We start from the raw sequence: 57,092 nt of genomic DNA, 5'->3' as shown, positions 1-57,092 counted from the left end.
GCAGCGCGGCACGGGCGCTCCACGGCGGCTGCGGTGCAGCCCAGGCCTCGAGCAGCGTGAAGGGCAGCAGCACCAGCACCCCGCCGGCCACGACGGCGGCGGTGCGCGCTGCCGGCGGAAGCACCGACTTCCAGCGCTGCGAGAGCACCGAATAGGCAATCCACGAGACCGACGCGGCCACGATCCACGCATCGCCGAGCGCAAAGCGCACGGCGATCAGGTTGCCGACGTCGCCGCGGGCGATCACGTACAGGACACCGGCCACGGCGAGTGCGGCGCCGAGCCGCTGTGCCGCGGACATGCGCTCGTGCAGCAGCCGCACGCCGCAGACCGCGATGCCCACCGGCGCCACGGCGTAGATCAGCGCGATGTTCAGCGCGCTCGTGGTCCGCGCGCCGATGTAGACGAAGGCTCCGCAGATCCACATGCCGAGCCCGCCGAGCACGAGCAGCTGCGGCCATTCGCGCAGCCAGCCGCGCGGCTCGCGCACCAGCGCGCGCCAGCTGAAGGGCAGCAGCAGCAGCAGCGCCAGGGTCCAGCGCAGCAGCGCCAGCAGGTGCGGTGCGATCACGCCGTCGGCGGCGCGGGCGATCAGGTAGTTCGACGACCACAGCGCGGGTGTGACCCACAGCAGCAGCCAGGCGAGGCGGTGCGGTTCGGAGACCATCGGGTGTCCATTGTCGGAGGTCGGCGCGGGGCAGGTCGCACCGACCGGCCACGGCCAACGGCACCCGGCTTCAGATCACCACGAAGTCTGCATAGCTCAGCGTCGGCGCGCCGGTCAGCACCGCGACTGCGATCGGCGCCGCCGCACTGCCCGAGCCGTCCGCGTCGTAGGCGAGCGTGCCGGTCGTCGTGTTGTAGAGCACGTAGTCGTTCGCGTCGGCCGCCGTGCCGGTGCTGCTGGCGCGGAAGTTGGCCACGGCGAGCGCGCCGGTGGCGCCCAGTTGCGCAAAGACTGCGTTGTCCAGCGCGATGCCGTCGTCGACCGCCACGAAGTCGACGATCGTGTCCAGGTTGGTGGCCGCGTTGGGCACGGTCTCGAACACGAAGCCGTCCGCGCCGCTGCCGCCGGTCAGCGTGTCGTTGCCGAGCCCGCCGGCGAGCGTGTCGTTGCCGCCCTGCCCACGCAGCGCGTTCGCGCCGCTGCTGCCGATCAGCCGGTCGCCGTAGGCCGAGCCGGTCAGGTTCTCGATCGAGACCAATCGGTCGCTGCCGGAGCCGCCAGTCGCCTGCGCCGTGGTGAGCGCGAGGTTGAGCGTCACGCCGGCACTCGAGTCGTACTCGTACGAGACCGTGTCGGTGCCGCTGCCGCCGCTCAGCACGTTGTTGCCGGCGCCGGCGTAGAGGAGGTTGCTCAGCGTGTTGCCGCTCAGGTCGGCGCTGCCGGTCGTGCGGATGCGCCCGTTCTCGACGTTGCTGCCCAGCGTGCAGCTGGCGAGGTAGCTGTAGACGGTGTCGATGCCGCCTGCCGCCGCGGCATTGGTCTCGCTGACCACGTCGCCGCTGCTGTCGACGTAGTAGGTGTCGGCCCCGTCGCCGCCGGCCATCGTGTCGGCCCCGCCCAGGCCGTTGATCGCATTGGCACCGGCATTGCCGGTCAGCACGTCGCCGTAGCCCGAGCCGGTGAGGTTCTCGACGTTCAGGACCACGTCGCTGCCCGAGCCGCCGGTGGCCTGCGCGGTGGTGATCGCCAGGCTGACGGTGACGCCGGCGAACGCGCCGTACTGGTACGAGACGGTGTCGGTGCCGGCGGCGCCGTCGAGCGTGCTGTTGCCGGTGCCGGCATACAGCACGTTGCCGAGCCCGTTGCCCGTGAGCGACGCGGCGCTCGCGGTCGTGATGCGGCCGTTCTCGACGTTGGCGCCGAGTGTGTAGCTCGCCAGGCTGCTGTACACCAGGTCCGTGCCGCCCGCGGCCGCTGCGTTGGTCTCGACCACCAGGTCGCCAGCCTCGCGCACCTGGTAGGTGTCGGCACCGTCGCCGCCGCTCAGCGTGTCCGCGCCGCCGGCGCCGTCGAGCACGTTCGCGCCGGCGTTGCCGGTGAGCGAGTCGTTGTAGTTCGAGCCGGTCAGGTTCTCGATGTTCAGCAGCGTGTCGCTGCCCGAGCCGCCGGTGGCCTGCGCGGTGCCGAGCGCGAGGTTGACCGTCACGCCGGCGCTGGCCGCGTCGGCGTAGACGTAGGTCACGGTGTCGACACCGCCCGCCCCGTCGAGGCGGTTGTTGCCGGTACCGGCCACCAGCGTGTTGTTGCCGGCGTTGCCGGTCAGGTCCGCGGCCGTGGCCACGCGGATCCAGCCGGATTCGATGTTCGCGCCCAGCGTGTACGCGACGGCCGTGCTGTACACGAGGTCGGAACCGCCGGTGGCGATGTCGACGTTCGACTCGACCACCGCGTCGCCGGCCGCGTCGACCCAGTAGGTGTCGTTGCCGTCACCTCCGGTCAGCGTGTCATTGCCGGCGCGCCCGTCCAGCAGGTTGACGCCGGCGTGGCCCGTGAGGCGGTCGGCGAAGCCGGAACCGTGCAGGAACTCGATGTTCAGCAGCGTGTCCGAGCCCGAGCCGCCGGTGGCCTGTGCGGTCGTCACGCTCAGGTCGACCGTGACCCCTGCGGTCGAACGCACGTAGTCGACCGTGTCGATGCCGTCCGCCCCGTCGAGCCGGTTGTTGCCCGGGCCCGCGAAGAGGACGTTGGAGCCGGCGTTGCCGGCCAGGTCCGCGGCGCCGTCGAGGGTGATCAAGGCGTCCTCGACGTTCGCGGTCAGCGTGTACGCGGTCGCCGCGCTGTAGACGACGTCGGTGCCGCCGGTGGACAGGTTGGCATTGGTCTCGACGATCACGTCCGCGGCGGTGTCCACGAAGTACGTGTCGGAGCCATCCCCGCCGACCAGGGTGTCGGCCCCGGCCGCGCCGTTCAGCCAGTTCATGCCGGCGTTGCCGCTCAGGCTGTCGTCGAAGGACGAGCCGGTCAGTTTCTCGATGTTCAGCAGCGTGTCCGTGCCCGAGCCGCCGGTGACCTGCGCGGTCGTGACGGCCAGGCTGACGGTGACGCCGGCGTCGGCGCCGAGGGCGTAGGACACCTCGTCGAATCCGCCGGCCCCGTCGATGCGGTCCTCGTACCAGCCGGCGTAGATCACGTTGCCTTGCCCGTTGCCGGTGACGGCGCTCGGCAGAAGGATCCAGGCGTCCTCGACGTAGTCCGGCAAGGTGTAGGCTGCCGTCGCGATCCTGACGAGATCGCGCCCGCCGCCGCTCTCCTCGGTGAGCATGTCGCCCGCGCTGTCCACCACGTAGGTGTCGTCGCCCGCACCGCCCTGCAGCGTGTCGTTGCCTGCGCCGCCGTCGAGCACGTTGGACGCGAGGTTGCCGATCAGCACGTTGTGGCTGGCGTTGCCGGTGAGGTTCAGGGCCCGCGTGCTGCTCAAACGGGCGTACTCGATGTTCTCGGACAGGCGCAGGTCGAGCGAGATCGTGCCGGAGGTCAGCATGTCCGTGCCCTCTCCCGGCAACTCCAGCGCCACGTCGGCCACGCTGTCGACCTGGTGCGTGTCGTCGCCCGGGCCGCCCACCGTCAGGTCGGCGCCCGCATCGCCGCTCAGGGTGTCGTGGCCGGCGCCGCCCGACAGCTCGTCGCCGCCGCCGCCGCCGCGCAGCTGGTCGTGGCCGTCGCCGCCGTCGATCAGATCGTTCCCTGCGCCGCCGCGCAGCGTGTCGTTTCCGGCCTGGCCGGCGATCGTGTCGGAACCCGCCGCACCGTTGAGGGTGTCATGGCCGTACCCGCCCGCCAGGCTGTCGCCCCACAGCGTGCCGACGAGCTGGTCGGCCAGGGTGGTGCCGCGCAGCGTGACCGCGGCCTCGCGCGGGTCGAAGACCTGGCCGCGGATGCCCGAGGCGGAGCCGTCGGTGTTCGTCCCCCAGTCGGTCCAGCCGACGACGAAGCGGCCATCGGCCAGCGTCGCCACCGAGACATTGGCCTGGTCCCCCACCACGCTCGTGTTGACCAGGAACTCGATGCCGTTGCGGCTGCCGTCCGGGTTGAACACCTGGGCCCGGATCGCGCGGCCCGAGTCATCGAGGCCTGCCGCGCTGGCGTCTTCCCAGGCGACGACGAAGCGGCCGTCGTGCAAGGCCGCCGCCGCCGGGACCTGCTGGTCGGCGAGGGCCGTCGTGTTGACGAGGAAGCTCTCGCCCGAACGGCTGCCGTCGTCGCGGAACAGCTGGCCGCGCACGGACCGGCCCGACCCGTCGCCTTCCAGGTCGGTCCAGGTCAGCAGGAAGCGGCCATCCTGCAGCGCGGTGACCTCGGGGTCGGCCATGCCGGTGGTGCTCGGGAGCACGAACTCGCTGCCGGCCTTGACACCCTCGCCGATGAAGACCTGCCCGCGCAGCAGCGGCACGCTCCCGCCGGCATCCTGCCAGGTCACGACGAAGCGCCCGTCGGCCAGCGCGGTCACCGCCGGGTCGCCCTGCGCGCCCGCCGTGGTGGTGTTGACCAGAAATTCCGGGCCGAGCGTGCGGCCGGCGGGGTCGAGGATGCGCCCGCGGATCGCATCGCCCGAGCTGTCGCCGCCGGTCTGGCTGCCGTCCACCCACACACAGACGAGACGGCCGTCGTCCAGCGTCGCGAGCTGCGGCTGCGTCTGCGCCCCGGCGGTCGCCGCGTTGACGAGGAACTCCGGGCCTGAGCGTGCACCGCTGGCGTCGAAGTACTGCGCCCTCAGGGCCGACAAGTACGGATCGTCGGCCGACAGGCTCTGGTCGGCCCAGGCGACCACGAAGCCGCCGTCGGCCAGCGCCGCCACGGTCGGCATGTCCTGCGCGTTGGCGGTGGTCAGGTTGACGACGAACTCGACGGCGCCCGACCCATCGGCGCCGAACAGGCGTCCACGCACGGCGCGCGTGCCGTCGGGGGCGCTGTAGCTGTCGTCTTCCCACACGGCGACGAAGCGGCCGTCGGCCAGCGCCGCGATCGCGGGAAACTGCTGGTAGTAGAGCGTGGTCGTGTTGACCAGGAACTCGCTGCCCCAGGGAATCGGTGTGCTCATGGTCGCCTGTCTCCGTCCGTGCGCTTCTCGGCGGCGCCGGTTCGGCCAGTCTTGCGGCAGGCACGGCCGGCACGGTTGATCGCACGCAACGAGCCGCGCCCTCGTCGCCGGGCGGACAATGCACGCACGCGGCCGCCCCGCCGCCGCGGGAGCAACGATGAACGCCGACTGGTCCCCCTCGAGCTGGCGCACCCGGCCGCTGCGCCAGCTGCCTGCCTACCCCGACCCTGCGGCGCTGGAAACGGCCGAGGGTCAGCTCGCCGCCTGGCCGACGCTGGTGGAGCCGGGCGAGACCGAGGCGTTGCGCGGCCATCTCGCCGCCGTGGCGCGCGGCGAAGCCTTCCTGCTGCAGGGCGGCGACTGCGCCGAGAGCTTCGACGAGCTGGGCAGCGACACGGTGCGCGGCACCTTCCGCGTGCTGCTGCAGATGGCGGTGGTGCTGACCTATGCCGCGGCCTGCCCGGTGGTCAAGGTCGGGCGCATCGCCGGGCAGTTCGCCAAGCCGCGTTCGTCCGACACCGAGACGCTCGACGGCCTCACGCTGCCCTCCTACCGCGGCGACATCGTCAACGGGGCGGCCTTCGACGCCGCCGCACGGCAGCCGGACCCGCAGCGCCTGCTGCGCGCCTACTCACATGCCGCGGCGGTGCTGAACCTGCTGCGCGCGCTGGCGCAGGGCGGCTTCGCCGACCTGCACCAGGTGCACCGCTGGACCACCGACTTCGTGCGCGCCAGCCCGCAGGGCGAGCGCTTCGAGGCGCTGGCCGACCGCATCACCGACTGCCTCGCCTTCATGGAGGCCTGCGGCTTCGACGCCGCACGCACGCCGCAGCTGCACGCGGTGGACTTCTTCACCTCGCACGAGGCACTGCACCTGCACTACGAGCAGGCGCTGACGCGCCGCGACGAGGCCAGCGGCCGCTGGTACGGCGGCTCGGCGCACCTGCTGTGGCTGGGCGAACGCACCCGTGCGCCGGACGGCGCGCACGTGGAGTACCTGCGCGGCATCGCCAACCCGATCGGCGTGAAGCTCGGCCCGAAGGTGGAACCCGACGAACTCTGCCGCCTGCTCGAGGTGCTCGACCCCGAGCGCCGCCCGGGCCGGCTGCTGCTGATCACGCGCATGGGCGCGGGCGTGCTGCCGCAACGCCTGCCCGCGCTGCTGCGTGCGCTGCGCGAAGACGGCCGTGCGCCGGTATGGTGCTGCGACCCGATGCACGGCAACACCGTGACCAGCGCGAACGGCTACAAGACACGCGACTTCGGCCGCATCCTGGCCGAGCTGCGCGACTTCTTCGCCGTGCATGCCGCCGAGGGCAGCCATGCCGGCGGCGTGCATGTCGAGCTGACCGGCGCCGACGTCACCGAGTGCCGCGGCGGCGCGCAGGGCCTGACCGACGCCAGCCTCGCCGAGCGCTACCGCAGCGCCTGCGACCCGCGCCTGAACGGCTCGCAGAGCCTGGAGCTGGCCTTCCAGATCGCGCAGATGCTGAAGGACGGCCGAGGGCGCTGAAGGCGCGGTCAGCGTGTGCCGATGCCGTAGCGCCGCAGCCGCATGGCGATGGCCGAATGCGAGGCACCGAGCCGCTCGGCGAGCTTGCGCGACGACGGGTACTGCGGGTAGAGCCGCTGCAGCAGCGCGCGCTCGAAGCCGCTGACCGCGTCGTCCAGCGTGGCGACATCGTCCAGCGCCACCTCGGCCGGCCCGGCGGCGGCGCCGGCCAGTTCCAGGTCGGCGACGCTGATCACCGCGGCCTCGCTCATCGTGACGGCGCGGAAGATCACGTTCTGCAGTTGCCGGACGTTGCCGACCCACGGGTTCGCGAGCAGCGCCGCCTTGGCGGCGGGCGCCAGCCGCGCGCGCGCTCGGCCGGTCTGCGCGCAGGCGCGCTCGAGGAACAGTTCGGCCAGCGGCACGATGTCTTCGGTGCGCTCGCGCAGCGGCGGCAGCTGCAGCTGCAGCACGTCGAGCCGGAACAGCAGGTCCTGCCGGAAGCTGCCCTCGGCGACCATCTGCTCCAGCGCACGGTGCGTGGCGCTGACGATGCGCACGTCGGCCTTCAGCTCGCGGTCGCCGCCGACGCGCCGGAAGCTGCCGTCGTTCAGGAAGCGCAGCAGCTTGGCCTGCAGGTAGGGCGAGAGCTCGCCGACCTCGTCGAGGAACACCGTGCCGCGGTCGGCCAGCTCCAGCAGGCCGGGCTTGCCGCCGCGCAGCGCGCCGGTGAACGCGCCGGGCGCGTAGCCGAACAGCTCGCTCTCGGCCAGGCTCTCGGGCAGTGCCGCGCAGTTCAGCGCGAAGAACGGCTGTGCGCGGCGGCGGCTGCCGGCGTGGCAGGCATGCGCGACCAGTTCCTTGCCGGTGCCGGTCTCGCCGCGGATCAGGAGCGGCGCATCGACCTGCGCCATTCGCGCCGCGCGCGCCTTGAGCTGCCGCATCGCCGGCGAATCGCCGAGGATGGACTCGAAGCCGCCCGCGTCGTAGTTCTGCAGTGCGCTGAGACGTTCGCCGATGCGGTGCGGCGCGTGCAGCGTGAGCACCGCGCCCGCGACGTCGCCGCCGGGCTCGTGCAGCGCCACGGCCTCGCACAGGAAGGGCTCGCCGCCGAGCTGGATCTCCTGCGCCGGCATGCGCGTGCCGCCGACCAGCGCCGCGGCCACCTCGGCGTCGCCCAGCAGCAGGGGCAGCGAAGCGCCGATCAGCTCGGCCTCGCTGCGGCCGCTGGCCGCCACCGCCGCGGCGTTGGCGACGACCACGCTGCCGCCGGCATCGACGGCGAGCACCGGGTCGGCCTGCGATGCGAGCAGCGCGTCGAGGTACAGCCGCCGCCTTGCGCCGGGCAGCATCGCCAGCGGCTCGACGGCGATCACGCCGGCCACCTGCAGCAGCTCGCGGCGCAGCTGCGCGTAGCCGGCGTCGTCGAGTGCCGGGGCCTCGACGTAGACATGCGGCGGCTCGACCTCGACCGCCGACACGTTCAGCGCCCGGCCGGCCAGCTTGGCCAGGATCTCCTGGGCGATGCCGACGCGGTCGGCGATCTGGACCTCGATGCGCATGGATAGCTGTATGAACTTCAGGACAGTGTAGTCGTTTCGATACAGATGACCCAAGTCATTGTCGTCACGAGGGAATCTTCCGCATCCAGACGTCCGCCGTCACGATTTCCTGACAGACAGGCCGTGGGCGACTTTCGCTAAGTCCTTGATTTCAAAGGACTCGCCGTGCTGGCACGGACGGTGCAAAGAGGACTCCCATCGCGCGCCACGGCGCGCCTCGAATGGCAAGGAAGACGACATGCGCGTGATGGTGCTCGGCAGCGGTGTGATCGGAACGTCGGTCGCGTATTACCTGGCCCGCGCGGGCCACGAGGTGACGGTGGTCGACCGCCAGGCCGGCCCCGCGCTCGAGACGAGCTACGCCAACGCCGGCGAGGTGTCGCCCGGTTACTCCGCGCCCTGGGCCGGTCCGGGCGTGCCGCTGAAGGCGATCAAGTGGCTGCTGATGCACCACCGTCCGCTGGTGGTGAAGCCCTCGCTCGACCCGGCGCTGTGGCGCTGGTGCCTGCAGATGCTGGCCAACTGCAACGAGCGCGCCTACGCGGTCAACAAGGAGCGCATGGTGCGCCTGGCCGAGTACAGCCGCGACTGCCTGCGTGCGCTGCGCGCCGAGACCGGCATCCGCTACGACGAGCGCACGCAGGGCACGCTGCAGCTGTTCCGCACCCAGCAGCAGCTCGACGGCGTCGCGAAGGACATCGAGGTGCTGCGCCGCTCGGGCGTGCCCTTCGAGCTGCTCGATCGCGCCGGCTTCGTGAAGGTCGAGCCGGGCCTGGCCGCGACGCGCGACAAGTTCGTCGGCGCGCTGCGCCTGCCGGGTGACGAGACGGGCGACTGCTTCAAGTTCACGCAGGAACTCGCGCGCATGGCGCAGCAGCTCGGCGCACGCTTCCGCTTCGGCGTGTCGATCCGCGCGCTGCAGCACAGCGGCGAGCGGCTGACCGGCGTCGAGACCGACGCCGGCCTGCTGAGCGCCGACCACATCGTGATGGCGCTGGGCAGCTACTCGACGCGCCTGCTCGCGCCGCTGGGCATCGACGTGCCGGTCTACCCGGTGAAGGGCTTCTCGATCACGCTGCCGGTGACGGATGCGGCGCAGGCGCCCGAATCGACCATCATGGACGAGACGCACAAGGTCGCGGTCACGCGGCTCGGCGACCGCATCCGCGTCGGCGGCACGGCGCAGCTGTCGGGCTTCGACCTCGGCCTGTCGGACGCGCGGCGGCGCACGCTCGAGCATGTCGTGACCGACCTGTTCCCGCACGGCGGCGACGTCTCGCGCGCCGAGTTCTGGACCGGCCTGCGGCCGATGACGCCGGACGGCACCCCGATCGTCGGCGGCACGCGCTACCGCAACCTGTCGCTGGCCACCGGACACGGCACGCTCGGCTGGACCATGGCCGCCGGCACCGGTCGCGTGCTGGCCGACCTGATCAGCGGCCGCGAGCCGGAGATCAGCCTCGACGGGCTGACCGTCGAGCGCTACGGCAAGGCGGCGCACCGCCGTCCGGCCCGCGCGAGCCTGCAGCCGGCCCGCGCCTGACACGCTGACCCCCCGCCCCCGCGACGCCGGCGACCCCGGCGCCGCGGCCGCCGCGCACGCCCCCCTCGAAGGGTGCGGCGCCCGTTCGTTTGCTTCCACCACGAGAGGAGACATTCTTGGAAACGCTCACCGCGATCGTCACGGCGATCAACGACTTCGTCTGGGGACCGCCGATGCTGGTGCTGATCCTCGGCACCGGCCTGTTCCTGCAGGCGCGCCTGAAGCTGATGCCGGTGCTGCGCATCGGCACCGGCTTCCGGATGATCTGGAAGGGCCGCCGCCCGAGTGCCGGCGCGGCCGGCGAGATCAGCCCCTACGCGGCCCTGATGACGGCCCTGGCGGCCACGGTCGGCATCGGCAACATCGCCGGCGTCGCCACCGCGATCGCGATCGGCGGGCCCGGCGCGCTGTTCTGGATGTGGATGACCGCGCTGGTCGGCATGGCGACGAAGTACGCCGAGGTGCTGCTGGCCGTTCACTTCCGCGAGACAGACGACCGCGGCGAGCAGACCGGCGGGCCGATGTACGCCATCAAGAACGGCCTGGGCCCGCGCTGGCGCTGGCTGGGCGGCGCGTTCGCGGTGTTCGGCGGCATCGCCGGCTTCGGCATCGGCAACATGGTGCAGTCCAACAGCATCGCCGAGGTGATGAACGCCAGCTTCGGCGTCTCGCCCTGGATCTCGGGCATCGTGATGGCGGTGCTGACCGGCTTCGTGCTGCTGGGCGGCGTGAAGCGCATCGGCGCGGTCGCGGAGAAGCTGGTGCCGTTCATGTGCGTCGGCTACGTGGCCGTGTCGCTGCTCGTGCTCGGGCTGTATGCCGACCGCATCCCCGAGGCCTTCGCACTGATCCTGCACCACGCGTTCAACCCGACCGCGGCCACCGGCGGCTTCGTCGGCGCGGGTGTGCTGATGGCGATGCGCTACGGCGTGGCGCGCGGCATCTTCTCGAACGAGGCGGGCCTCGGCACCGCCGGCATCGCGCAGGCGGCCGGCCGCACGCGGCACGCGGCCGAGTCGGGGCTGATCGGCATGATGGGTACCTTCATCGACACGCTGATCGTCTGCACGATGACGGGCCTGGTGCTGATCGTCACCGGCGCATGGCACAGCGGCCTGAAGGGCGCGGTGCTGAGCTCCTCGGCGTTCGAGACGGCGCTGCCCGGCTTCGGCGCGAACTTCCTGGCGGTGGCGATCGTCGTGTTCGCCTACACCACCATCCTCGGCTGGGCCTACTACGGCGAGAAGTGCTGGGCCTACCTGGTGGGCACCGTGTCCGAGACGCCCTACCGCCTGGCGTGGACGGTGTTCGTGCTGGTCGGCGCGGTGACGCAGCTCGACTTCGTGTGGCTCGTGTCCGACACGCTGAACGCCTTCATGGCCTTCCCGAACCTGGTGTCGCTGGTGCTGCTGTCGCCGGTGGTCGTGAAGGTCACGCGCGACTACTGGGCCCGGCGCGACATGCCCGCGGCGATCGTGCCGCCGGCCGTCTCCACGCTGCGATGAACACGCCGCACGACGAGGCCTCGGCCGGCGCGATCCTGACGATCGACCTCGGTGCGATCGTCGCCAACTGGCGGCTGCTGCAGGGCCGCGCCGGCCGCGCCGCCTGCGCCGCGGTGCTGAAGGCCGACGCCTACGGCCTGGGCGCCGCGCAGGTCGGCCCGGCGCTCGCGGCGGCCGGCTGCCGGCAGTTCTTCGTGGCCCACCTCGACGAGGCGATCGCGCTGCGGCCGCTGCTGCCGCACGACGCCAGCGTCTCGGTGCTGCACGGCCCGATGCCGGGCAGCGAGCCGGCGTTCGTCGCGCACGGCGTGCGGCCGGTGCTCAACAGCCGTGCCCAGCTCGACGGCTGGCGCGCGCTCGCGCACCGGCTCGACCGCGAGCTCGAGGCGGTCGTGCAGGTGGACACCGGCATGGCAAGGCTCGGGCTCGCGCCCGAGGAGCTGCGCGGCCTCGCCGCCGACCCGCAGGCCTGGGCCGGCGTGCGCATCGGCCTCGTGATGAGCCACCTCGCCTGTGCCGACGAGCCGGCGCATCCGGCCAACGCGGCACAGCGGCGCCGCTTCCAGCTGGCACGGCGGCTGCTGCCCGCCGCACCGGCCAGCCTCGCGAACTCGTCGGGCATCTTCCTCGGCGAGGACTTCCACTTCGACCTGGTCCGCCCGGGCGCCGCGCTGTACGGCATCGCGCCGGTGACGGGCGCGCCGAGTCCGCTGCAGCCCGTGCTTCGCCTGGACGCCCGCGTGATCCAGGTCCGCCATGTCGAGGCCGGCACGGCGGTCGGTTACGGCGCGAGCTGGCACAGCGAGCGGCCGACCCGCATCGCGACCGTCGCCGTCGGCTATGCCGACGGCTGGCTGCGCAGCGGCAGCAACCGCGGCACGGCCTGGTTCGGCGACGTTCCGCTGCCGCTCGTCGGCCGCGTCTCGATGGACACGATCACGCTCGATGCCGGCGCGCTGGCCGAGGGCGAACTGCAGCCGGGCATGGCGGTCACGCTGATCGGCGGCCGCGCCGGACTCGACGCCGTGGCCGCCGATGCAGACTCCATCGCCTACGAGCTGCTGACCGGCCTGGGGCGCCGCTATACGCGCCGCCATGTCGGCGCCTGCCACGGGGCGTCGCCGGTCGCCACCTGAGCGCGCGTCACGAGCGCGCGCCCCATCCGGTCGACCGGGCAGGTCACGGCGCGCCGGGCGGGTCAGGCCCTCAGAGCGGCTTCAGCACCACGATCAGCTCCTTGGCCTGCACTCGGTCCCCCGGGGCGACGAGCACCTGCTCGACCTCGGCGTCGCGGTCCGCGGTGACGTGGGTCTCCATCTTCATCGCCTCGAGCGCCAGCAAGGTGCTGCCGGCACCGACACGCTGGCCCTTGGCGACCGCCACGCTGACGATCGCGCCGGGCATCGGCGCCGCCACATGGCCCGGGTTGCCCGGGTCGGCCTGCGGCCGCGACGCCGCCGCGCCGGCGCTGGCCAGCGCGATGCGCACGGTGCGCGACTGGCCGTTCAGCTCGAACTGCACCTTCTGCGCCGTCTCGCCGTCCGGCGCCACGCCCTGCAGCGCCACCAGCAGCGTCTTGCCGGGGTCGATCTCGACCGCGATCTCCTGCTGCGGCTGCGGGCCGTAGAAGAACACCGGGGTGGGCAGCTGCGAGGTGTCGCCGTAGCGGCGCTGGTGGGCGCAGAACTCGCGCATCTGCTTCGGGTACATCAGCCAGGACGAGAACTGCGCCTCCGACAAGGGCTGTTCGCACTCCTGCTCGGCCTGCCGGCGTGCGCTCGCGAGGTCCACCGGCGCCAGCCGGTCGCCCGGGCGGTAGGGCCCAGGCGGCACCTCGCCGGGCGCGAGGCGCAGGATCTTGCGCGACACCTCGGCCGGGAAGCCGTCCGGCGGAAAGCCCAGCTCGCCCTTGAACAGCGACACCACCGACTCGGGGAAGTTGATCTCGCGCGCCGGGTCGAGCACGGCCTCGGGCGTGAGGTCGCTGGCCACCATCATCAGCGCCATGTCGCCCACCACCTTGGAGGTGGGCGTCACCTTCACGATGTCGCCGAACAGCCGGTTCACGTCCGCATAGGTCTGCGACACCTCGCTCCAGCGCGGCGCGAGGCCGAGCGCGCGCGCCTGCTCGCGCAGGTTGGTGTACTGGCCGCCGGGCATCTCGTGGCGGTAGACGTCGGCCGTGCCGCTGCGGATCTCGCTCTCGAACGGTGCGTAGAAGCGCCGCACGCCCTCGAAGTACATCGAGGCCTCGTGCAGCGCGTCGGCGGGCAGGCCGGGGTCGCGCGGCGTGCCGGCCAGCGCGGCCGCGATGGACGAGAGATTCGGCTGCGAGGTCAGTCCGCTCATCGCGTCGAGCGCACCGTCCACCGCGTCGCAGCCGGCCTCGACCGCAGCCAGCACCGAGGCGGCCGAGGCGCCGCTGGTGTCGTGGGTGTGGAAGTGGATCGGCAGGCCGGTCTCGGCCTTCAGCGCCTTGACGAGCGCCGCGGCGGCGCGCGGGCGGCACACGCCGGCCATGTCCTTGATCGCGAGCACGTGCACGCCGGCCTTCTGCAGCTCGCGGGCGATGCCGAGGTAGTAGTCGAGCGCGTACTTCGGGCGCGCCGGGTCGAACAGGTCGGCCGTGTAGCAGATCGCGCCCTCGCACAGAGCGCCGGTCTCGAGCACCGCGTCGATCGCGACGCGCATGTTCTTCACCCAGTTCAGCGAATCGAACACGCGGAACAGGTCGATGCCGCCGGCAGCCGCCTGCTGCACGAAGTGGCGCACCACGTTGTCGGCATAGTTGGTGTAGCCCACCGCGTTGGAGCCGCGCAGCAGCATCTGGAACAGCAGGTTCGGCACGCGGGCGCGCAGCGCGGCCAGGCGCTCCCACGGGTCTTCCTTCAGGAAGCGGATCGCCACGTCGAAGGTGGCACCACCCCAGCATTCGAGCGAGAACAGCTGCGGCAGCGCGCGTGCGTAGAACGGCGCGATCGGCAGCATGTCGGCCGTGCGCATGCGCGTGGCCAGCAGCGACTGGTGCGCGTCGCGCAGCGTGGTGTCGGTGACGAGCACCCGCTCCTCGCCCAGCATCCACTGCGCGAAGCCAGCCGGGCCGAGCTGCTTCAGGCGATCGCGGGTGCCGGGCGGAATCGGCGACGAGGCATCCAGCTTCGGCAGCACCGGCCTGGGCAGCGGCAGCGCCGGTCGCTCGCGGCCCTTGACCTCCGGGTTGCCGTGCACCACCGTCTCGGCCAGGAAGCCGAGCAGCTTGGTGGCGCGGTCGCGCCGCGCGCTGAAGGCGAGCAGCTCGGGCGTGCTCTCGATGAAGCGCGTCGTGATCTCGCCGGCCACGAAGGCCGGGTGGTTGATCAGGTTCTCGAGGAACTGCAGGTTGGTGGTGACGCCGCGGATGCGGAACTCGCGCAGCGCGCGGTCCATGCGCTGGGTGGTCTCGGCCGCGGTCGGCGCCCAGGCCGTCACCTTGACGAGCAGCGAATCGTAGTAGGGCGTGATCACCGCGCCGGTGTAGGCCGTGCCGGCATCGAGCCGGATGCCGAAGCCGGCCGCGCTGCGGTAGGCGGCGATGCGGCCGTAGTCGGGCAGGAAGCCGTTCTCCGGATCCTCGGTGGTGACGCGGCATTGCAGCGCGGCACCGTTGAGCGCGATCTTCTCCTGCGCCGGCACGCCGGCCGAGGCGCGTGCGTCACCTTCCGGCAACCCGATCCACGCGCCTTCGGTGACGCGGATCTGCGCCTTCACGATGTCGATGCCGGTGATCATCTCCGTCACCGTGTGCTCGACCTGGATGCGCGGGTTCACCTCGATGAAGTAACACTGGCCCGAGTCGGCATCCATCAGGAACTCGACCGTGCCCGCATGCGTGTAGCCCACCGAGCGCATCAGGCGCAGTGCGCTCTCGCACAGGGCGGCGCGCTGCGCGGCATCGAGGTAGGGTGCAGGAGCGCGCTCCACCACCTTCTGGTTGCGGCGCTGCGCGGTGCAGTCGCGTTCGTGCAGGTGCACCAGGTTGCCGTGCAGGTCGCCCAGGACCTGCACCTCGACGTGCCGCGCGCGGCGCACCAGCTTCTCGAAGTAGACCTCGTCGTTGCCGAAGGCCGCCAGCGCCTCGCGCCGCGCCGCCTCGAGCGCGCCGGGCAGGTCGGCCGCCTTCTCGATCACGCGCATGCCGCGCCCGCCGCCACCCCAGCTGGCCTTGAGCATCACCGGGTAGCCGATCACCTCGGCCTCGCGCTGGCAGGCGGCCAGGTCGTGCGGCAGCGGCGGCGACGCCGGCATCACCTGCACACCCGCGCTCACCGCGGCATGGCGCGCGGCGACCTTGTTGCCCAGCACGCGCATCACCTGCGGCGAGGGGCCGATCCAGCGGATGCCGGCGGCCGCCACGCTCTCGGCGAACTCCGGGTTCTCGGAGAGAAAGCCGTACCCCGGGTGGATGGCGTCCACCCCCGCCTGGCGCGCGATGCGCAGGATGTCTTCGCCGTCGAGGTAGGCCGCGAGCGGCTTCTGTCCTTCCCCGACCAGGTAGCTCTCGTCGGCCTTGAACCGGTGCAGGGCCTGGCGGTCCTGCTGCGAGTAGATGCCCACGGTGCGCATGCGCAGCTCGGCGGCGGCGCGCATCACGCGGATCGCGATCTCGGAGCGGTTGGCGATCAGGATCGACGTGATCGGACGGTGCTCAATGGCCATGGGCGCTCCTACTGCAGCACGCTGCCGCGCACGTCCTCGCGCGTCAGCAGCTTCACCGCCACCGGCCTGACGTTCCAGATGCGCTTCGCGTACTCGTCGATCGAACGGTCCGACGAGAAGCCGCCCGAGCGCGCGGTGTTCAGGATGGACATGCGCGCCCAGCGCTCGGGGTCGCGGTAGGCGGCGTCCACCTCGGCGTGGCAGGCCAGGTAGGAATCGAAATCGGCGAACAGCATGTACGGGTCGTGGTAGGTCAGGCCGTCGAGCAGCGAGCGGAACATCTGCGTGTCGCCGCGGCTGAAGTGGCCGCTGCCGATCAGCTCGAGCACCGCGCGCAGGCGAGCGTTGCGCGCCACCCAGTCCTGCGGCCGGTAACCCGCGGCGCGCAGCGCCTCGACCTCCTCGACCGTCATGCCGAACAGGAAGAAGTTCTCCGGCCCGGCCGCCTCGCGGATCTCGATGTTGGCTCCGTCCAGCGTGCCCACGGTGAGCGCGCCGTTCATCATGAACTTCATGTTGCCGGTGCCCGAGGCCTCCTTGCCGGCGGTGGAGATCTGCTCGGACACGTCCGCGGCCGGGTACACGTCGTGTCCCGCGCTGACGTTGAAGTTGGGCAGGAACACCACCTTGATCAGCCCGCGCACCGCCGGGTCGGCGTTCACCACCTCGGCCACGGCGTTGATCAGCTTGATGATCAGCTTGGCCGCCCAGTAGCCCGGCGCGGCCTTGCCGCCGAACAGGAAGGTGCGCGGCGCGATCACGAGCGACGGGTCCTCGCGCAGGCGGCGGTACAGGTCGACCACCTGCAGCACCGCGAGGTGCTGGCGCTTGTACTCGTGGATGCGCTTGACCTGCACGTCGAACAGCGAATCGGGGTCGAGCGTCACGCCGGTGCTGCGCTGCGCGCGCGCCGCGAGCACACGCTTGTTCTCGCGCTTGATGTCGCGCCAGCGCGCGCGGAAGGCCGGGTCGTCGGCCAGCGGCTCGAGGCGCTTGAGCTGCGTCAGGTCGGTCAGCCAGCCGGGGCCGATGGCCTCGTCGATGAGGCCGGCCAGGCGCGGGTTCGACAGCGCCAAGAAGCGCCGCGGCGTCACGCCGTTGGTGACGTTGGTGAACTTCTGCGGCCACAGCGCGTGGAAGTCCTTCAGCACGTCGCGCTGCAGCAGCCCGGAATGCAGCTCGGCGACGCCGTTGATCGTGTGGCTGCCCACGCAGGCCAGGTGCGCCATGCGCACGTAGCGCTCGCCGTGTTCGTCGATCAGCGACAGGCGCGCGAGCAGGCCGTCGTCGCCCGGGAAACGCGCGCGCACCTCGTCGAGGAAGCGCGCATTGATTTCGAAGATGATCTCCAGGTGCCGCGGCAGCACCGCGCGGAACAGCGGCAGCGGCCAGCGCTCCAGCGCCTCGGGCAGCAGGGTGTGGTTGGTGTAGCCGAACGTGCGGGTGGTGATGGCCCAGGCGTCCTCCCACTCGAGTTGCTGCTCGTCCACCAGCAGCCGCATCAGCTCCGCCACCGCGACGGCCGGGTGCGTGTCATTGAGCTGGATCGCGAACTTCTCGTGGAAGCTCGCCAGCGGCAGGCGCTGCGTGCGCATGATGCGCAGCATGTCCTGCAGCGAGGCCGAGACGAAGAAGTACTGCTGCTCCAGGCGCAGCTGCTTGCCCTGCAGCGTCTCGTCGTTCGGGTAGAGGATCTTGGTGATGTTCTCCAGCACCGTCTTGCGGTTGACGGCGCCGAAGTAGTCGCCGCGGTTGAAGGAGTCGAGGTCGAAGGCCTCGGGCGCCTCGGCGCGCCACAGGCGCAGCGTGTTCGCGGTGGCGGTGTTGAAGCCGAGGATGGGCGTGTCGTAGGGGATGCCGTTGACCGTGCGGTCGGCCACCCAGCGCACCCGCTCGCGGCCGGTCGCGTCGGCGTAGCGCTCGGTGCGGCCACCGAGCCTGACCTCCACGGTCCACTCCGGCCGCATCAGCTCCCAGGGGTTGTGGTAGCGCAGCCAGCGGTCGGTCTTCTCCACCTGCCAGCCGTCGGCGATCTCCTGCTGGAAGATGCCGTGTTCGTAGCGGATGCCGTAGCCCAGCGCCGGCAGGCCGAGCGTGGCCATGGAGTCGATGTAGCAGGCCGCCAGCCGGCCCAGGCCGCCGTTGCCGAGGCCGGGTTCCACCTCGGCGGCCAGCAGGCTGTCCAGGTCGAGCCCGAGTTCGGCCAGGGCCTGCTCGGCGGCGCCGCGGATGCCCAGGTTGATCAGGTTGTTGCCCAGGTGCGGGCCCATCAGGAACTCGGCCGACAGGTAGGCGATCGTGCGTGCGCCCTGCTTGGTGTAGGCCGCGGCGGTGCTGATCCAGCGCTGCAGCAGCCGGTCGCGCACGGCGTGGGCGAGCGCGAGGTGGTAGTCGGTGCGCGTGGCCAGCGCGGGGAACTTGCCCTGCACGCAGAACAGGTTGTCGAGGAAGGCCCGCTTGAGTGCGTCGGCGCTCAGGCCGGTGCGGCCCTCCTCGTCTTGGTGCGCCGTGCCTACCGGGGCCGGGGTCTGGGGGTGGTTCATCGCGTGACCTCTTCTGTGCGGCTGGGGCCGCGGGGTCTTCGCAAGATCCGCGCCCTGCGGCCGGCTACAGTGCCGCCATGCCCGCGCCCGATGCCCTGCTCGACCTGCACCCCGAGGTGGCCACCGCCGGCGCCGAGGGCCGGCCGGTGGTGGCACTCGAATCGACCCTCGTCTCGCACGGCATGCCCTGGCCGCAGAACCTGGAGACGGCCCGCGCGCTGGAGGACGAGGTGCGCGCCCGCGGCGCGGTGCCCGCCACCTGCGCGGTGCTCGACGGCCGGCTGTGCGCCGGGCTCGCGCCGGCGCAACTCGAGGCGCTGGCACGCGGCGGCCCGGCGCTGCCCAAGGCGAGCCGGCGCGACCTGCCGCTGCTGCTGGCCCGCGGCGCGAGCGGCGCCACCACCGTGGCCGCGACCATGATGATCGCCGCGCGCGCCGGCATCCGCGTGTTCGCCACCGGCGGCATCGGCGGCGTGCACCGCGGCGCGCCGGCCAGCTTCGACGTCTCGGCCGACCTGCTCGAACTCGCCCGCACGCCGGTGGCGGTGGTCTGCGCCGGGCCCAAGGCCATCCTCGACCTCGGGCTGACGCTCGAGGTGCTCGAGACCCATGGCGTGCCGGTGATCGGCGTCGGCACCGACACGCTGCCGGCCTTCTGGACCCGCGACAGCGGCTTCCCGGTGGATGCCCGGCTCGACGAGCCGGCCGACATCGCCCGCGCGATGCAGGCGCAGTGGCGCCTGGGCGGCGGCGGCCTGCTGGTGACGCAGCCGATCGCGGCCGAACACGCCTTGCCGCGCGCCCAGGTGGAGGCCGCCATCGACCAGGCGCTGGCCGACGCCCGGGCCCAGGGCGTAGGCGGCAAGGCGCTGACGCCTTTCCTGCTCGCGCGCATCGCCACGCTGACCGGGGGCGACAGCCTGCGCGGCAACATCGCGCTGGTGCGCGCCAACGCGCGCCTGGCCGCCGCGATCGCCTGCGCCTGGGCCGCGCTCCCGCACGAGGACACCGCATGCTGAAGACGCTCAAGGACCTGTTCGACAGCCTGCGCCCGGCGCCGCCGGGCGCCGATGCGCGCGAGGCCGAGCACCGGCTGCAGCTCGCCACGGCGGTGATGCTGGTCGAGGTGATGCGCGCCGACGCGAGCTTCCACGCCGGCGAGCGCGAGGCGGTGCACGCCGCGCTGCGCGACAAGTTCGCGCTCGGCGACGACGAGGCCGCACGCCTGGCCGAGCTCGCCGAGGCCACGGCACGCCAGGCCACCGACCTGTTCGGCTTCACCTCGCACATCGACGCGGTCTTCGAGATGCCGCAGAAGCTGCGCATGATCGAGCACATGTGGCGCGTCGCCTATGCCGACGGCCACCTGAGCGAACACGAGCGCCACGTGCTGTGGCGCATCGCCGACCTGCTGCACGTGCCGCAGGGCGCCTACGTGAACGCCCGGCTGCGGGCGCAGCAGGAGGCGGGGGCGGCCTGAGGGACCGCCGCATCCCGCGCTCCCTTGCGCTGCGGCGGTACCCGCTCAGACATTCCTAAGTTCCGGCGGCCAGAGTAGACGCACAGTCAGCGTCGACTGGAACCGCCCGAAAGGAATGTTCATGAAGCTCAGCCACATCGGCGTGACGCTCACCCTCGCGGCAGCCGTGGTGGGCACCTCCTCCCATGCAGGCGACCATCGCCGGGAGTCGAAGGATCGTCGCCAGGCCGCCGTCGGCATGCAGGCCATCGCCGTGTCGGCCCGGCCCGGCGAGCCGGGTCATGGCTGGCAGTACTTCTCCGATGCGCGCAAGGCCCGCGCCGTGGTCATCAGCCCGAGTGGCGACTACTACCTCAGCCAGGGAGAAGGACTGCAGCTCGTGTTCAGGCGATCGGCCGCCACCTGACTCCGCGACCCACGACAACCCGACTGCAAGGAACCCGACATGAACGCAGACCTTCGCGATTTCCTCGCACGACTCGCCGGCGCGATCGTGATGACGCTGGTGCCGGTGGTGCTCGTCACGTTCCTGTCGATGCCGATGAGCCTGGGCCGTCATCCCGGCGAACCGCTGCCCGAGGCGCAGGCAGCGGGCCGTCACATGACCTGATGCATCGACTCCACTCGACGATCGGGGCGTGGCGGACGAAGGTCCGATGGCGCCCGGGTCCGGGTGCGCCCGAAGCGCCACGGTGAACGGCCCGCACGCTTGATGCCACTCAAGCGTGCAGAGGTCACCGGCTCCCAGAATCGATCGCGGCTTGGCCCCACCGCGTCGGCGGCCGGCGAGGTCACGGAACCCGGATGACCGCTGCTGAACTGCTCGGATGGCTCTCGGCTGCGCTGCTCCTGCAGCTGGCGGTGGGCGTCGGCATGCTGGTGCGGCGCCGCCGGCCGGCTGCACCCATGCCATCGGCCCGGCCTGGCGTCGAACCACTGCGCTGGCACGAACTGCTGGCCTGCCACGGCAGCCACGAGCACCCGGAGGCCAAGGTGCGCGCGGAGCACCTCGACGAGGGCATCCGGGACTTCCGGAACTGCGTCGAGTGCCACCGGCATCCACGCGTGGAGCCGGAATGAGTCGGCGCACGGTGCCGCTCGAGCGGCTGGCTGGCGTGGGCCTGGGCACGCGGGGCCTGAGCACCGAGCAGGTCGACGCCCGGCGCGGCGACGGGTTCAACGACATCGTGGTGCAGACCGGCAGCGGCTGGCGGGCCATCGCGCGCGAGACGGCACGCGACCCGATGCTCTGGTTCCTGGTGCTGACCGCGGGCCTGTTCGGGCTGCTCGGGCAGATCACCGAGTCGCTCACCCTGCTCGTCGCGCTGGTGCCGTTGCTCGGCATGGATGCCTACCTGCATCGACGGACGTCGGCCTCCTCCGCGGGCCTGGCCAGCCGCCTGGCGAGCTCGGCACGGGTCTCGCGCGACGGGCAGTGGCGCGAGATCCCGTCGCGCGAGCTGGTGCCGGGCGACCTGGTCGAGGTGGTGCCCGGCGAGTACTTCCCCGCCGACGGGCTGCTGGTGTCGGGCACCGGTCTGCAGGTCGACGAATCGACCTTGACCGGCGAGTCGTTGCCGGTGGCCAAGCGCGCCCTCGACGCGGAGTCGCCTCTGCCGGCCAGCGCGTCGGACGAGCACTGGGGGACGGCAGGAACACGCCTGCTGACCGGCACGGCACGACTGCGCATCGTGTTCATCGGCGGCGAGACGCGTTATGGCGAGATCGTCCGCTCCGCCACCGAGGGCAGCCACGCGGCCACCCCGCTGCAGCAGGCCATCGCCGAGCTGGTGGCCGTGCTGATCGGCCTGGCCGTCGTCATGTGCGTCGTCCTGGCGGCGATCAGGCTCTGGCATGGGCATGGGTGGATCGATGCCGTGCTCAGCGCGGTGACGCTGGCCGTGGCCGCGCTGCCCGAGGAGTTCCCGGTCGTCTACACCTTCTTCCTCGGCGTCGGCGTCTTCCGCCTGGCGCGCAGGAACGCGCTGGTGCGGCGCGCGGTGGCGGTGGAGAACATCGGCCGCGTCAGCTGCATCGTGTCGGACAAGACCGGAACGATCACCGCCGGGTCGCTGGTGCTGGCCCATCGGGCACCCGCTGCCGGTGTCGGCGAGGACGCGCTGCTCGAGGCGGCCGCGTTCGCCTCACGGCCGGACAGCGGCGACCCGCTCGATCAGGCCCTGCGCGGCGCGGCAGGCCCGCTGCCGCCGACGACCAGGCTGGCCGACTTCCCGTTCACCGAAGCCCGGCGTCGCGAGACGGTGGTCTTGCGCCGGGGCGGCGCAGACGCGGCGGCCTTCACGAAGGGTGCCCCCGAGACCGTGCTGGCGACCTGTGCGCTGACGGAGAGCGAACGGGCCGGCTGGCTGGCGCGGGTGGAGGAGTACGCACTGTCGGGCCACAAGGTCATCGCTTGCGCCATGCGCCGCATGCCCTCCGGCGCCAGCGTCGACGGCGAACCCCAGGCCGGCTTCGAGTTCATCGGGCTGCTGGCCTTCGAGGACCCGGTCCGCGAGGGTGTCCGCGACGCCGTCGCGGAATGCATCGGTGCCGGCATGCGCGTCATCATGGTCACCGGGGACCATCCGGCCACGGCGGCGGCGATCGCGCGCGAGATCGGGCTCGGCGGCGCTCGGCCGACAGTGGTCGTCCTGGCGCCCGACGACGACGCGGGGGCCCGCCTCGGCGGGCATCGCGACGTGCATGTGGTGGCGCGCGCCACCCCGCCGCAGAAGCTCGCGCTGGTGCAGGCCTTGCAGGCGCAGGGCGAACTGGTCGCCGTCACGGGCGATGGCGTCAACGACGTGCCCGCGCTGCGCCTGGCCGACATCGGCGTGGCCATGGGGGAGCGCGGCACGCGCAGCGCCCGGGAGGTCGCTCCGGTGGTCCTGCTCGACGACAACTTCAGGACGATCGTCGATGCGGTGGCCGAGGGCCGCCAGCTCTTCCAGAACCTGCGGCTCGCGTTTGCCTACCTGCTGCTCGTCCACCTGCCGCTCGTGATCGGGGCGGCCGCGATCCCGCTGATGGGTCTGCCCCTGCTGTTCCTGCCGGTACACATCGTGTGGCTGGAGCTGGTCATCCATCCGACGGCGATGCTGGCCTTCCAGGACCTGCCCTCGGCGGGACCGCTCGCCCCGGCACGGCGCCGTCGCCGGGCGCGCTTCTTCTCGGCCGACAGCTGGTTGGCCATCGTCCTGGTCGGCTCGCTCGTGAGCGTGGCAGTGGTCTGGAGCTACCTCCACGCGCTCGGTGCGGACCGCGACGTCGAGCACGCGCGCGCGATGGCCTTGAGCCTCCTGCTGACGGCCAGCGCCGGCCTCACGACCGGCCTGACGAAGTTGCGCCAGGCCACCGCCCGCTGGCTCGTCGCCGGCACGCTCGCATCGCTCGGCGCGCTGGTCCAGGTCCCGATGGCCAGCCGGCTCCTGAGCCTGCGGCCCCTGCATGCCGCCGACGGTGCCTTGCTGGTCGCCACCTTCGCCGCCTGCGCCGTTCTCGCCCTGGGGGCGGCGGCGAGCCTGGGTCGGCAGCGCGACTGACGCGGGCCTGCGGCATGACCGCCCGGCCCGCGCCGATCAGGGCGAGTCGATCTGCATGGTCCACGCCCCGCTCGCCGTCCCCTCCCCCGCCAGCTCGACGACATAGCTGCCGCTGCCGAAGGTCGCGTCGGCGGGGATCGTGAAGTTCACCGTCGCCGGGCTGCCGGAGGCCAGGGCCACCGGCATGCCGGCGAGCGTGAACACGTCGGTGCGGTTGGTCCAGTCGCCGTTCGGGTTCAGCTTGCGCACACGCAGCGTGCCGGCGAACTGCGGCGTCACGACCAGCGTGTAGGCCTGGCCGCCGGTGCCGGCGAAACTCGCGTAGTCGCGCTCGCCGGCGTCCAGCGTGCCGGCCACGGTGGCACCGTTCACCGCCAGCGCAACCGGCGCCTCGAGGTCCACCAGCGCGGCCGCGAAGCCCACGTCGCTCGTGTTGCCGCCGGGGTGGCGCACGCTGATCGTGTGCACGCCGGCCGCGAGCGGGCCCAGGCCTTCCACCGGCACGGAGGCGGACGAGAGCGACGCCGTGAACTCGCCGCCGTAGTTGCTGAAGATCGTGCTCGGCGCCCACACCGTGCCGGTCAGCGCGTAGGGCGCCGGCGTGGTGGCTGCCAGGCGCAGCAGGTAGCGGCCCGCGGCCGGCACGTCGACCCGGAAGCTGGTCCAGCCGAAGGGCGCGAGCGTGCCGCTGCGCGTGGCGTTCATCGCCACCGTCGGCGGCGCCGGCCGGCGCACGCCGAAGGTGAGGCTGCCGCGCGCGCGCTCGAGCACGTTGGAGTTGGTGCGCAGCGTCAGCAGCGTGGGCCCGCCGACCCGCACGTAGCCCGGCGCCCCACGCAGGTCGATCGGGCCGCTGCCGCTGTTGGTGGTCGACTCGGCCACGACACCCGGAATGTCGGCGAGCACGGCCAGCGGACCGGGCGAGGCCAGCTCGAGCCCGACCAGGTCGGCGGCCTCGAGGTCGAGGCTGTAGCGCAGCACCTGGCCGAGCGGCAGCGTGACGCTGCGTTGCGTCAGCGGCGGCGTCAGCGCCAGCGCCTGCACCGGCGGCGCGCTGTTGACGCGCAGGGTGAACGGCTGGCCGCTGCCGCCGCTGGGCGACGGGTCGACCAGAGCGGTGTGCGGGCCGCTCTCGGCCAGCGTGCGCACCGGGCTCGCCGACGTGACGGTCGCGCCCGAGGGTGCCAGGACGCTCAGCCCCGCGGTGCCGTTGGCCGCCGCGGGCTGCGCCAGCGCCCAGGCGATCGCATCGCCGGCCTCGGCGTCGAAGGCGTAGACGCTCGGCAGCTCGCCGGTGCTGCCGCTCACGTCCGCGTCGCGCGTGATCAGCGTCGGCACGCCGGTGCGCAGCACCACGGTGCCCGGGTTGGCCGTGCCGGCGTTGCGGAACACGCTCAGCACCGGCAGCCCGGGGGCGGTGTTGCGCTGCGCCAGTGCAGTGGTCTGCGCGATCGGGTTGGTGCAGCTCGCGCAGCCGGTGACGATGGTCGCGTTGGCCGGATCCACCTGCACGCCGGCCTGCACGCTCGTGGCCGACAGCATCACGTGGTACAGCCCCGCGTTGGGCCCGGTGGCCGGCGGCTTCACGAGGTAGAGCCGCGGCTCGCCCTGGACGAGATCGGTGATGGTACGCGTGGCGGGCACACCGATCACCTCGGCCGCGGGCCGGGCGAGCGCGAGGTCGACCCGCCCGGTGTTCAGCGTCGTGTTGCTGACGCGCAGCCGGTAGGTGCCGGCAGCGGACACGCCGGTCAGCAGGTCCAGGCCCGGATAGGGCCGGGCCACCAGCTGCTGCGCGCCGCCGGCGCTGGCCAGCGCGATCGAGCCGGCCAGCTGGTTCTGGTTGCCGGTGAGCTCGACCTGGAGCGCGCTGTCGGCCGGCAGCGCGAGGTCGAAGCAGCGCGACTGCTTCGGCGCCAGTTCGACCTGCAGCTCGCCCGGCACGCTGGCCACCGCGATGCTGGAGCAGGCGCCGAAGCTGACCGCCTCGAGCCGGTAGGCGCCCGGCGCATTGCTGCCGGCGCTGATCTCGATCGTGTAGGTGCCGGCCGCGGCCACGCTCGCCTCGGCGAGGTAGGCCGCGCCGGCGGCGAAGTTCTGCCGCCCGGCCACGCTGCCGTCGGGCCGCCGCAACGTCAGCGTGCCGGTGAGGTTGGAGCCCGAGCGCGAGACGTAGAGCTCGAAGCCCGGACCGGCCGGCATCTGCAGCGTGTAGCGGTCGAGCTCGCCGTTGGCCTGCACCGCGTAGTCCTGCTGCCAGGGCAGCGTGATCGCCTCGCCGTCGCCGCCGCCGGCCACCGGCAGCACGCTGACGGTGACGTCCTCCAGCACCCCGGCCGCGCCGCGCAGCACGGTGCGGCCGCGGTAGGTGCCGTTGCGGGCGGTGGAGTCGAGCGTGATGTCCACGCCGGCAGGCATCGGCAGCCGCGCGCCGGCCACCGCCGGGGCGGTGGCGAAGGCTGCCACCGCCGGGGCACGCCGCGTCGCCGGCTCGACCGCCAGACGCACCTTGTGGCGCGGCGTGCCGAGCGGCCCGGCCGCGCCGGCACCGCTGCTGCCGGAGCCGCCGCTGCCGGTGTGCTCGCAGATGTCGCCCGAGTTCTCCTTGCACGGCCCGTTCGCCGTGTCACGGATGCAGCACTTCAGGTTCGGGTTCCACGAGTCCTCGGGGATGGCGCCGAGCCACTGGTCGCAGTTCCACCACGACAGGTGGCCCACGCGTGCGCGCAGCGCCAGCTCGCTGGGCGAGGCGGTGCTGGCCACCACCGTGCCCTGGCCTTCCTGCACCCAGTCGCCGCTGCGCTCGTCGAGCGACCACAGCGGAATGGTGTCGCCCACCTGCACGGGCCGGCCCTCGCGGTGCAGCCCGGTGTAGATCGGGATCTCGATGGTCGCCTGGCGCCCGGGCGCGAGCTGCAGCGGGGCGCCGTTCCTGGTCGGCACGAACTCGACCGTGCCGTAGGACTCGATCAGCCCGCGCGTGCCGGCCGGCCGCAGGCCCTGGAAGCGGCCCGGGAAGGCACGCGGGTCGGCCGCCGGGTCCACCGGCGTCACGGCCACCTGCACCGGGCCCGTCACCGGATTCCCTGCGGCGTCCACCAGCGCGCCGGGCGGCAGCACCAGGCGCGCGCCGTCGCGGCCGGCCAGCGTGCCGCCGGCGGTGGCATCGGCCAGCGTGAGCGCCGCATCACGCGGGTGCAGGCGCACCTCGACCTGCGTGCCGTTCGCGCCGCCGGGCAGCTGCAGCACCTTGAACTGGTCGGCATAGCCCGGCTTGCTGAACTTGAGCGTGCGCTCGGCGCCGGTGGGCAGCTGCAGCGTGGCCTTGCCGTCGGCCGCGGTGCGGGCCGTGGTATTGCTGCCCAGCAGCGCCACCGTGACGCCGGCGAGCACGCCGTCGGCGTCGCTGACCAGCACGGTCGCCGGCGCCGGCGTGCCCGGCGCCGGGCCGGCCGTGACGGTGACGCTGCGCGTGACGCTCGCCCGGCCGCCGCGGCCGTCGTCGACCGTCAGCCGCACGGTGTAGTCGCCCGCGGCAGGGTAGACATGCGCGAGGCGCGCGCCGCCGCCGCGCGTGCCGTCGCCGAAGTCCCAGTGGTGCACCAGCGTGTCGCCATCGGCATCCGACGAGGCCCGGGCGTCCAGCGCCAGCGGCGCACCGGCGGCCACCGTCGCGGCGGCGCTGAAGCGGGCCTCCGGTTCGGTGTTGGCCGGCGGCGGCGGGGGCGGCGGTGCGGGCGGGTTGCCGCCACCGCCGCCCCCGCAGCCCAGCAGGGCCGCGGCAGCGAACAGGGCGGCCAGGTGCGGTCGCAGCGGTGATGGACTCAGGCTCATGGTGCTCTCCTCGTCAGCGCAATCCGGGCGGCGGCGGGGCCGTGCGGCTCCACTGCGCGAGGCGGCGCACCAGCTCGAGCGGGCTGTCCGACTCGAACAGCGGCCGGCCGTCGACGCTGCACACGCGCGCATGCCAGCGCCGCGCCGGGGTCTCCGGCCACAGCTCGATGCGGAACTGCAGCGCCTCGGGTGCGGATCGGTCGGGCTCGGGCTTCATCGCCACCTCGTCGGCGCGATTGCGCGCCCGGCGGCGTTGCGGGAGCGTTGCGGGCCGGCGGCCCGCGGCAACGGCCCCCTGAATCCCCCTAGAACGAAGGGCCTGCGAGGTGGCGGTGGCGCGCCAGGAAGCGCTCGCGCAGCGCGGCGTCGTCCAGCGTCGCGGCCAGGGCCTCGGCCCGGGCACCGATGTCCTCGCCGAGCGCGGCGCGCAGCTCGAGCGCCTCGAGCGGCGGCGCGGCGTCGAGCGCGGCGCGTGCAGCCTCGACCAGGCCCGGCTCGGACTCGCCCAGGGCCCGGTCCAGCCGCAGGCGCAGCGACAGCATGCAGGTCGCGTGCAGGGTGAAGGGCGGCGCCTGCAGCGCCTCGCGCAGCGGCCGCGCCTCGTCCGCGCGGCCGGCCGCGAGCAGCGCGTACGCGCGCCAGTAGGCATGGTCGCGTTCGTCGTAGTGGCTGTGTTCGCCGCTGGTGGGCAGCGCAGCCAGGGCATCGGCCACCACGCCCGGTTCGTCCGGCAGGCGCAGCGCGACGCCGAAGAAATCCACCGCCGCCTGCGCCATCGGGCTCCAGGCCGGCGAGCCCGGCAGCGCGCGGTAGACCGCCAGCGCGGCAGCCGGGTCGCCGCATTGCCAGAGCAGCCGCGCGAGCTGGTACCAGGGCCAGAAGGTGCCGGCGGCACTGCCCAGGCCCTCGAGCAGCGCGACGGCGGCGCGCGCCGCCTGCAGCGCCGCGCCGAGCTCGCCGTTGAGCAGCCGCACCTCGACCTCGCGGCTGCGCAGGCGTGCCCAGGTGGCGGCGTCGTCGCTGTCGGCGAACAGCGCCATCGACCGCGCCAGGCGCGCCTGCGCGCCCGGGCCGTCGCCGAGCGCGACGTGCAGCTTGACGAGGTTGGTCAGCAGCGAGCGCTGCACCGCCACCAGCCCGGCGCGCCCGGCCTCGTCCTGCGCCTGCGCCAGCGTGGCGAGCGCGGCACGGGTCTGGCCGCGCATGTGCAGCACGTAGGCGCGCAGGTTCGCCACATGCGCCACCTGGTCGATGCGGTTTAGCGCCTGCGCGAGCGGCAGCGCGGCGGCGGCGTCGCGGTCCACGCCGTCGAGGTCGCCGCGGGTCATGCCGAGGCCGGCGCGCAGCAGGTGCAGGTCGAGGCGCTGCGCCGGGGCCAGCGCGTCGGCATGGGCCGCCTCGGCGTCGAGCTGCGCGGCGGCGCCGGCCAGGTCGCCCATGCCGTGGCGCATCTGCGCGACGGCGAGCGCCAGGTCGTGGCGCAGCGCGGGCGGCAGCCCGGCCGGGTCGACCGCCGCGGCGGCCGCCGCGCCGGGCGGGAAGTTCTCCGCCAGGTTGTGCGCGCGGATGCGCCAGACCTGCGCCTCGGCGGCCAGCGGCTCGCCCGGCAGCGCCTGCGCCAGCGCGGCCAGCGCGTCGGCCTCGGCCAGGATCTCCGCGGTGGCGTACAGCAGCCGCTGCAGCGCATGACGCGCGCGGTGCGTGGCGGCGCGGCGTGCCGGGTCGGCGTCGTGCTGCAGCGCCAGCGCGTAGTGCGCCAGCGCCTCGCGCCAGGCGAACACCCGCTCGGCGGCCTGCGCCGCGGCGATCCACCACGGCACCGCGGCAGCGGCCTCGCCGGCACCGTGCAGGTGGTGCGCGATGCGGTCGGGCCGGCCACGCTGCACCTCCAGCGTCGCCGCGAGGCGGCGGTGGATCAGCCGGCGGCGCTCGGCGCCGAGGCGCCGCTCGAGCGCCTGGCGCGCCAGTTCGTGCACGAAGCGCCAGGCCGGCCGGGCCGGCTCGGCGCCACTCGTGATGGCGGTGATGACGTCGGCCCCGGCGGCGCGCTCCAGGCCGTCGACGGCCTCGAAGTCCGACAGTGCGGTGGCGCCGCGCAGCTCGTCGAGGCTGAACGGATCGTCGGCCAGCGCGGCCACCTCGAGCAGGCGCTGCGCCGCGGCGCCGAGCCGCTCGAAGCGCTCGACCACCGCCTGCTCCACGCTCGGCGGCACCGGCAGCTCGGCGTAGTCGGCGGTGGCGTCGTCGTAGCGCGTGCTCCAGACGCCCTGGGCGTCGATCGCCAGTTCGCCGACATCGAACAGGTAGCGCAAGGTCTCGAGCAGGAAGAACGGGTTGCCGTCGGTGGCACGCTGCAGGCGCTGCGCGAAGCGTGTACCGCCGGACGAGCCGGACAGGCTGCGCACCAGCGCGAGCGTCGCTTCGGGCGGCAGCGGCTGCAGCTCGAGGCGCTCCACCAGCCCGGCGCGCTCGAGCCGGCGCAGCAGGTCGCGCGCCGCGGCATGCTCGGCCAGCTCGTGGCGGCGCGCGGTGAGCAGCACACGCGGCACCTCGGCCGCGCCGGCGGCGCGCTCGCGCCCGAGGCGGTGCAGCAGCGGGTCGAGCAGATCGAGCAGCGCCTCGTCGGCCCAGTGCAGGTCGTCGATCCACAGCACGCCGCCGGCCGCCAGCACATGCAGCGTGTCGGCCAGCGCGGCGAGGAAACGCCCGCGCAGCGCGGCATGCGCCGGCTCGCTGCGCGCCGGCGCGCCGTCGAACTCGGGCAACAGGCGCGCCAGCTCCTGGCGCGTCAATGCCGGCAGGCCGGCCAGGCGCTCGTGCCCCGCGGCTCCGGCGAGTGCCTCGCGCAGCGCCAGCGCCAGCGCCTGCAGCGGCGCACCCCGCGCCAGCGGACCGAGCCGGACCACCACCCGCGGCTCGGCGCCCTCGGCCGCGGCATCGGCCAGGCGCGACTTGCCGACGCCCGGCTCGCCGACCAGCAGCAGCGCGGCTGCGCGGCTGTCCGCGACGCGCTGCAGCTCGGCCTGGCGGCCCACCAGCGGCGCCTGGAAACGCGCCAGCCCGGCGGAGCCGCTGCGCGCCACCAGCGGCGCCAGCTGCTCGGCCGCACGCAGCTGCTCGGCCAGCGCCACGGTGGCCGGCAGCGGCTCGAGGCCGAGTTCGTGCTGCAGCGTGCGGCGCAGCTGCTCGTAGCGCTCCAGCGCGACGCCGCGTTCGCCCAGCAGCGCATGCAGGCGCATCGTGTCGACCGCGTGCGACTCCTGCAGCGGGTCGTGCGCGGCCAGGCGGCGGCACAGCGCGAGCGCCTCGCGCCACGCGCCGGCCGCCTCGAGCCGGCGCGCGCGCGCGGCCAGCGCCTCGGCCCAGCGGCGCGCCAGGCGATCGCGCGCCTGCGCGAGCCAGTCGTCGAAGGCCGGCGCGTCGGCCAGCTCGAAGCCCTCGAGCAGCGTGGCAGCCTCGGGCAACGGCGCGTCGGAAGCCGGATCGCCGTCCATGCCGGCGAGCTCGGCGACATCGCTGCGCACGTCGGCGGCCAGCGCCAGCGCATCGTCGCCGGCCAGCACCTCGCCCAGCCCGGCCTCGCGCAGCCGGTGCAGTTCGCGGCGCAGGTTGCGCCGCGCCGCCTCGTCGTCGAGCTCGCCCCACAGCAGCGTGGCGAGCCGGGCGCGGGTGCAGCGGCCGTCGACCGCCAGCACGGCCAGCAGCGCGAGCGACTTCTTCACCGGCAGGCGCAGCGCCTGGCCCGCGCGCAGCACGCGCGGGGCACCGAGCAGCTCGATGCGGATCGCTCCATCCTCCCTCATGGCGGCGATTCTGCGCCGCGGCCCGTCAGGCGGGCCCGGGTGAACGCGCCGCGCCGGCCCAGGCGGCGAAAAGCCGGTGCAGCTGCTCGAGCCCGTCGGTCAGCGCGGCCGGGCCGGGCTGCAGGATGTCGCAGGACTTGATCTCGTGCAGCCGGCCGTCACGCACCGCCGGCACCCCGGCCCAGCCCGGCCGCGCGGCCACACGCTCGGGCCGGAACTTCTTGCCGCACCAGCTGCCGACGACGAGGTCCGGCGCACGCCGCACCGGCTCGAGCGCGTCGGCGATCACGCGGTCGCGGCCCATGCGCTGCACGGCCAGCTCCGGGAACACGTCGTCGCCGCCGGCCAGGCCGATCAGCTCGGACACCCAGGCGATCGCGCTGATCATCGGCTCGTCCCATTCCTCGAAGTAGACGCGCGGCCGGCGCGGCCAGGCGGCTGCCGCCTGCGCGATGGCACGGTGGCGCGCCTGGCAGGCGGCGATCCAGGCCTCGGCCGGGTCCGCGGCGCCCACCAGAGCGGCCACCAGGCGCAAGGTGTCCAGGATCTCGGCCAGCGTGCGCTGGTTGGTGACGAGCACGTTCAGCCCGGCGCGGATCAGCTTGTCGGCCAGCGCGGCCTGCATGTCGGAGAAGCCGATCACGAGATCCGGCTCGAGCGCGACGATGCGCTCGATCTTGCCGTCGAGAAAGGCCGAGACACGCGGCTTCTCGGCTCGCGCGCGGCGCGGGCGCACGGTGTAGCCGGAGATGCCGACGATGCGCTCCTCCTGCCCGAGCAGGTAGAGCCATTCGGTGGTCTCCTCGGTGAGGCAGACGATGCGGCGCGGGCCGCGCAAGCCGGGCTTCATGCCGCGAGCTTATGCTTGCCGCATGACGGCCGGACTTCCCCCGCTTGCCGCACGCCGCCCGCGGGACGTCGGCGTGCACGGCGACCCCCGCAGCGACGACTGGTTCTGGCTGCGCGAGCGCGACGACCCCGAGGTGCTGGCGCACCTGCGGGCCGAGAACGCCTACAGCGAGGCCTGGTTCGCGCCGCTGGCCGGGCTGCGGCAACGCCTCTACGACGAGATGGTCGGCCGCATCCAGGAGGACGACGAGGATCCGCCCTGGCGCAAGAACGGCTGGTGGTATGCCAGCCGCACGCGCAAGGGCGCGCAGTACGAGGAGCATTTCCGCCGCCGCGGCGCGCCCGACGGGCCCGAGCAGCCGCTGCTCGACCTGAACCGGCTCGCCGAGGGCAAGCCCTTCCTGCAGCTGGGCACCTTCAAGGTCAGCCCCGACACACGGCTGCTCGCCTACGCGCTCGACGAGACCGGCGGCCTGGACTACACGCTGCGTGTGCGCGACCTCGAGACCGGCGCCGACCTCGACTTCCTGGTCGAGAAGACCGCCGGCGCGGCCTGGGCCGCGGACAGCCGCACCCTCTTCTGGCTCACGCAGGACGAGGCGCGCCGCTCGCACCGCCTGTGGCGCCAGCGCCTCCTCGACGGCAGCCCGGCGGTGCTGGTGCACGAGGAGCCCGACGAGCTGTACTGGCTCGGGCTCGGCAAGACCCGCGACGAGCGCTGGATCGTGCTCGACTCGGCCAGCAAGGACACCTCGGACCTGCGCGTCATCGACGCCGCCCGGCCCGAGGCGCCGCCACGCCTGGTGCTGCCGCGGCGCACCGGCGTCGAGATGGCGCTGGACCATCGGCAGGGCCGTTTCTACCTGCTGATCAACGACACCGGGCGCAACTTCCGGCTGGTCGAGACCGATGCGGCCGACCCCTCGCTCGAGCACGCGCGCGAGCTGATCGCGCACCGGCCCGAGGTGATGCTGGAGGACGTGGACCTGTTCGCGCACCACATGGTCGTGCAGGAGCGCGACCGCGGCGCGCAGCGCCTGCGCGTGGTCGACCTGGACAGCGGCGAGACGCACCACATCGCGCTGCCCGAATCGGTGTGCGCGGCCGGCGGCGAGATCAACGCCGAGTTCGACACCAGCACCTTCCGCTTCGCCTACACCTCGCTGGTGACGCCGCACTCGATCTACGACTACGACATGGCCACGCGGGTGCTCACGCTGGTCAAGCGCCAGCCGGTGCTGGGCGGCTACGACCCGGCGCACTACCGCAGCACGCAGATCATGGCGCCCGCCCCCGACGGCACCGAGGTGCCGGTGTCGCTGGTCTGGCGCGAGGACCGGCGCGCCGGCACGCCGCAGCCGCTGCTGCTGTACGGCTACGGCGCCTACGGCCACCCGATGGACGTGTACTTCTCGGTCAGCCGCGTCAGCCTGCTCGACCGCGGCGTGGTGTTCGCGATCGCGCACGTGCGCGGCGGCGGCGACCGCGGACGCACCTGGTACGACGCCGGCAAGCTGGCGCACAAGGCCAACAGCTTCGACGACTTCGTGGCCTGCGCGCAGGCACTGGTGGAGCGCGGCTGGACCACACCGCGGCAGCTCATCATCGAGGGCGGCAGCGCTGGCGGGCTGCTGGTGGCCGCGGCCGCGAACCGGCGGCCCGACCTGTTCCGCGCCGTGGTCGCCGAGGTGCCCTTCGTCGACGTGATCAACACCATGCTCGACGAGAGCCTGCCGCTCACCGTCGGCGAGTTCCTCGAATGGGGCAACCCGAAGCTCGAGGCCGACTACCGCACCATGCGCGCCTACTCGCCCTACGACAACCTGCGTGCGGCCGACTACCCGGGCTACTTCCTGCGCGCCGGGTTGAACGACAGCCAGGTGCCCTACTGGGAGGCCGCCAAGTTCGCCCAGAAGCTGCGTGCCCTCAAGACCAACGAGGCGCCGGTGCTGCTGCATGTGAACCTCGACGCCGGCCACGGCGGCGCCTCGGGCCGCTACGACGCGCTGCGCGAGCGCGCGCAGACGCTGGCCTTCATGCTCGCGATGTGGGGGCTGGCGGGCGCCTGATCACTGCACGCGCGTGCCGCGCCGCTTGTCGAGCCACTCGAGCTTGGCGGTGTAGAGCTGGCGTTCGCGCCCGGTGCTGCTGTGCTGCAGCGCGAGCTCGGCCTCGCGGCGCGCGCGCGCGAAATCGCCCAGGCCGGCATAGGCCAGCGCCAGGCCGAAGTGGAACTCGTGGTAGTAGGCCGAACGCTCGACCTCGCGCGTGAAGGCGTCGCGCGCGGCGGCGTAGTCGCGCCGCTCGAGCGCCGCCACGCCCTGCTGGTACCAGTGGAACGGCGGCATCGGCTCGATCTTCGCGAGGCGCTGCGCCACCACCTCGGCCTCGGCGCCGCGGCCCTGCGCGCGCAGCGCGTTCACCAGGTTGGCCAGCAGCGCCGTGTTGGCCGGCTCGCGATCGAGCAGGTGGCGCAGCACGCGCTCGGCCTGCTGCGGCCGGCCGTGGCGCTGGTAGACCACCGCCAGGGTGTTGTACGAGGACGTGAAGGTCGGCTCCTGCAGCAGCGCGCCGCGCACCCACCAGTAGGCGTCGTCGACGCGCCCGGCCACCAGCGCTTCGGCGGCGCGGTTGTTCATGAACATCGCGATCACCGTGCGCTCGCCGATCGGCCGCACCAGCGGGCGCGACCGGCCGGACGGCGGGTCGAAGTCGACCATCACCGTGCGGCCGCTGTCGCGGCCCAGGCGGTCTTCGACCAGGCGCTGGCCGAGCGTGAGGTTGACGTGGCCGGCGTTGACCATCAGGTCGCCGGCACGCGCCCAGCCTTCCTCGGTGACCACGTCGTTGAACTCGACCGGCACGCCCAGGTGGCGCGCCATCGCGGCCGTCATCACGACCAGCGACAGGCAGTTGCCGGCGCGGGCGTCGAAGGCCTGCGCGGCGGTGCGCGTGCTGGCCGCGTCGTACTCGATGCGCAACTGGCCCTTGCTGGCCAGCGCCTCGACCAGGCCGTCGCGCGCGCCCTTGCGGCGCAGCTGCGGCGCGATCTCCACGTCGAGGTAGTGGCGCATCCGCTCGCTGAGGGCGAAGGGCTGCGCGGCGTCGATCGGCTCGCTCGGCGCCGCAAACGCAGCATCGTCGAGCAGGCGCTCGACCTGCGGCAGCGGCGGCACGGCGGCGCAGCCGGCCAGCAGCAGGCCGAGGGCGGCCAGCAGCAGGCGCCGGAGCAGCAATGGTCCCATCACGAGCGGCACTCTACGCCGCGGCCGGGCTTCTGGCCATCCGCAGCAACGGCAGGCCGGGCCGGCCCGCGGATCAGGCGCGTTCGGGCGGCGCGGCGCTGGCGCCGAGCGGAATGTTGCCGGTCCAGCTGCGCTCCATCTCGTCGAACAGCGAGTGGGACGCCTCGGAGACCTGCACCATGCCGACGGGCGCTGCCGTTTCCTCGGCGCGACGGCGGTCCTTGACGGTGCGCTCCAGGCGTGCCGCGAGCGCGATCAGCTCCGGCGTGGTGTCCTCGCGCAGCAGCATCTCGAGCTGCTCGTGGGCCCGCTGCAGCACCTGCACCGGCACCTCGGAGCGCAGGGCGCGCGAGCCGTGACGGCCCAGTGCCTGCTCGAAGAAGCTCAGGTGGCGCAGCAGGTGGCGGGCATCCGGATGCCGGGTGAGCAGTGCGCGCAGCGCCTCGTGGCCTTGCCGCAGCACCTCGCCGGGCCGAGTCGGCAGCGCCGGCGGCTGCCGGGCCTCGCCGAGCACCACGTGCAGCTGCACGCCGCGGCGTTCTAGCTTGAGCGGGCGCGACAGCAGCCCGCGCAGCCACGCCAGCGGCTGCCGGCGGGTTCGCTTGCCCTGGGAGGAGGTGGCGGTCATGGTGCTTTCGCGGCGATCACGATCGGGTCTCAAGACTGCCACGGAACCGCCCGGGCAGCTCGACACGCCGCGCGGCTCGGGTCGAAAATGTCTCGAAACGTGTTCCGCGTTGTCGTGTCCGGGCGCCGGAACCCGGGCCGGACGCCGGAGTCGAATCCAGCCGGATTCCGCGACGAGGAGAAATGCATGAACCGCATCGCCCGCCAGGCCGGCATCGGCCTCCTGAGTGCCGCGGCCCTGGTGGCTGCGCAGGCCGGCACCGTCGAGGTGTCGTACGACCCGGCCACGGCCTGGGCCGACGCCGGAGACACGCCGGGCGAGCGCACGGCGGCCGTCGAGTCGCTGGCCGCGGCGCTGCGCGCGCTCGGCCCGCGCCTGCCCGGCCAGGACGCGGTGCTGCGGGTGCAGCTGCTCGACGTCTTCCTGGCCGGCACGCTGCTCCCGGTGGGCCCGACCGGCAAGTCGATGCGCGTCGTGCGCGGCGGCGCCGACTGGCCCCGCGTGCGCCTGAGCTACACCCTCAGCGAGGGCGGACGCGAGCTGCGCCGCGGCGAGGAGCAGCTGTCGGACATGGCCTACCTCCGGAACCCGAACCCGGCCGAGCCGGCCGACCCGCTGCTGCGCGAGAAGCGCCTGCTCACCGACTGGTTCGAGCAGCGCATCGTCGGCGCGAAGGCCGCCCCGTGAGGCCGCGCCGTCCGGGCGCTGGCGTCCGACTGGCGTGAAAAACTCCCGCTGATCGATCGACCGGGCGGCCCGGTCGGGCGCTAGCCTTGGCGCTCGTCATTCGTTGCGGGACATCGCGTGTCAGCCCTCGACCCGACCTTCATCGCCGCCCTGGCGATCTCCGCCCTGCTGGTCTCGCTGCTGTTCGCCCGCCGGCGCGGCAACTCGGCGCGCAAGCGCAACACCAGTGCCGAATCGCTGGACACCATCCAGGCCTGGACGCCGCAGGCCGTGCGCGTCATGACGACCGCCGAGCGCGAGGCCTACGAGCTGCTGCGCAAGGCGGTGCCCGGCCAGCTGGTGCTGGCACAGGTGCCGCTGGCGCGTTTCATCAGCGTGCCGACACGCTACTCCTACAGCGACTGGCTGACCCGGGTCGGCCGGCTCAGCGTCGACCTGCTGGTGTGCGACCAGAGCTCGCGCGTGGTGCTGGCGATCGACGTGCGCACCGCCAACGAATCGCCGCGGGCCCAGCAGCGCCACGCCCGCATGGCCGAGGTGCTGAAGGCGGCCGGCATCCGCGTCGCGCACTGGCGCGCCGACGCCCTGCCCAGCGTCTCGGAGGTGCGTGCCCAGGTGGCCGAGGCCTCGCCGCAGGCCACCGGCCCCGACTCGGTGGCGCCGGAGCCGCTGGCGATCGGCCCGAACGGCCGGCGCGTGCTGCCGGTGCCCGACATGGTGGAGCTGCTCGCCGACGGCGACCAGGCGCTGGCCGCGGGGCAGCAGCTCGAGCCGGTGTCCTCCGACTACTTCGACGACCTCGACGCGCTCGCTCCCCGGCCACCGCAGCGGCGCTGAGGACCGCGCGCGCCCTACAACCGGCAACAGCGTGTCGGCAGTGCGCCGCTACGATCGATCGACATGAACAAGCAGGGGACGATCGTTCGCTGGGATGCGGAGCACGGCTTCGGCTTCGTGCGCAGCCCGAGCACCGATACCGACGTGTTCTTCCACATCCGCGACTACCGCGGCGGCCGCACCGCGCCCGCCGAAGGGCTGCACGTGCGCTACGAGGAGATCCACGTCGGCGGCAAGGGGCCGCGTGCGATGGCCGTGGTGCCGCTGGAACCCGGCGCGACCCCGCGCAACGAGGAGGCCCCGGCGAACGCCGCGCGCCGCAAGCGACAGCCGCCACCGCCGTACGCCGCAGCCGAGATCCGCGCGATGCTGGTGCTGCTGCCCGCCTACACGGTGCTGCTGGTGTGGGCGGCCTGGACGCAGCGCCTGGCGGTGCCGGTGGCGCTCTCGGCGCCGCTGGTGGGCGTGGTCACCTTCTACCTGTACTGGAGCGACAAGTTCGCCGCCCAGCGCAACGCGCGCCGCACGCCCGAGTGGCTGCTGCACGGCGCCAGCCTGATCGGCGGCTGGCCCGGTGCCTGGCTGGCGCAGCGGCTGCTGCGCCACAAGACGGCCAAGATGGAGTTCCGCAAGACCTACTGGGCCACCGTCGCGCTGCACTGGGCCGCCCTGGCGGCCTGGCTGGCCACCTGAGGCGCCGCGCCGGCCGGCGGGTGCCGTTCAGGCGCGCAGGTCGAGCAGGCTGCCGAGCATCTGCTGCTCGGTGCGCAGCACGCCGAGGTTGGCGCGGTACAGCAGCGCGGCCTCGCGCTGCGTCACGATGTCCTGCTCGAGCGAGGGGCCCGGGGCGGCCTCCAGCCCGGTGGCGGCGCGGCGGGCGATGCGCCCGGCGGCGCCGTCCAGGCGCTCGCGCGAGGCCTGCAGCCCGCCGAGCGCGATCGAGGTCACGTTCATGCCCATGGGTGCCTCACTCCTTCGATTGCCCGAGCAGCGCGTCCTTGAGCAGCGGGTCCGCGGGAGACTCGCCGAACCAGATGCGCAGCACCATCGAGAAGAACTCGTCGTCGCCAACCGGCTCGCCCTGCGGCTTGCCGAGGATGTAGAAGGTGGTGCCCTTGCCCGGCACGAACTCCATCGCGAACGATTCGCCCGGCATCATCTTCGAGCGGCCGGAGAACACCTCGATCAGCCGCGTGCTGGCCAGCGTGTGGCGCTGCACCTGCTCGCGCGTGGCGTTGTCGCCCATGCCCTTGAGGAACAGTCGGCCCAGGTCGGTGCCAGGCAGTTCGCGCAGCGCCACGAACTGCAGCCGCTTGGGCCCCGGCAGCGTCAGCAGCTCGGCGCTCGTGGCGACCTTCTTCGTCGTGTACAGCGCCATGTCGTACACCTTGAAGATGGCGCGGTAGCGCGTGCCCGCGCCGTTGAGCTGCAGCTTGCTGCCCTGCACCTCGACGGCCGGGTCGAACCTGGTCGCGGTCGGGGCGGCGTCGGCGCTGCCGGCGGCCAGGGCCAGGGCCAGCAGCAGCGCTGGCAGCGCGGCGTTCGGTCGGTGCATTGGTGCTCCCGCTCGGGTTTGGGCTTGTTCTGCGAGGGGATTATTTCGCCGCACGGGGCCGCGCGACCGGCGCACCGGCCGGTGCCGTGCCAAAGGTCACGCGGCCGGTGCCGCCCTGCCGCGCAGGCGCTGCACGCCGGTCACCAGCGCCAGCACGACGGCCCCCGCCACCACGCCGACCAGGCCGTCCAGCAGCGTCGGCAGCACGGCGCCGAGCAGTCCGTTGCCGCCTGGCACGAGCGCCTCGATGGCGTGATGCAGCGCCGGCCAGCCGTGCACCAGGATGCCGCCGCCGACCAGGAACATCGCCGCGGTGCCGGCGATCGACAGCAGCTTCATCAGCCAGGGCGCCGCGGCCAGGATCGCGCGGCCCAGCGCCTGCACGGCGCTGCCGGCGCGACGGGTCAGCCACAGGCCGGCATCGTCGAGCTTGACGATCGCCGCGACCAGGCCGTAGACGCCCACGGTCATCGCCAGCGCGATGCCGGTCAGCACCGCGACCCGCGTGCCGAACGGCACGCCGGCGACCGTGCCCAGCGCGATCACGATGATCTCGGCCGAGAGGATGAAGTCGGTGCGCACCGCGCCCTTGATCTTGTCGCGCTCCAGCGCCATCAGGTCGACGGCGGGATCGGCCAGTGCACGGGTCAGCTCGGCGTGGTGCGCCGCGTCCTCTTCCGCGCTGTGCAGGAAGCGGTGTGCCAGCTTCTCGACGCCTTCGAAGCACAGGAAGGCGCCGCCGAGCATCAGCAGCGGCGTCACCAGCCAGGGGGCGAAGGCGCTGATCGCCAGTGCCGCCGGCACCAGGATCGCCTTGTTGAGCAGCGATCCGCGCGCCACCGCCCAGACCACCGGCAGCTCGCGGTCGGCGCGGACGCCGGCCACCTGTTGGGCGTTGAGCGCCAGGTCGTCGCCGAGCACGCCGGCGGTCTTCTTGGCGGCCACCTTGCTCAGCACGGCCACGTCGTCGAGCACGGTGGTGATGTCGTCGAGCAGGGCCAGCAGGCTGGAGGCCATCGTCGCGTCCGGGCAGTGGTGGAAGGCGCGCATCGTAGCCGCTGCGTTGCGCGCCCCGCGGTTCGGGCCAACAATCCGCCGCACCCGCCGTGAAGATCTTCGTCTCCTACCCCTCCGAGTTGCACGACCTGGCCGACCGGCTGCGCCTCGCGCTCGAGGGCGAGGGCCACGAGGTGTTCACCGACCGCGCCGAGCTGAAGGAGGGCGAGCCCTTCCACGCCGCGTTGCGCGAGGCGATCGACGACGCCGACGCGTTGGTCTTCGTGGTCACGCCGCAGTCGGTGGCCCCGGGCAGTTACGCGCTCAGCGAGCTCGACCTGGCCGAGCGCCGCTGGCGTGTCCCGGGCGGTCGCGTGCTGCCGGTGATGGCCGAACCGACGCCGCTGTCGGCCATCCCCGCCTACCTGCGCCAGGTGACGCTGCTTCAGCCGCGCGGCGACCTGGTGGCCGAGACCGTGGCCGCAGTCGCCCGCATGCGGCGCGGCTGGCCGCTGGCGGCGTGGCTGGGCGTGGCCCTGGCGCTGTTGCTGCTGGCCGGCGCGGCAGCCTGGGCCTGGCAGCGCCACGAGCAGCAGCTGGCGCGCGAGCAGGCGCAGCGCGAGCGCGCGGCGGCCGAGCTGAGCGCCGCGGTCCAGCTGTGCGGCAGCGGCAGCCACGCGGTGGGCTGGGACCAGTTCGCGCTGATCGCCGCGGCGCGGCCCGACGACGAGGCCGCACGGCAGGCGCGCGAGGACTGCGGCATGGCCTGGCTGCGCGAGATGCGCATCGTCAGCGAGAAGGAGACCTTCTCGGCCCTGGTGGCCAAGGTACAGCCGGTGCTCGCGCAGGGCCTCGCGCGGGCGACCGGGGTGCGCCGCGCCGACCTGCGCGCGCACCTCGGCTGGGCCGAGTTCCTGCGCAGCCGCGACGGCATCGCGGCCGGCGATCCGAAGGCGCAGTACGAGGCGGCGCTGGCCGACGACCCCGGCAACGTCTACGCCCACGCGATGTGGGCGCACTACCGCGTATGGACCAGCGGCCGGCTCGACGCCGAGGCCGAGCAGCACTACACGGCGGCCGCGCGCAGCCCGCGCGAGCGGGCCTGGGTGCGCAGCCTGCAGCTGTCCTCGGCCTGGCAGCACGGCGGGTTGTACTCGTACGCCGCATCGATCGCCGACGACATGCGCCGCCAGGGCGAGACGCCGTCGGCCGCGCAGGGCGCGCGGCTGCGCAGCTACGGCTTCGATGCACAGGTGTGGTCGGCGCGCGACCGGGCGGGGTTGCTGGAGCGCCTGTCGCCGGCAGACCTGCAGGCCACCTACGACTGGCTGTTCCCGGCCGGCTCGGCGGCCCCGGAACGGGCGGCGCTGGATCGGCTCTGGCGCGCCTGGCTGGCGGCACTCAACGGCCAGCGCGAGGCGGGGCGGCGCGAGCTGGAGGCCTTGCGCCAGCAGCTGCTGGCCGAGCGCGTCGAAGGGCGCCTGCCGCGCACCGTCGACGACCTGCTCGCCGAGCTGCGGCGCGGCGCCTGAGCTCAGAAGGTGTGAGAGAACCCAGCGTGCCCACGCCGAGGTGGCCAAGGTCCCTGGGCAAGACGCGGCACGCCGCCCAGACTGGCCGTCTGGGCCAGTGACGCAACGCGGCCCAGGGCCCTTGGGTACCCCGGCCCTGCGGGTTGCCTCCGGGATCGCGCCCACCCGTCGTTGCAGATGCTCGATGTGTCACCCGACACGTCTGCGCTTTGCGCCTCGATTGGGCGCGATCCCGGGGGCAACGTGGGCACGCTGGGTTCTCTCACACCTTCTTGCGCTCAGTGCAGCGCGGGGATCACCGCCGGCGTCGCGAACTCGCGGCCGATCACGGTGCGGGCATACAGGTAGTTGTGGCGGGCGCGTTCGCTGAGGGCGTCCATGTCGACATGCCCGGCCTGGTCGCACGGGAACACGAGGGCACGGCCTTCGTTGAACAGCGACTGGAAGCGCAGCTGGTACTGGGCCTCGATCGCCGAGGGACTCAAGGGCGCGGGAGCGGTGTTCATCTCGCTGGCTCCTTCACGGGTGGTTCAGCTGATCCAAGCGTAGACAGCGACCCGTCGCGCTGCCATGGATCCGCGCCGAGGATGTCTGTCCGTCAGCGTCGGTTCATCGTGTAGGAAATACGCCGACACCACATCCTGCGGATGCAGGTCGCCGGGCCCCCCAGGAGGGTGAGGTGGCCTAGGGAGGCAGGCTCAGACGACGGTGAGCGCCTTGCCCACCGCGGCCGGCTCGTCGATCAGGCGCACCATCAGCTCGGCGACGTCCTCGCGCGAGGTGCTGCGCAGGCCCCAGGGCAGGTCTTCGCCGAAGGCCACGTGGCCGCAGGCCGGCTCGTGGCTCAGGCGGCCCGGGCGCAGCACCGTCCAGCGCAGCCCGCTGTGGCGCACCAGGCGCTCCTGGCGCTCCTTGTCGGCCATCACCTCGGGCAGGCACCAGCGCAGCCAGCGCCCGAGGCCGAGGCGGCCGGTGCGCGCCGAGTTGCCGACCCCGGCGGCCCCCAGCACCAGCAGGCGCTCGACGCCGGCCACAGCCATCGCCTCGAGCAGCGCCCGCGTGGCCCGCGCGGCGGCCGGATGGGCGTGGGCCAGCGCGTCGGGCGACGGCAGCGGCGCCGGCTTGTGGCCGACCAGGCACAGCACCGCATCGTGGCCGTCGAGCACGCCCCACAGGCTGTCGGGCCAGCGCGGGTCGGCGCGCACCAGGCGCAGCCCTTCGTGCTCGAGCGGCAGGTGGGCAGGGTCGGCCACGCAGGCGGTCACCCGGTGGCCGGCCTCGAGCGCATGGCGCACGGCCAGCTGGCCGGTGGCGCCGTCGGCGCCGAAGACGGCGACACGGGCCCGGCCGTCGGGCTCGCGCGGGTCGCTCCGCCCGAAGCGGTAGGTCATGGTGGCCATCGCGTCGCACTCTGCCGGCGGCGGCGCGGACGGCGAATCCCTAGGGCGACATCAAGGTGCCGCGGCCAGCTGCGGCGCAGCCGGCTCGTCGTCGATCTCCTCGCCGAGGAAGCCGCCGCTCTGGTGCGCCCACAGGCGCGCATAGATGCCGCCGCGCGCGAGCAGGCTGCGGTGGTCGCCCTCCTCGACGATGCGGCCCTTGTCCATCACGATCAGCCGGTCCATCGCCGCGATGGTGGACAGGCGGTGCGCGATCGCCACCACCGTCTTGCCCTCCATCAGCCGGTACAGGCTCGCCTGGATCGCCGCCTCGACCTCGCTGTCGAGCGCGCTGGTGGCCTCGTCGAGCAGCAGGATGGGCGCGTCCTTGAGCATCACGCGGGCGATCGCGACGCGCTGGCGCTGTCCGCCGGAGAGCTTGACCCCGCGTTCGCCGACATGCGCGTCGTAGCCGGTGCGGCCTTTCGGGTCGGCCAGGCCGAGGATGAACTCGTGCGCCTCGGCGCGCCGGGCCGCAGCGACCATCTGCGTCTCGTCCGCGTCCGGCCGGCCATAGAGGATGTTGTCGCGCACCGAGCGGTGCAGCAGCGAGGTGTCCTGCGTGACCATGCCGATCTGCGCCCGCAGGCTGTCCTGCGTGACGCCGGCGATGTCCTGCCCGTCGATCAGGATGCGGCCGCCCTCCAGGTCGTACAGGCGCAGCAGCAGGCTGACCAGGGTGGTCTTGCCGGCGCCGGAGCGGCCGACCACACCGATCTTCTCGCCCGGGCGGATGTGCAGCGAGAAGCCGCTCACGGCCCGCGGCGCGCCGGGGTCGCGCCGGCCGTAGGCGAAGTCGACGTCCTCGAAGCGGATCTCGCCGCGCTGCACCTGCAGTGCCGGCGCGTCGGGCCGGTCGAGCACGGTGCGCTGTCGCGACAGCGTGTTGATGCCGTCGTGCACCGTGCCGATGTTCTCGAACAGCGAGGCCATCTCCCACATGATCCAGTGCGAGATGCCGTTCAGGCGCAACGCCATCGCGCCGGCCGCGGCGAGCGCGCCGACGCTGACCTGGCCGCGTGTCCACAGCCACAGCGCCATGCCGGTGGTGGCACCGATCAGCGCAACCGAGAGCAGGTGGTTGACGATCTCGAAGCCGCTGACCAGGCGCATCTGGCCGTGCACCGTGACCATGAACTCGCGCATCGAGTCGCGCGCGTAGGCAGCCTCGCGCCGCGAATGCGAGAACAGCTTGACGGTGGCGATGTTGGTGTAGGCGTCGGTCACCCGGCCGGTCATCAGCGAGCGCGCGTCCGCCTGGGCCTGGCCGACGCGCGCCAGGCGCGGCACGAAGTACCAGGTGGCCAGGCCGTAGAGCAGCACCCAGGCCGCGAACGGCAGCAGCAGCCAAGCGTCGAAGCTGCCCACCACCGTGGCCATCGTGACGAAGTAGATGAGCACGAAGACCAGGATGTCGCCGACCAGGAACACCGTGTCGCGCACTGCCAGCGCGGTCTGCATCAGCTTGGCAGCGATGCGGCCGGCGAACTCGTCCTGGTAGAAGCCCATGCTCTGGGCCAGCATCAGCCGATGGAAGTCCCAGCGCAGCCGCATCGGGAAGTTGCCGGCCAGGCTCTGGTGCTTGAGCAGGGTCTGCAGCGCGACGACCGCGATGCTCGCCAGCAGCACGCCGGCCAGCAGCAGCATCGTGCTGCCGCGCTCCGCCCACAGGCGCGCCGGCGGCACCTCGGCCAGCCAGTCGACGACGCGACCGAGCATCGCGAACAGGATCGCCTCGAACACGCCGATCACCGCCGTGGCGACGGTCATGCCGGCGATGTAGGGGCGCATGCCGCGCGTGCAGTGCCAGACGAAGGGCAGCAGCCGCGGCGGCGGCGTCTCGGGCGCGGCCTCGGGATACGGGTCGACGAACTTCTCGAAGGCGCGCAGCACGGCGCGAAGGTTAGCGCATCCGTGCCGCGGTGCCGGGTGTCAGGGCTTGGCCGCCACCTCGATGCTGCCCTTCATGGTCGGGTGCAGACCGCAGATGTAGGCGATGTTGCCGGCGGCGTCGAACTGCAGCGAGGCGCTCTGCCCCTTGAGCATCAGCTCGCTGCGCTGGCTGCTGCCGACCACCGAGATCTGGTGCGGCGTGTCGTCCGCATTGACCCAGGTGACCTTCTGCCCGGCCGTGATCTTCAGCGTGCCGGGGCCGAACGCGAAGCCGCTGACCGCGACCTCGTTCGCGCCGCCCGCGGGCGCGGCCTGGGCCTGGCTCGGGAAGCGGCCGGCGAGTTTGGCGAGGTTGGTCAGGTAGTCGTCCTTCGCGAACGGCAGGTGGCACTGGTAGCAGGCGGTCAGGTTGGCCTTGTCGTTGACCTGGCCGTCGGGCGTGAAGGACTGGTAGATCCAGTCGCCATTGCGCAGCGACTCCGGGATGTCGGCGCCCAGGCCCTCGCCCTTCAGCATCGAGTTGACCGCGACCAGCTTGTCCTTGACGAAGCGGCCGTTGGCGTCCTTGACCGGCTTGCCCTCGGCATCGAGCTTCGCCGCGTAGGCGGCCAGCGTGATCACCGTGCCGTGCGGGATGGGCTTGCCGGCGCGGGCGGCCTGCACCGCCTCGGGGCTGGTGTAGAACTCGCGGTACTGCTTGGTGTCGGGCCGGTCCACGGTGGCGTAGAGCACCCCCTGGTTCCAGCCCTCGGGGAACTTCAGCTTGTTCGGCCCGGGCGCCACCGTCGCCTGCGCAAACACCACCGCCGCGGCACCGAGCCCTGCCAGGGCCGCCGCCCGGGCGGCCATCCTGCCTGCCTGGATCGTCATCGTCGTCTCCTGCCTACGAGTGCGGGCCGCCCTCGGCCCTGCAGCATACGGCTACGCCGCAACGCGCATTCCGGATGCAACCCCTTGCCGGCGCGCGGCGGGGCGCGGATGATCGCGCCCTCGTCCACCCCCGGAGAGCCCGCGATGACGCTGAAGTCCTTCATCTACCCCACCATCGGCTCGAACAAGGCGAAGAACCTGTCCGAGATTGGCAACATCGTGTCCGACCTCAACACGGCGCTGGAGAAGTACCTGCGCGGCGAGGGCGTGAAGGACCCGCAGGGCATCCGCCTGCCGGGCATGAACGAGGCTGCCGAGGCGGTGAAGGCCTTCAAGGCCGAGCTCAAGGGCAGCAAGGACGACCTGGCGGTGCGTGCCGGCCTGAACGAGAAGGGCCACCTGGCGCTGGCGCTGTCCGGCATCGTGCCGCGCAAGGGCAAGCCGGTGAAGATCGACGACGAGATCGTGATCCGCAAGGATTTTTCGACGCTGGTCGACGAGATGAAGAACGAGGCCAACGCGGTGGTGAACCTGCAGAAGGGCGACGCCACCATCGACCGCGCCGCCGACAGGCAGGGCCAGAAGTTCGGCAGTGCGCCGGTCACGCCCGACAAGGCCGACTTCGGCGGCCTCACGACCGGCCACGTGATCCTGGCGGCCCATGGCAGCCGGGTCGAGGTCAGCGGCACCATCATCGGCACCAAGCTGGGCAAGCGCACGCCGGCCCAGATCGTCGAGTTGCTGACCGAGAACAGCGACAAGAAGAAGAACCTGAGCAAGGACTTCAGCGGCACGGTCTGGCTCAGCGGCTGCTTCACCGCCGCCGGCGGCATCGCCCCGCCGGACGAGAACTACGACTACGAGTCCTACGCCCGCTCGGTGTGGGAGTTGCTCAAGAAGAAGGGCTACGCCAAGGCCAGCGTCAAGGGCCAGCCGGGCGTGGCGCGCACCGACGCGGCAGGCGACAAGTCGTCCGTGACGCCCACCGGCCAGAAGGACTACGACAAGCTCAAGAAGGAGCTGGCCAAGCTGACCACCGACATCGATGCGGCCGCCAAGGCGCTCGACCTGCTGGACAAGGCCCACAAGGCCAAGGGCACCAAGCTCGCGGACGACCCGAAGGTGGCCGCGCTGTCGAAGAAGATCGCCGACATGATGGGCGAGGCCAACCGCATCGAGGCGGAGAAGGAGTCACATGTGCTGAAGGGCCTGGTCGCGACCTACGGCTTGAAGGTGCGCTGACGCCCCTTGGCGGCCGGGCGCGCGGCGAGGCCGGGGCGCGGCGGCAGGCCGGTGTGCTGGGTCAGCACCCGGCCCTGGGTGACCGGCGAGCTGCGTTCGCCCGGCGCGGTGGAGTTCTTGCGCCGCGCGCTCTGGTAGCCGGTGGCCGTCGACGGCTGGAAGGTCGGCACCAGGTGCTGCTTGCCGTTGCCGATCAGGTCGGCACGGCCCAGGTCCTTGAGCGCCTCGCGCAGCAGCGGCCAGTTGGCCGGGTCGTGCCAGCGCAGGAAGGCCTTGTGCAGACGGCGGCGCTTCTCGCCGCGCACGATGTCCACCTTCTCGGCGCGCGTGGCATCGCGGCTGATGCCCTTCAGCGGGTTCAGGCCCGAGTGGTACATCGCGGTGGCCGTGGCCATGGGGCTCGGGTAGAAGGTCTGCACCTGGTCGGCGCGGAAGCCGTTGCGCTTGAGCCAGAGCGCGAGGTTCATCATGTCCGCGTCGCTGGTGCCCGGGTGCGCGGCGATGAAGTAGGGGATCAGGTACTGCTTCTTGCCCGCCTCGGCGCTGTACTTCTCGAACAGCTGCTTGAAGCGGTCGTAGCTGCCGATGCCCGGCTTCATCATCTTCGACAGCGGCCCGGTTTCGGTGTGCTCCGGCGCGATCTTCAGGTAGCCGCCGACATGGTGCGTGACGAGCTCCTTCACGTACTCGGGCGACTTCACCGCCAGGTCGTAGCGCAGGCCCGAGCCGATCAGGATCTTCTTCACGCCGCGCAGCGCGCGGGCGCGCCGGTACATCTCGATCAGCGGACCGTGGTCAGTGTTCAGGTTCGGGCAGATGCCAGGGTAGACGCAGCTCGGCTTGCGGCAGGCGGCCTCGATCTCCGGGCTCTTGCAGCCGATGCGGTACATGTTGGCGGTCGGCCCGCCGAGATCGCTGATCACGCCGGTGAAGCCCTTCACCTTGTCGCGGATCTCCTCGATCTCGCGGATCACCGAATCCTCGCTGCGGCTCTGGATGATGCGGCCCTCGTGCTCGGTGATCGAGCAGAAGGTGCAGCCGCCGAAGCAGCCGCGCATGATGTTCACGCTGAAGCGGATCATCTCCCACGCGGGGATCTTGGTCGGGCCGTCGTGGCCGCCGGTCTCGTCGGCGTAGGCCGGGTGCGGGCTGCGCGCGTACGGCAGGTCGAACACATGGTCCATCTCGGCCGTCGTCAGCGGGATCGGCGGCGGGTTGATCCAGACGTCCCGCGCGGTCTTGTCGTCCCCGTGGCGCTGCACCAGCGCGCGCGCGTTGCCGGGGTTGGTCTCGAGGTGCAGCACGCGGTTGGCGTGGGCGTAGAGCACCGGCTCGCTCTTGACCTGCTCGTAGCTCGGCAGGCGAATCACCGTGCGCTCACGCGGCGGCATGCTGATGCGCCCGGACGCCTTCGGCACGAAGGTGATCGGCTGGGCGCCCTCCTCCTTCGCGCAGCTCGCGCCCTGTGAGGCGGCCTGCTCGCCGGTGGTCTGGTAGGGGTTGATGTGCGCGTCGATGCGGCCCGGGCGGTCGACCTCGGTCGAGTCGAGCTCGAACCAGCCCTCGGCCGTCGGGTCGCCGGTGCGGCGCAGGAAGGCGGTGCCGCGCACGTCGGTGAGGCGCTCGACCGGCTCGTGCGCGGCCAGCCGGTGCGCGATCTCGACGATCGCCCGCTCGGCGTTGCCGTACAGCAGCAGGTCGGCCTTGCTGTCCACGAGGATCGAGCGCCGCACCTTGTCCTGCCAGTAGTCGTAGTGCGCGATGCGGCGCAGGCTGGCCTCGATGCCGCCGAGCACGATCGGCACGTCGTTGAAGGCTTCCTTGCAGCGCTGCGCGTAGACCAGCGAGCTGCGGTCCGGCCGCCGGCCGCCGACGCCGCCGGGCGTGTAGGCGTCGTCGCTGCGGATCTTCCGGTCCGCGGTGTAGCGGTTGATCATCGAATCCATGTTCCCGGCGGTCACGCCGAAGAACAGGTTCGGCCGGCCGAGCGCCTTGTAGGGTTCGGCCGACTGCCAGTCGGGCTGCGCGATGATGCCGACACGGAAGCCCTGCGCCTCCAGCACGCGGCCGATCACCGCCATGCCGAAGCTCGGGTGGTCGACATAGGCGTCGCCGGTGACGACGATCACGTCGCAGCTGTCCCAGCCGAGCGTCTCCATCTCGGCGCGGCTCATCGGCAGGAAGGGCGCCGGGCCGAAGCGCCGGGCCCAGTACGGCTTGTAGCCGGTCAGGGGCCGGGCGGCGCGGGGCGGAGCGAGGGTGGCGGACATGGCGGCGGGCAGCGAATCCGCGATTCTCGCCGCTGGCCCGGCCCCGCGGGGGTGCGGGGCTATGGGGTGACGAGCCCGTCCATGCGCACGACCTCGAAATCGCTGCCGCGAACCTGGCGCAGTTCGCTGACCAGGGCGTCGTTGTCCCAGCGGTCGTCCGGCGCGCCGCTGACGTACCAGTTGCTGCCGTTGTCCGCCACGATCATGCCGTAGGTCTTCATCGCGGTCAGCAGCGCCCGGGTCTCGGCACTGAAGGTCGACGGGATCACGAAGCTCGCCTTGAGCCGCACCCGCATGCCCATCGGCGGCAGGTTGGCCGAGGTGTCGGACGACGCCCAGTGCGTGGCCGGCGGCACGTAGGCGCGGCGCGAGCGCGCCACCGTGAAGCGCAGCGCGTGGCGGATGCCGCCGGGCCCGAGGGCCGCCTCCTCGTAGCGTGCCAGGCCGGGGAAGATCGGCAAGCCGGCCGCGTCGGCACTGGTCCAGCCCGGCTGGCCGCCGGGCCGCACGTCGTTGCTGTCGAGGTGGAACACGGCGCCGCAGTCGGCGTTCCAGGCTCCACCTGCCTGCGGGAAGGCGCGGTAGAGCTCGTACAGCCGGTGGTTGTCGCGGTCGATCACCAGCACATGGCGGTCGCCGGTGGCATTCGGGCCACCTTCGATCGGCGCGTTGCCGGGCACCGGGTAGGGGCCGGGGTCGCTTTCGTCGCCATAGGCCGTCCAGTTCATCAGCACGCGCGCCTGGCTGCCAGCGACGACGACATAGGGAATGCCGATCGGTGCCCCGTTGTACAGCCCGGCGCCGAAGTCCGGGTGCAGGCTGGTGGCCAGGCCGATGCTCGCGATCAGCGCGTCGGAGGCCGGATCGACCGGCGCGGCGCTGATGTCGGTGTTCCAGGGGTTGTCGGCCGGGAAGGCGATCGCGCCATTGAGGGCCGCGCCGATGCCGAGACTCGCCCCCGAGAAATCGGCGTAGCCGGAGGGGCCCGGCGGCGGCGGCGGGGGCGGGGGCGGCGGTGACGGACTGCCGGGCGGCGGCGCGGCCGCATTGCCATCGGCGCCACCGCCTCCGCAGGCGGCCAGGAACAGTGCGGACAACGAGGCCAGCGCCGTGCGGCGGTCGGGACGGGTCACGGGAAAGGCTCCGGCTCGAGGGTTGAACCGGGGCATTCTCCGGGCCGGCCGGGCACGCCGGGCGTGAGATCGTGCCTGCCGCGCGAGGAACTTACCCGCCGTCACCAACGGCGGGCGGCGGCTCAGCTGGCCGACAGTTCCTTGATGATGACCGAGCCGTTTTCCTGGGTGTGGACCATGCCGCGCTCTTCCAGGTCCTTCATGACCCGGCTGACCATCTCGCGCGAGGCGCCGACGATCTTGGCCAGGTCCTGGCGCGAGACCTTGTTGCGGATGATCTTCTTGTCGCCGTCGATCTCGGCCATGTCGAGCAGCGCGCGGGCGACGCGGCCGTAGACATCGAGCAGCGCGAGCGACTCGATCTGCCGGTCGGCGCTGCGCAGGCGCTGCACCAGGCCGCGCATGATGGCGTAGGACAGGCTGGAGTTCTCCGGCAGGCAGCGTGCGAACTCGGCACGGCCGAGGATCAGCATGTCGGTCTGCACCTCGGCGCGCACGGTGGCCGAGTGCGGCTCGTTGTCGATCAGGCTCATCTCGCCGACGTAGTCGCCCGGCTGCAGCACGGCCAGGATGACCTCGCGGCCGCGCGAATCGGAGGTCAGCACGCGTGCCCGGCCGGTCAGCAGGATGAACAGCGCGTTGGACTTCTTGTTGTGCTCGACGATGATCTCGCCGCGGCGGAAGCGCCGCTTGACCACGCTGTCGGCGATGCTCTGCGCCTGATCGTTCGTGAGCATCGAGAACAGCGGCACGCGCCGGATCAGGTCCAGGTTCGAAAGCATCGCCATACGGTCACCCCTATTGAATGTTGTCGCGCCCACCCGCCGCACCGCCTGGGCGCCGCCGGGTTGCGGCGCGCGGGGCGTGAGAATTCGCACGGCTGTCTGGCAGGACGCTATTGTCACCATTACGCGCATTGATGCCAGCGCCGGACGGCCCCATGTCAGACTTGCGGCCTAGGCTGTCGCGAGATTGCCTACAGTTGCGCATCTATTTGACGCCCTTCCCAGGTTTTCCCCCATGAGCACCGCCCCCCTGCACGCCCGGGTCCTGATCCTCGGCTCCGGCCCGGCCGGCTATACCGCCGCCGTTTACGCCGCCCGCGCCAACCTCAAGCCGGTGCTGATCACCGGCATCGCCCAGGGCGGCCAGCTGATGACCACCACCGACGTGGACAACTGGCCCGCCGACGTCGACGGGGTGATGGGCCCCGACCTGATGACGCGCTTCCAGAAGCACGCCGAACGCTTCAACACCCAGATCGTGTTCGACCACATCAACGAGGTCGACTTCAGCCGCCGCCCGTTCACGCTCAAGGGCGATTCGGGCAGCTACACCTGCGACGCGCTGATCATCGCCACCGGGGCGAGCGCCAAGTACCTCGGGCTGCCCTCCGAGCAGGCGTACATGGGGCGCGGCGTCAGCGGCTGCGCCACCTGCGACGGCTTCTTCTACCGCAACCAGGAGGTCTGCGTGGTCGGCGGCGGCAACACCGCCGTCGAGGAGGCGCTGTACCTGTCGAACATCGCCAGCAAGGTGCACCTGATCCACCGGCGCGACAAGTTCCGCGCCGAGCCCATCCTGGTCGACAAGCTGATGGAGCGGGTGACGGCCGGCAAGATGCAGTTGCACCTGTGGCAGACACTGGACGAGGTGCTCGGCGATGCCCGCGGCGTGTCCGGCGTGCGGCTGAAGGGGACGCAAGACGCCAGCAGCCGGGAGCTGAAGGTCAGCGGCTGCTTCATCGCCATCGGCCACCAGCCGAACACCGACATCTTCAAGGGCCAGCTCGAGATGCGCGACGGCTACATCGTCACCAAGTCCGGCCTCAACGGCATGGCCACGATGACCAGCGTGCCGGGCATCTTCGCCGCAGGCGACGTGCAGGACCACGTCTACCGCCAGGCGATCACCAGCGCCGGCACCGGCTGTATGGCGGCGCTGGACGCCCAGCGCTTCCTGGAGCAGTGAGCCTGCGAGTTTTCTGGCTATAATCGCGGTCTTTGCCGAAAACACCGGAGTGCTTCATGGCACGCGTCTGTCAAGTCACGGGCAAGCGCCCGATGGTGGGGAACAACGTCTCCCACGCCAACAACAAGACCAAGCGCCGTTTCCTGCCCAACCTGCAGTACCGCCGCTTCTGGCTCGAGACCGAGAACCGCTGGGTGCGTCTGCGCGTCAGCAACGCCGCGCTGCGCCTGATCGACAAGGTCGGCATCGAGCAGGTGGTTGCCGACCTGCGCGCCAAGGGCGAGCTCTGATCCACTAGGAGATTCACATGGCCAAAGGTGGACGCGAGAAGATCAAGCTGGAGTCGACGGCCGGCACCGGTCACTTCTACACGACCGACAAGAACAAGAAGACCACGCCCGAGAAGATCGAAATCATGAAGTTCGATCCGAAGGCGCGCAAGCACGTCAAGTACAAGGAGACGAAGCTGAAGTAATCGGCTTCGACTTCTGACACAGCAAGGGCCGCTCACGCGGCCCTTTGCGTTTGCCCCAACGAGAAGGGGGCCGCATCGGCGGCCCCTTCATCGATTCGCTGCGAAGGCGTTACGCGTGGGCGGCGCGCAGCTTCAGCGAGAACTCCTGCAGCGCGGCGATGCCACTCTCCTCGGCCTTCTTGCACCAGGCCTGAAGGTCGGCCACCAGCTGCTCGGCAGACACATTGGTGCGCGTCCAGAGCTGGCGAAGCTCCTCGCGCATCGCCACCAGCTTGGCCAGCGCGGGCGTGCCGGCGGCGGTGCGGGCGACCAGCGCCTTCACGTCTTGCGGGATCTTGTCCTCGTCGCGGTGCAGCCAGCGCTTGGCCAGGCGCATCTCCTTCCAGCGCGCCGTGTTCTCCGCGCCCTGCGCCTTCAGCCGATCCAGCTCTGCGCCGCAGGCCGCACGCAACTCGTTTGCATACTTGGCCATCACCTCGTAGCGGTTGGCGATGATTGCCTCCAGCGTCTTGCCGTCGGCGACCGGCTTCACCGCGCCGAGCTTGAGCGCCGGCGGCGTCTTGCGCACCTTGGCCCAGCCGATCATCTCCATCGCGCGGATGTAGCCCCACCCGATGTCGAACTCGTAGGGCTTGACCGACAACTTGGCCGAGGTCGGGTAGGTGTGGTGGTTGTTGTGCAGTTCCTCGCCGCCGATGATCACGCCCCAGGGCGAGATGTTGGTCGACGCGTCCTGCGCCTCGAAGTTGCGGTAGCCCCACCAGTGGCCGAGGCCGTTGATGATGCCGGCCGCCGTGATTGGGATCCACAGCATCTGAACCGCCCATACCGCGGCGCCGATGGCACCGAACAGCATCAGGTCGACGATCAGCGTGATGCCCACGCCCTGCCAGCTGTAGCGGCTGTACAGGTTGCGCTCGAGCCAGTCGTCCGGCGTGCCGTGGCCGTACTTGGACAGCGTCTCCTGGTTCTTGGCTTCGCCGCGATAGAGCTCGCTACCCTGCAACAGCACCGTCTTGATGCCCTTGGTGACCGGGCTGTGCGGATCGTCGACCGTCTCGCACTTCGCATGGTGCTTGCGGTGGATGGCCACCCATTCCTTGGTCACCATGCCCGTGGTCAACCACAGCCACAGGCGGAAGAAGTGCGACGGCACCGGCCCCAGGTCGAGTGCGCGATGCGCCTGCGAGCGGTGCAGGAAGATGGTGACGGCGGCGATCGTGATGTGCGTCGTCACCAGCGTGAAGAGCACGACCTGCCACCAGGTGGTCTGGACCAGGCCGTTGGCCAGCCAGTCGACCAGCCCGTCCCAAACCAATACAAAGTTATCCATTCAGCTACCTCAGTGCCGCCAAGAACAGCGGCGCTGGCATTGTACGGGACGACCGGGTTCCCGCGGCTGCGGAAACTACGCCCCCGCGCAGGGCCGTTTCAGCGAACTTGGCGCCTGTTTGCGGCAGATCAACGCCTGTTCCAGACAGCAGCAAAGAAACCATCGGTCTGGTGGCGGTGTGGCCACAGGCGCAGATGGTTTTCGTGCACCAGTTCGTCGGCGCGGGCCACGTGGGCGGCCGCCAACGCGTCGGCAGCCGGCACGCGGACGAAGTCGGCACCGACAGAGGCCTCGAAGGCCGCCGCCACCGCCTCGTTCTCGGCGTCGAGCAGGCTGCAGGTGGCGTACACCAGGCGTCCACCGGACTTCACGAGGCGGGCTGCATTGGCCAGGATCGCGGCCTGTTTGGCCGCCAGCTCGTCGATCGCGGCGGGGCTCTGGCGCCACTTCAGGTCCGGATTGCGCCGCAGCGTGCCGAGACCGGAACAGGGCGCGTCGACCAGCACCCGGTCGATCTTGCCGGCCAGCCGTTTGACGCGGTCGTCTCGCTCGTGGGCGATCTGCACCGGGTAGACATTGGACAGCCCGCTGCGCGCCAGGCGCGGCTTGAGCGCGGCCAGGCGATGACCGGAGGTGTCGAACGCGTACAGCCGCCCGGTGTTGCGCATCAGGGCGCCGAGCGCCAGCGTCTTGCCGCCCGCGCCGGCGCAGAAATCGACCACCATCTCGCCGCGCTTGGGGTCGGTCAGCAGCGCCAGCAGCTGGCTGCCCTCGTCCTGCACCTCGACCGCACCGCTGGTGAACACCTCGAGCTTGTGCAGCGCCGGCTTGCCCTGCACCCGCAGCCCGATCGGCGAGAACGGCGTCGGCTCGGCGGCGATGCCGGCCTCGCGCAGCGCCTGCTGCGCCTCCTCCCTCTTGGCCTTGAGCGTGTTGACGCGCAGGTCCAGCGGCGCCGGCCGGCTCATGGCCTCGACGAACGGCCAGAAGTCGTCGCCCAGCGCCGACTGCAGGCGCTCGGCCAGCCAGTCCGGCAGGTTGTGGCGCAGCTTTTCCGGCAAGGCAGCGCGGTCCACCGCGCCGACCTGCTGCAGCCACTGCTGCTCGGCCTCGTTCATGGCTGCGCGCAGGAAACCCTCGTTGCCCTGCCAGCCCAGGATCGCCAGGCGCCGCTCCATCTCGCCGCGGCCGGACTGCGCGAGGTGCTGGAACAGCGCGCGCTGGCGCAGCACCGCGTAGGTGGTCTCGGCCAGGGTGGCGCGTTCGCGCCCGCCCAGGCCCTTGTGCTCTCGGAAGAAGGCCGACACGACGGCGTCGGCCGGCTGCTGGAACTGCAGCACGCGGTGCAGCAGTTCGGTGGCGAGTTCGAGCAGGGCGTTGGGGTGCATCAGGTCAGCAGTTGCGGCTCGCCGCGGCGCTGGCGCACCTGCCGGCCGTCGACCTCGAGCAGGTCGTCGACCAGCCAGCGCAGCGCGCGCGGGTAGAGCTGGTGCTCGCGCGCCAGCACGCGGGCGGAGAGCGTCTCCGGCGTGTCGCCCGGCAGCACCGGCACCACCGCCTGGGCGATGATCGGACCGTGGTCGACCTCGTTGACGACGAAGTGCACCGTGGCGCCAGCCACCTTGCAGCCGGCCTCGATCGCGCGCCGGTGGGTGTCCAGCCCGGTGAAGGCCGGCAGCAGCGACGGATGCACGTTGACCATGCGGCCGCGGTAGTGCTCGACGAAACCGGGCGTCAGGATGCGCATGAAGCCGGCCAGTGCCAGCACGTCGGGTGCGTGCGCATCGATCGCACGCATCAGTTCCGCGTCGAACGATTCGCGCGAGGCGAAGCGGGTGTGCTCGACCACCGCCGTCGCGATGCCGCGTTCGCGTGCGAACGCGAGCCCGGCGGCATCCGGCCGGTTGCTGACCACCGCGGCGACGCGCGCGTTCCAGCGCTCGGCCGCGCAGGCCTGCACGATGGCCTCCATGTTGGAGCCCCGGCCGGAGATCAGCACGACGATGTTCTTCATGCCTGCTGCACGAGCAGCGCCAGCGCCTCGGCCAGTTCGGCCTCGCCGACCCCCTGCCCGCGCTGCGCAGGCAACCCGGCCAGCGCGGCGGCGCCCTCGCGCTTGAGCCGCGCCACCCACTGGCCCGCGTCGCGGCCCTGGTCGAAGCCCTCGCTCTGCAGCAGCAGCCGGCCGTCGGCGCCGACCAGCTTGAAGTAGAAGCGCCCGTCGCCTTCGCGGTACTGCTTGAACACCGGCGCGGCACTGCGCACCTTCTCGGTGGCGGCCGGCTCGGCGGCCTGCGCCGCGCCCATGCGGCGCAGGCCGACCGCCTCGCGCAGCTGCGCGAGGAACGGGCCGGCAATCGCACGTGCCTTGCGGGCACCCTCCAGCAGCGTTTCCTCGATGCGCGCCGGGTGAGCCATCAGGTCGGTGTAGCGCTCGCGCATCGGCGCCAGCGTGCGCTCGATGCGCTCGCCCACGCGCTGCTTGGCCTCGCCCCAGCCGAGGCCGGCCTGCAGGTCGGCGCGGAAGGCGGCGCGCTCGTCGGCGTCGGCGAAGGCCTCGTACAGCGTCACCAGGTGGGCGCTGTCGGGATCCTTCGGCTCGCCGGGCAGCTTCGAGTCGGTGACCACCCGCGCCAGCGCCGCCTGCAGCCCCTTGGCGCCGCCCTCGAACAGCGGGATCGTGTTGTCGTAGCTCTTCGACATCTTGCGCCCGTCCAGGCCGGGCAGCGTGGCCACCTGCTCGTCCACCACCGCCTCGGGCAGCACGAAGTGCTCGCGGCCCTGGCCGAACAGGTGGTTGAAGCGCTGCGCGATGTCGCGCGCCATCTCGATGTGCTGCACCTGGTCGCGCCCGACCGGCACCTCGTGCGCGTTGAACATCAGGATGTCCGCGGCCATCAGGATCGGGTAGCTGAACAGGCCCATCGTGACGCCGGCGTCGATGTCCTCGCCGGCCGCCTCGTTGACGTCGGTGGCCGCCTTGTAGGCGTGGGCGCGGTTCATCAGGCCCTTGGGCGTCACGCAGGTCAGCAGCCAGGTCAGCTCGGGCACCTCGGGGATGTCGCTCTGGCGGTAGAAGGTGACGCGCTCGGG

General features: G+C 72.3%; 44 protein-coding genes (2 of these 44 cut by a window edge). 19 read left to right on the top strand and 25 right to left on the bottom strand.

Annotated elements, in window-relative coordinates; all coding sequences use genetic code 11:
- Positions 1 to 667, bottom strand: partial view of a DMT family transporter gene (locus tag D9C15_RS16305; RefSeq protein ID WP_127999109.1) — the 5' portion only. Its footprint begins 221 nt before the window's first position; only the first 667 of its 888 coding nucleotides appear in the window; the start codon lies at positions 665 to 667; its stop codon lies off the left edge, out of view.
- A gap of 70 nt (positions 668 to 737) precedes the next feature.
- Entirely contained in the window at positions 738 to 5,045 is a 4,308-nt protein-coding gene (locus tag D9C15_RS16300; RefSeq protein ID WP_127999107.1) for a beta strand repeat-containing protein, read from the bottom strand.
- A gap of 157 nt (positions 5,046 to 5,202) precedes the next feature.
- On the opposite strand from D9C15_RS16300, the gene D9C15_RS16295 reads away from it, so the two are divergent.
- On the top strand, positions 5,203 to 6,558 hold the full coding sequence (locus tag D9C15_RS16295; protein WP_127999105.1) for a class II 3-deoxy-7-phosphoheptulonate synthase: 1,356 nt from the start codon (positions 5,203 to 5,205) through the stop codon (positions 6,556 to 6,558).
- An 8-nt stretch (positions 6,559 to 6,566) separates the two neighbouring features.
- Here D9C15_RS16295 and D9C15_RS16290 read toward each other — a convergent pair whose 3' ends face one another.
- Positions 6,567 to 8,099 carry a sigma 54-interacting transcriptional regulator gene (locus D9C15_RS16290; RefSeq protein WP_127999103.1) on the bottom strand — a complete coding sequence of 511 codons (1,533 nt, stop codon included), beginning with the start codon at positions 8,097 to 8,099 and terminating at the stop codon, positions 6,567 to 6,569.
- A 238-nt stretch (positions 8,100 to 8,337) separates the two neighbouring features.
- On the opposite strand from D9C15_RS16290, the gene D9C15_RS16285 reads away from it, so the two are divergent.
- The 3 genes from D9C15_RS16285 (at position 8,338) to alr (ending at position 12,283) form a co-directional block, all read left to right on the top strand.
- Positions 8,338 to 9,642 carry a D-amino acid dehydrogenase gene (locus tag D9C15_RS16285; RefSeq protein WP_127999101.1) on the top strand — a complete coding sequence of 435 codons (1,305 nt, stop codon included), beginning with the start codon at positions 8,338 to 8,340 and terminating at the stop codon, positions 9,640 to 9,642.
- 116 nt (positions 9,643 to 9,758) lie between these two features.
- Entirely contained in the window at positions 9,759 to 11,147 is a 1,389-nt protein-coding gene (locus D9C15_RS16280; RefSeq protein WP_127999099.1) for an alanine/glycine:cation symporter family protein, read from the top strand.
- Positions 11,144 to 12,283: an alanine racemase gene (gene alr, locus D9C15_RS16275; protein ID WP_127999097.1), complete on the top strand. Its 1,140-nt coding sequence runs from the start codon at positions 11,144 to 11,146 to the stop codon at positions 12,281 to 12,283. The genes D9C15_RS16280 and alr overlap by 4 nt, the downstream gene beginning before the upstream one ends.
- A gap of 70 nt (positions 12,284 to 12,353) precedes the next feature.
- Here the strand turns inward: alr and D9C15_RS16270 are convergent, their stop codons facing one another.
- Together D9C15_RS16270 and D9C15_RS16265 are read right to left on the bottom strand one after the other, a co-directional pair.
- On the bottom strand, positions 12,354 to 15,842 hold the full coding sequence (locus D9C15_RS16270) for a pyruvate carboxylase (protein WP_375138796.1): 3,489 nt from the start codon (positions 15,840 to 15,842) through the stop codon (positions 12,354 to 12,356).
- An 8-nt stretch (positions 15,843 to 15,850) separates the two neighbouring features.
- Positions 15,851 to 18,385: a glycogen/starch/alpha-glucan phosphorylase gene (locus tag D9C15_RS16265; RefSeq protein ID WP_127999095.1), complete on the bottom strand. Its 2,535-nt coding sequence runs from the start codon at positions 18,383 to 18,385 to the stop codon at positions 15,851 to 15,853.
- A 77-nt stretch (positions 18,386 to 18,462) separates the two neighbouring features.
- Between D9C15_RS16265 and D9C15_RS16260 the strand changes: the two genes are divergently transcribed.
- The 6 genes from D9C15_RS16260 to D9C15_RS16240 all read left to right on the top strand — a co-directional run bounded on the left by D9C15_RS16260 (position 18,463) and on the right by D9C15_RS16240 (position 23,407).
- Positions 18,463 to 19,404, top strand: a complete 942-nt coding sequence (locus tag D9C15_RS16260) for a pseudouridine-5'-phosphate glycosidase (RefSeq protein ID WP_127999093.1) — start codon at positions 18,463 to 18,465, stop codon at positions 19,402 to 19,404.
- On the top strand, positions 19,398 to 19,865 hold the full coding sequence (locus D9C15_RS16255) for a tellurite resistance TerB family protein (protein ID WP_127999091.1): 468 nt from the start codon (positions 19,398 to 19,400) through the stop codon (positions 19,863 to 19,865). The genes D9C15_RS16260 and D9C15_RS16255 overlap by 7 nt, the downstream gene beginning before the upstream one ends.
- 121 nt (positions 19,866 to 19,986) lie before the next feature.
- Positions 19,987 to 20,271 (top strand): hypothetical protein, encoded by a 285-nt coding sequence (locus D9C15_RS16250; RefSeq protein WP_127999089.1) that lies wholly within the window; start codon positions 19,987 to 19,989, stop codon positions 20,269 to 20,271.
- A gap of 39 nt (positions 20,272 to 20,310) precedes the next feature.
- Entirely contained in the window at positions 20,311 to 20,475 is a 165-nt protein-coding gene (locus tag D9C15_RS33430; protein ID WP_164886746.1) for a hypothetical protein, read from the top strand.
- A 194-nt stretch (positions 20,476 to 20,669) separates the two neighbouring features.
- Positions 20,670 to 20,945 (top strand): hypothetical protein, encoded by a 276-nt coding sequence (locus D9C15_RS16245; protein ID WP_127999087.1) that lies wholly within the window; start codon positions 20,670 to 20,672, stop codon positions 20,943 to 20,945.
- A complete protein-coding gene (locus D9C15_RS16240; RefSeq protein ID WP_127999085.1) occupies positions 20,942 to 23,407 on the top strand; it encodes a cation-translocating P-type ATPase in 2,466 nt (821 codons plus the stop codon). The genes D9C15_RS16245 and D9C15_RS16240 overlap by 4 nt, the downstream gene beginning before the upstream one ends.
- A gap of 36 nt (positions 23,408 to 23,443) precedes the next feature.
- On the opposite strand, the gene D9C15_RS16235 is transcribed toward D9C15_RS16240, so the two are convergent.
- The 4 genes from D9C15_RS16235 to D9C15_RS16225 all read right to left on the bottom strand — a co-directional run bounded on the left by D9C15_RS16235 (position 23,444) and on the right by D9C15_RS16225 (position 31,894).
- Complete coding sequence (locus D9C15_RS16235) at positions 23,444 to 27,241, bottom strand: PKD domain-containing protein (RefSeq protein ID WP_164886745.1); 3,798 nt, start codon at positions 27,239 to 27,241, stop codon at positions 23,444 to 23,446.
- A 13-nt stretch (positions 27,242 to 27,254) separates the two neighbouring features.
- Positions 27,255 to 27,458 (bottom strand): hypothetical protein, encoded by a 204-nt coding sequence (locus D9C15_RS33425; RefSeq protein WP_164886744.1) that lies wholly within the window; start codon positions 27,456 to 27,458, stop codon positions 27,255 to 27,257.
- An 88-nt stretch (positions 27,459 to 27,546) separates the two neighbouring features.
- Positions 27,547 to 31,044, bottom strand: a complete 3,498-nt coding sequence (locus tag D9C15_RS16230) for an ATP-binding protein (RefSeq protein ID WP_127999081.1) — start codon at positions 31,042 to 31,044, stop codon at positions 27,547 to 27,549.
- 25 nt (positions 31,045 to 31,069) lie between these two features.
- Entirely contained in the window at positions 31,070 to 31,894 is an 825-nt protein-coding gene (locus D9C15_RS16225) for a cobalamin-binding protein (protein ID WP_127999079.1), read from the bottom strand.
- 73 nt (positions 31,895 to 31,967) lie between these two features.
- Here D9C15_RS16225 and D9C15_RS16220 point away from each other — a divergent pair, with 73 nt between their 5' ends.
- On the top strand, positions 31,968 to 33,962 hold the full coding sequence (locus D9C15_RS16220) for a S9 family peptidase (protein WP_205854823.1): 1,995 nt from the start codon (positions 31,968 to 31,970) through the stop codon (positions 33,960 to 33,962).
- Here D9C15_RS16220 and D9C15_RS16215 read toward each other — a convergent pair whose 3' ends face one another.
- A complete protein-coding gene (locus D9C15_RS16215; protein WP_127999075.1) occupies positions 33,963 to 35,138 on the bottom strand; it encodes a tetratricopeptide repeat protein in 1,176 nt (391 codons plus the stop codon).
- A gap of 73 nt (positions 35,139 to 35,211) precedes the next feature.
- Positions 35,212 to 35,766 carry a hypothetical protein gene (locus D9C15_RS16210; protein WP_127999073.1) on the bottom strand — a complete coding sequence of 185 codons (555 nt, stop codon included), beginning with the start codon at positions 35,764 to 35,766 and terminating at the stop codon, positions 35,212 to 35,214.
- Between the two features lie 186 nt (positions 35,767 to 35,952).
- On the opposite strand from D9C15_RS16210, the gene D9C15_RS16205 reads away from it, so the two are divergent.
- The 3 genes from D9C15_RS16205 (at position 35,953) to D9C15_RS16195 (ending at position 37,983) form a co-directional block, all read left to right on the top strand.
- Positions 35,953 to 36,453, top strand: a complete 501-nt coding sequence (locus D9C15_RS16205; protein ID WP_164886743.1) for a DUF3016 domain-containing protein — start codon at positions 35,953 to 35,955, stop codon at positions 36,451 to 36,453.
- A gap of 117 nt (positions 36,454 to 36,570) precedes the next feature.
- Positions 36,571 to 37,290 (top strand): DUF2726 domain-containing protein, encoded by a 720-nt coding sequence (locus tag D9C15_RS16200; protein WP_127999069.1) that lies wholly within the window; start codon positions 36,571 to 36,573, stop codon positions 37,288 to 37,290.
- 63 nt (positions 37,291 to 37,353) lie between these two features.
- Positions 37,354 to 37,983 (top strand): DUF1294 domain-containing protein, encoded by a 630-nt coding sequence (locus D9C15_RS16195; protein ID WP_127999067.1) that lies wholly within the window; start codon positions 37,354 to 37,356, stop codon positions 37,981 to 37,983.
- Between the two features lie 27 nt (positions 37,984 to 38,010).
- On the opposite strand, the gene D9C15_RS16190 is transcribed toward D9C15_RS16195, so the two are convergent.
- The 3 genes from D9C15_RS16190 to D9C15_RS16180 all read right to left on the bottom strand — a co-directional run bounded on the left by D9C15_RS16190 (position 38,011) and on the right by D9C15_RS16180 (position 39,862).
- Positions 38,011 to 38,250 carry a hypothetical protein gene (locus D9C15_RS16190; protein ID WP_127999064.1) on the bottom strand — a complete coding sequence of 80 codons (240 nt, stop codon included), beginning with the start codon at positions 38,248 to 38,250 and terminating at the stop codon, positions 38,011 to 38,013.
- A 7-nt stretch (positions 38,251 to 38,257) separates the two neighbouring features.
- Positions 38,258 to 38,845, bottom strand: coding sequence for a chalcone isomerase family protein (locus D9C15_RS16185; protein ID WP_127999062.1), 588 nt, complete (start codon positions 38,843 to 38,845; stop codon positions 38,258 to 38,260).
- 96 nt (positions 38,846 to 38,941) lie between these two features.
- The gene (locus tag D9C15_RS16180; RefSeq protein WP_127999617.1) at positions 38,942 to 39,862 is read right to left on the bottom strand and encodes a DUF808 domain-containing protein; all 921 of its coding nucleotides are present in this window, start codon (positions 39,860 to 39,862) and stop codon (positions 38,942 to 38,944) included.
- Positions 39,863 to 39,951: 89 nt separating this feature from the next.
- Here D9C15_RS16180 and D9C15_RS16175 point away from each other — a divergent pair, with 89 nt between their 5' ends.
- On the top strand, positions 39,952 to 41,373 hold the full coding sequence (locus tag D9C15_RS16175; RefSeq protein ID WP_127999061.1) for a toll/interleukin-1 receptor domain-containing protein: 1,422 nt from the start codon (positions 39,952 to 39,954) through the stop codon (positions 41,371 to 41,373).
- Between the two features lie 278 nt (positions 41,374 to 41,651).
- On the opposite strand, the gene D9C15_RS16170 is transcribed toward D9C15_RS16175, so the two are convergent.
- The 4 genes from D9C15_RS16170 to D9C15_RS16155 form a co-directional block, all read right to left on the bottom strand.
- Complete coding sequence (locus D9C15_RS16170; RefSeq protein ID WP_127999059.1) at positions 41,652 to 41,879, bottom strand: hypothetical protein; 228 nt, start codon at positions 41,877 to 41,879, stop codon at positions 41,652 to 41,654.
- A 192-nt stretch (positions 41,880 to 42,071) separates the two neighbouring features.
- A complete protein-coding gene (locus D9C15_RS16165; RefSeq protein WP_127999057.1) occupies positions 42,072 to 42,773 on the bottom strand; it encodes an NAD(P)-dependent oxidoreductase in 702 nt (233 codons plus the stop codon).
- Between the two features lie 51 nt (positions 42,774 to 42,824).
- On the bottom strand, positions 42,825 to 44,705 hold the full coding sequence (locus D9C15_RS16160) for an ABC transporter ATP-binding protein (protein ID WP_164886742.1): 1,881 nt from the start codon (positions 44,703 to 44,705) through the stop codon (positions 42,825 to 42,827).
- Positions 44,706 to 44,744: 39 nt separating this feature from the next.
- Positions 44,745 to 45,575 (bottom strand): cytochrome P460 family protein, encoded by an 831-nt coding sequence (locus D9C15_RS16155; RefSeq protein ID WP_127999055.1) that lies wholly within the window; start codon positions 45,573 to 45,575, stop codon positions 44,745 to 44,747.
- Between the two features lie 144 nt (positions 45,576 to 45,719).
- Here D9C15_RS16155 and D9C15_RS16150 point away from each other — a divergent pair, with 144 nt between their 5' ends.
- Positions 45,720 to 46,817 carry a hypothetical protein gene (locus D9C15_RS16150; protein ID WP_127999053.1) on the top strand — a complete coding sequence of 366 codons (1,098 nt, stop codon included), beginning with the start codon at positions 45,720 to 45,722 and terminating at the stop codon, positions 46,815 to 46,817.
- On the opposite strand, the gene D9C15_RS16145 is transcribed toward D9C15_RS16150, so the two are convergent.
- The 3 genes from D9C15_RS16145 to D9C15_RS16135 form a co-directional block, all read right to left on the bottom strand.
- The gene (locus tag D9C15_RS16145; protein WP_127999051.1) at positions 46,796 to 49,087 is read right to left on the bottom strand and encodes a YgiQ family radical SAM protein; all 2,292 of its coding nucleotides are present in this window, start codon (positions 49,085 to 49,087) and stop codon (positions 46,796 to 46,798) included. The genes D9C15_RS16150 and D9C15_RS16145 overlap by 22 nt on opposite strands.
- Before the next feature lie 59 nt (positions 49,088 to 49,146).
- Positions 49,147 to 50,220 (bottom strand): hypothetical protein, encoded by a 1,074-nt coding sequence (locus tag D9C15_RS34065; protein ID WP_240668432.1) that lies wholly within the window; start codon positions 50,218 to 50,220, stop codon positions 49,147 to 49,149.
- A gap of 122 nt (positions 50,221 to 50,342) precedes the next feature.
- Complete coding sequence (locus D9C15_RS16135) at positions 50,343 to 51,008, bottom strand: Crp/Fnr family transcriptional regulator (RefSeq protein WP_112188300.1); 666 nt, start codon at positions 51,006 to 51,008, stop codon at positions 50,343 to 50,345.
- Positions 51,009 to 51,240: 232 nt separating this feature from the next.
- Between D9C15_RS16135 and trxB the strand changes: the two genes are divergently transcribed.
- Genes trxB through rpmG form a run of 3 tightly spaced genes read left to right on the top strand, consistent with a single transcriptional unit; the run spans position 51,241 to position 52,666 of the window.
- On the top strand, positions 51,241 to 52,191 hold the full coding sequence (gene trxB / locus D9C15_RS16130) for a thioredoxin-disulfide reductase (RefSeq protein ID WP_127999049.1): 951 nt from the start codon (positions 51,241 to 51,243) through the stop codon (positions 52,189 to 52,191).
- Between the two features lie 56 nt (positions 52,192 to 52,247).
- Positions 52,248 to 52,481, top strand: coding sequence for a 50S ribosomal protein L28 (gene rpmB, locus D9C15_RS16125; RefSeq protein WP_127999047.1), 234 nt, complete (start codon positions 52,248 to 52,250; stop codon positions 52,479 to 52,481).
- Between the two features lie 17 nt (positions 52,482 to 52,498).
- A complete protein-coding gene (gene rpmG, locus D9C15_RS16120; RefSeq protein WP_112188294.1) occupies positions 52,499 to 52,666 on the top strand; it encodes a 50S ribosomal protein L33 in 168 nt (55 codons plus the stop codon).
- A gap of 109 nt (positions 52,667 to 52,775) precedes the next feature.
- Here rpmG and D9C15_RS16115 read toward each other — a convergent pair whose 3' ends face one another.
- From D9C15_RS16115 to D9C15_RS16100, 4 genes are all read right to left on the bottom strand, one after another.
- Positions 52,776 to 53,999 carry a DesA family fatty acid desaturase gene (locus D9C15_RS16115; RefSeq protein WP_127999045.1) on the bottom strand — a complete coding sequence of 408 codons (1,224 nt, stop codon included), beginning with the start codon at positions 53,997 to 53,999 and terminating at the stop codon, positions 52,776 to 52,778.
- Positions 54,000 to 54,127: 128 nt separating this feature from the next.
- Positions 54,128 to 55,387, bottom strand: a complete 1,260-nt coding sequence (locus tag D9C15_RS16110; protein ID WP_127999043.1) for an RsmB/NOP family class I SAM-dependent RNA methyltransferase — start codon at positions 55,385 to 55,387, stop codon at positions 54,128 to 54,130.
- Positions 55,387 to 56,013: a phosphoribosylglycinamide formyltransferase gene (purN, locus tag D9C15_RS16105; protein ID WP_127999041.1), complete on the bottom strand. Its 627-nt coding sequence runs from the start codon at positions 56,011 to 56,013 to the stop codon at positions 55,387 to 55,389. Before purN ends, D9C15_RS16110 begins: the two co-directional genes overlap by 1 nt.
- Positions 56,010 to 57,092, bottom strand: the 3' portion of a protein-coding gene (locus D9C15_RS16100; protein WP_127999039.1) for a tryptophan--tRNA ligase. Its footprint extends 222 nt past the window's final position; only the last 1,083 of its 1,305 coding nucleotides appear in the window; the start codon falls outside the window, past its right edge; its stop codon occupies positions 56,010 to 56,012. The genes purN and D9C15_RS16100 overlap by 4 nt, the downstream gene beginning before the upstream one ends.

The organism is Piscinibacter defluvii (assembly GCF_004011805.1).
In the GTDB taxonomy this organism is placed as follows: Bacteria; Pseudomonadota; Gammaproteobacteria; order Burkholderiales; family Burkholderiaceae_C; genus Piscinibacter; species Piscinibacter defluvii.
This window is presented reverse-complemented; position numbering and strand designations above follow the sequence as displayed.

Bases quoted from the DNA above. Each gene is read 5' to 3' on its own strand.
- D9C15_RS16230 (WP_127999081.1), bottom strand. From the start codon at position 31,044: ATGAGGGAGGATGGAGCGATCCGCATCGAGCTGCTCGGTGCCCCGCGC.
- D9C15_RS16255 (WP_127999091.1), top strand. From the start codon at position 19,398: ATGCTGAAGACGCTCAAGGACCTGTTCGACAGCCTGCGCCCGGCGCCG.
- D9C15_RS33425 (WP_164886744.1), bottom strand. From the start codon at position 27,458: ATGAAGCCCGAGCCCGACCGATCCGCACCCGAGGCGCTGCAGTTCCGC.
- D9C15_RS16165 (WP_127999057.1), bottom strand. From the start codon at position 42,773: ATGGCCACCATGACCTACCGCTTCGGGCGGAGCGACCCGCGCGAGCCC.
- D9C15_RS33430 (WP_164886746.1), top strand. From the start codon at position 20,311: ATGAACGCAGACCTTCGCGATTTCCTCGCACGACTCGCCGGCGCGATC.
- D9C15_RS16225 (WP_127999079.1), bottom strand. From the start codon at position 31,894: ATGAAGCCCGGCTTGCGCGGCCCGCGCCGCATCGTCTGCCTCACCGAG.
- D9C15_RS16210 (WP_127999073.1), bottom strand. From the start codon at position 35,766: ATGACCGCCACCTCCTCCCAGGGCAAGCGAACCCGCCGGCAGCCGCTG.
- D9C15_RS16155 (WP_127999055.1), bottom strand. From the start codon at position 45,575: ATGACGATCCAGGCAGGCAGGATGGCCGCCCGGGCGGCGGCCCTGGCA.
- D9C15_RS16240 (WP_127999085.1), top strand. From the start codon at position 20,942: ATGAGTCGGCGCACGGTGCCGCTCGAGCGGCTGGCTGGCGTGGGCCTG.
- D9C15_RS16145 (WP_127999051.1), bottom strand. From the start codon at position 49,087: ATGTCCGCCACCCTCGCTCCGCCCCGCGCCGCCCGGCCCCTGACCGGC.
- D9C15_RS16215 (WP_127999075.1), bottom strand. From the start codon at position 35,138: ATGGGACCATTGCTGCTCCGGCGCCTGCTGCTGGCCGCCCTCGGCCTG.
- trxB (WP_127999049.1), top strand. From the start codon at position 51,241: ATGAGCACCGCCCCCCTGCACGCCCGGGTCCTGATCCTCGGCTCCGGC.
- purN (WP_127999041.1), bottom strand. From the start codon at position 56,013: ATGAAGAACATCGTCGTGCTGATCTCCGGCCGGGGCTCCAACATGGAG.
- D9C15_RS16270 (WP_375138796.1), bottom strand. From the start codon at position 15,842: ATGGCCATTGAGCACCGTCCGATCACGTCGATCCTGATCGCCAACCGC.
- rpmG (WP_112188294.1), top strand. From the start codon at position 52,499: ATGGCCAAAGGTGGACGCGAGAAGATCAAGCTGGAGTCGACGGCCGGC.
- D9C15_RS16205 (WP_164886743.1), top strand. From the start codon at position 35,953: ATGAACCGCATCGCCCGCCAGGCCGGCATCGGCCTCCTGAGTGCCGCG.
- D9C15_RS16235 (WP_164886745.1), bottom strand. From the start codon at position 27,241: ATGAGCCTGAGTCCATCACCGCTGCGACCGCACCTGGCCGCCCTGTTC.
- D9C15_RS16135 (WP_112188300.1), bottom strand. From the start codon at position 51,008: ATGGCGATGCTTTCGAACCTGGACCTGATCCGGCGCGTGCCGCTGTTC.
- D9C15_RS16250 (WP_127999089.1), top strand. From the start codon at position 19,987: ATGAAGCTCAGCCACATCGGCGTGACGCTCACCCTCGCGGCAGCCGTG.
- D9C15_RS16185 (WP_127999062.1), bottom strand. From the start codon at position 38,845: ATGCACCGACCGAACGCCGCGCTGCCAGCGCTGCTGCTGGCCCTGGCC.
- D9C15_RS16295 (WP_127999105.1), top strand. From the start codon at position 5,203: ATGAACGCCGACTGGTCCCCCTCGAGCTGGCGCACCCGGCCGCTGCGC.
- D9C15_RS16245 (WP_127999087.1), top strand. From the start codon at position 20,670: ATGACCGCTGCTGAACTGCTCGGATGGCTCTCGGCTGCGCTGCTCCTG.
- D9C15_RS16110 (WP_127999043.1), bottom strand. From the start codon at position 55,387: ATGCACCCCAACGCCCTGCTCGAACTCGCCACCGAACTGCTGCACCGC.
- D9C15_RS16300 (WP_127999107.1), bottom strand. From the start codon at position 5,045: ATGAGCACACCGATTCCCTGGGGCAGCGAGTTCCTGGTCAACACGACC.
- D9C15_RS16290 (WP_127999103.1), bottom strand. From the start codon at position 8,099: ATGCGCATCGAGGTCCAGATCGCCGACCGCGTCGGCATCGCCCAGGAG.
- D9C15_RS16190 (WP_127999064.1), bottom strand. From the start codon at position 38,250: ATGGGCATGAACGTGACCTCGATCGCGCTCGGCGGGCTGCAGGCCTCG.
- rpmB (WP_127999047.1), top strand. From the start codon at position 52,248: ATGGCACGCGTCTGTCAAGTCACGGGCAAGCGCCCGATGGTGGGGAAC.
- D9C15_RS16285 (WP_127999101.1), top strand. From the start codon at position 8,338: ATGCGCGTGATGGTGCTCGGCAGCGGTGTGATCGGAACGTCGGTCGCG.
- D9C15_RS16150 (WP_127999053.1), top strand. From the start codon at position 45,720: ATGACGCTGAAGTCCTTCATCTACCCCACCATCGGCTCGAACAAGGCG.
- D9C15_RS16170 (WP_127999059.1), bottom strand. From the start codon at position 41,879: ATGAACACCGCTCCCGCGCCCTTGAGTCCCTCGGCGATCGAGGCCCAG.
- D9C15_RS16195 (WP_127999067.1), top strand. From the start codon at position 37,354: ATGAACAAGCAGGGGACGATCGTTCGCTGGGATGCGGAGCACGGCTTC.
- D9C15_RS16115 (WP_127999045.1), bottom strand. From the start codon at position 53,999: ATGGATAACTTTGTATTGGTTTGGGACGGGCTGGTCGACTGGCTGGCC.
- alr (WP_127999097.1), top strand. From the start codon at position 11,144: ATGAACACGCCGCACGACGAGGCCTCGGCCGGCGCGATCCTGACGATC.
- D9C15_RS16180 (WP_127999617.1), bottom strand. From the start codon at position 39,862: ATGGCCTCCAGCCTGCTGGCCCTGCTCGACGACATCACCACCGTGCTC.
- D9C15_RS16260 (WP_127999093.1), top strand. From the start codon at position 18,463: ATGCCCGCGCCCGATGCCCTGCTCGACCTGCACCCCGAGGTGGCCACC.
- D9C15_RS16265 (WP_127999095.1), bottom strand. From the start codon at position 18,385: ATGAACCACCCCCAGACCCCGGCCCCGGTAGGCACGGCGCACCAAGAC.